47 protein-coding genes (1 of these 47 cut by a window edge) are annotated in these 57,671 nt (G+C 61.1%); 26 read left to right on the forward strand and 21 right to left on the reverse strand.

Annotated elements, in window-relative coordinates; translation table 11 throughout:
- Positions 1-244 precede the first annotated feature (244 nt).
- On the forward strand, positions 245-1,486 hold the full coding sequence (locus JMN22_RS15225) for an OprD family porin (RefSeq protein ID WP_198796503.1): 1,242 nt from the start codon (positions 245-247) through the stop codon (positions 1,484-1,486).
- Positions 1,487-1,502: 16 nt separating this feature from the next.
- Here JMN22_RS15225 and phnE read toward each other — a convergent pair whose 3' ends face one another.
- Genes phnE through JMN22_RS15245 form a run of 4 tightly spaced genes read right to left on the reverse strand, consistent with a single transcriptional unit; the run spans position 1,503 to position 4,733 of the window.
- The gene (phnE, locus tag JMN22_RS15230) at positions 1,503-2,270 is read right to left on the reverse strand and encodes a phosphonate ABC transporter, permease protein PhnE (RefSeq protein WP_198796502.1); all 768 of its coding nucleotides are present in this window, start codon (positions 2,268-2,270) and stop codon (positions 1,503-1,505) included.
- A complete protein-coding gene (locus JMN22_RS15235; RefSeq protein WP_030138865.1) occupies positions 2,267-3,094 on the reverse strand; it encodes a PhnE/PtxC family ABC transporter permease in 828 nt (275 codons plus the stop codon). The genes phnE and JMN22_RS15235 overlap by 4 nt, the downstream gene beginning before the upstream one ends.
- Positions 3,088-3,885 (reverse strand): phosphonate ABC transporter ATP-binding protein, encoded by a 798-nt coding sequence (locus JMN22_RS15240; RefSeq protein ID WP_030138866.1) that lies wholly within the window; start codon positions 3,883-3,885, stop codon positions 3,088-3,090. Before JMN22_RS15240 ends, JMN22_RS15235 begins: the two co-directional genes overlap by 7 nt.
- Entirely contained in the window at positions 3,882-4,733 is an 852-nt protein-coding gene (locus tag JMN22_RS15245) for a putative selenate ABC transporter substrate-binding protein (protein WP_030138867.1), read from the reverse strand. Before JMN22_RS15245 ends, JMN22_RS15240 begins: the two co-directional genes overlap by 4 nt.
- A 160-nt stretch (positions 4,734-4,893) precedes the next feature.
- Here JMN22_RS15245 and JMN22_RS15250 point away from each other — a divergent pair, with 160 nt between their 5' ends.
- The 7 genes from JMN22_RS15250 (at position 4,894) to JMN22_RS15280 (ending at position 13,308) form a co-directional block, all read left to right on the forward strand.
- Positions 4,894-5,757: a LysR substrate-binding domain-containing protein gene (locus tag JMN22_RS15250; RefSeq protein WP_198796501.1), complete on the forward strand. Its 864-nt coding sequence runs from the start codon at positions 4,894-4,896 to the stop codon at positions 5,755-5,757.
- Between the two features lie 143 nt (positions 5,758-5,900).
- Positions 5,901-6,929, forward strand: coding sequence for a putative 2-aminoethylphosphonate ABC transporter ATP-binding protein (locus JMN22_RS15255; RefSeq protein ID WP_198796544.1), 1,029 nt, complete (start codon positions 5,901-5,903; stop codon positions 6,927-6,929).
- Position 6,930: 1 nt separating this feature from the next.
- On the forward strand, positions 6,931-8,646 hold the full coding sequence (locus JMN22_RS15260) for a putative 2-aminoethylphosphonate ABC transporter permease subunit (RefSeq protein ID WP_198796500.1): 1,716 nt from the start codon (positions 6,931-6,933) through the stop codon (positions 8,644-8,646).
- Between the two features lie 19 nt (positions 8,647-8,665).
- Positions 8,666-9,493 (forward strand): phosphonoacetaldehyde hydrolase, encoded by an 828-nt coding sequence (phnX, locus tag JMN22_RS15265; protein ID WP_198796499.1) that lies wholly within the window; start codon positions 8,666-8,668, stop codon positions 9,491-9,493.
- A 30-nt stretch (positions 9,494-9,523) separates the two neighbouring features.
- Positions 9,524-10,543, forward strand: a complete 1,020-nt coding sequence (locus JMN22_RS15270) for a putative 2-aminoethylphosphonate ABC transporter substrate-binding protein (protein WP_198796498.1) — start codon at positions 9,524-9,526, stop codon at positions 10,541-10,543.
- A 68-nt stretch (positions 10,544-10,611) separates the two neighbouring features.
- On the forward strand, positions 10,612-11,781 hold the full coding sequence (locus tag JMN22_RS15275) for a TIGR03364 family FAD-dependent oxidoreductase (RefSeq protein ID WP_198796497.1): 1,170 nt from the start codon (positions 10,612-10,614) through the stop codon (positions 11,779-11,781).
- A 114-nt stretch (positions 11,782-11,895) separates the two neighbouring features.
- Positions 11,896-13,308, forward strand: a complete 1,413-nt coding sequence (locus JMN22_RS15280) for an XAC2610-related protein (protein WP_198796496.1) — start codon at positions 11,896-11,898, stop codon at positions 13,306-13,308.
- A 16-nt stretch (positions 13,309-13,324) separates the two neighbouring features.
- Here the strand turns inward: JMN22_RS15280 and JMN22_RS15285 are convergent, their stop codons facing one another.
- The 8 genes from JMN22_RS15285 to JMN22_RS15320 all read right to left on the reverse strand — a co-directional run bounded on the left by JMN22_RS15285 (position 13,325) and on the right by JMN22_RS15320 (position 24,264).
- Positions 13,325-14,023 carry an outer membrane protein gene (locus tag JMN22_RS15285; protein ID WP_198796495.1) on the reverse strand — a complete coding sequence of 233 codons (699 nt, stop codon included), beginning with the start codon at positions 14,021-14,023 and terminating at the stop codon, positions 13,325-13,327.
- Between the two features lie 71 nt (positions 14,024-14,094).
- On the reverse strand, positions 14,095-14,571 hold the full coding sequence (locus JMN22_RS15290) for an SRPBCC family protein (RefSeq protein WP_198796494.1): 477 nt from the start codon (positions 14,569-14,571) through the stop codon (positions 14,095-14,097).
- Positions 14,572-14,628: 57 nt separating this feature from the next.
- Positions 14,629-18,045, reverse strand: coding sequence for a polyketide synthase family protein (locus JMN22_RS15295; protein ID WP_198796493.1), 3,417 nt, complete (start codon positions 18,043-18,045; stop codon positions 14,629-14,631).
- Positions 18,046-18,131: 86 nt separating this feature from the next.
- Positions 18,132-19,211, reverse strand: a complete 1,080-nt coding sequence (locus tag JMN22_RS15300) for an acyl carrier protein (RefSeq protein ID WP_198796492.1) — start codon at positions 19,209-19,211, stop codon at positions 18,132-18,134.
- A 73-nt stretch (positions 19,212-19,284) separates the two neighbouring features.
- Complete coding sequence (locus JMN22_RS15305; protein WP_198796491.1) at positions 19,285-21,075, reverse strand: FAD-dependent monooxygenase; 1,791 nt, start codon at positions 21,073-21,075, stop codon at positions 19,285-19,287.
- 3 nt (positions 21,076-21,078) lie between these two features.
- The gene (locus tag JMN22_RS15310) at positions 21,079-21,690 is read right to left on the reverse strand and encodes an HAD-IB family hydrolase (RefSeq protein ID WP_030138880.1); all 612 of its coding nucleotides are present in this window, start codon (positions 21,688-21,690) and stop codon (positions 21,079-21,081) included.
- On the reverse strand, positions 21,680-23,173 hold the full coding sequence (locus JMN22_RS15315) for a class I adenylate-forming enzyme family protein (RefSeq protein WP_198796490.1): 1,494 nt from the start codon (positions 23,171-23,173) through the stop codon (positions 21,680-21,682). Before JMN22_RS15315 ends, JMN22_RS15310 begins: the two co-directional genes overlap by 11 nt.
- Positions 23,174-23,247: 74 nt before the next feature.
- Positions 23,248-24,264, reverse strand: a complete 1,017-nt coding sequence (locus tag JMN22_RS15320) for an SDR family oxidoreductase (RefSeq protein WP_198796489.1) — start codon at positions 24,262-24,264, stop codon at positions 23,248-23,250.
- A gap of 456 nt (positions 24,265-24,720) precedes the next feature.
- Here JMN22_RS15320 and JMN22_RS15325 point away from each other — a divergent pair, with 456 nt between their 5' ends.
- Positions 24,721-25,317: a TetR/AcrR family transcriptional regulator gene (locus tag JMN22_RS15325; protein WP_030138883.1), complete on the forward strand. Its 597-nt coding sequence runs from the start codon at positions 24,721-24,723 to the stop codon at positions 25,315-25,317.
- A gap of 310 nt (positions 25,318-25,627) precedes the next feature.
- On the opposite strand, the gene JMN22_RS15330 is transcribed toward JMN22_RS15325, so the two are convergent.
- The 6 genes from JMN22_RS15330 to JMN22_RS15355 form a co-directional block, all read right to left on the reverse strand.
- Entirely contained in the window at positions 25,628-26,584 is a 957-nt protein-coding gene (locus JMN22_RS15330; RefSeq protein WP_198796488.1) for a cyclase family protein, read from the reverse strand.
- 88 nt (positions 26,585-26,672) lie between these two features.
- Entirely contained in the window at positions 26,673-28,115 is a 1,443-nt protein-coding gene (locus JMN22_RS15335) for a hypothetical protein (RefSeq protein ID WP_198796487.1), read from the reverse strand.
- Positions 28,116-28,190: 75 nt separating this feature from the next.
- Positions 28,191-29,339, reverse strand: coding sequence for an iron-containing alcohol dehydrogenase (locus JMN22_RS15340; protein ID WP_198796486.1), 1,149 nt, complete (start codon positions 29,337-29,339; stop codon positions 28,191-28,193).
- Between the two features lie 183 nt (positions 29,340-29,522).
- The gene (locus JMN22_RS15345; RefSeq protein WP_198796485.1) at positions 29,523-30,896 is read right to left on the reverse strand and encodes a sigma 54-interacting transcriptional regulator; all 1,374 of its coding nucleotides are present in this window, start codon (positions 30,894-30,896) and stop codon (positions 29,523-29,525) included.
- Positions 30,897-31,002: 106 nt separating this feature from the next.
- Positions 31,003-32,034 carry an RNA 3'-terminal phosphate cyclase gene (rtcA, locus tag JMN22_RS15350; RefSeq protein WP_198796484.1) on the reverse strand — a complete coding sequence of 344 codons (1,032 nt, stop codon included), beginning with the start codon at positions 32,032-32,034 and terminating at the stop codon, positions 31,003-31,005.
- A 3-nt stretch (positions 32,035-32,037) separates the two neighbouring features.
- Positions 32,038-33,264 (reverse strand): RtcB family protein, encoded by a 1,227-nt coding sequence (locus JMN22_RS15355; protein ID WP_198796483.1) that lies wholly within the window; start codon positions 33,262-33,264, stop codon positions 32,038-32,040.
- 202 nt (positions 33,265-33,466) lie between these two features.
- On the opposite strand from JMN22_RS15355, the gene rtcR reads away from it, so the two are divergent.
- Complete coding sequence (gene rtcR / locus JMN22_RS15360) at positions 33,467-35,086, forward strand: RNA repair transcriptional activator RtcR (RefSeq protein WP_198796482.1); 1,620 nt, start codon at positions 33,467-33,469, stop codon at positions 35,084-35,086.
- Positions 35,087-35,158: 72 nt separating this feature from the next.
- Here the strand turns inward: rtcR and JMN22_RS15365 are convergent, their stop codons facing one another.
- On the reverse strand, positions 35,159-36,124 hold the full coding sequence (locus JMN22_RS15365; protein WP_030138891.1) for a LysR family transcriptional regulator: 966 nt from the start codon (positions 36,122-36,124) through the stop codon (positions 35,159-35,161).
- Between the two features lie 295 nt (positions 36,125-36,419).
- Between JMN22_RS15365 and argH the strand changes: the two genes are divergently transcribed.
- From argH to JMN22_RS15405, 8 genes are all read left to right on the forward strand, one after another.
- Positions 36,420-37,847 carry an argininosuccinate lyase gene (gene argH, locus JMN22_RS15370; RefSeq protein ID WP_198796481.1) on the forward strand — a complete coding sequence of 476 codons (1,428 nt, stop codon included), beginning with the start codon at positions 36,420-36,422 and terminating at the stop codon, positions 37,845-37,847.
- Positions 37,848-37,987: 140 nt separating this feature from the next.
- The gene (locus JMN22_RS15375; RefSeq protein WP_030138893.1) at positions 37,988-38,866 is read left to right on the forward strand and encodes an amino acid ABC transporter permease; all 879 of its coding nucleotides are present in this window, start codon (positions 37,988-37,990) and stop codon (positions 38,864-38,866) included.
- A 10-nt stretch (positions 38,867-38,876) separates the two neighbouring features.
- Positions 38,877-39,641 (forward strand): amino acid ABC transporter ATP-binding protein, encoded by a 765-nt coding sequence (locus JMN22_RS15380; RefSeq protein ID WP_030138894.1) that lies wholly within the window; start codon positions 38,877-38,879, stop codon positions 39,639-39,641.
- A 39-nt stretch (positions 39,642-39,680) separates the two neighbouring features.
- The gene (locus JMN22_RS15385) at positions 39,681-40,505 is read left to right on the forward strand and encodes an ABC transporter substrate-binding protein (RefSeq protein ID WP_030138895.1); all 825 of its coding nucleotides are present in this window, start codon (positions 39,681-39,683) and stop codon (positions 40,503-40,505) included.
- 154 nt (positions 40,506-40,659) lie between these two features.
- Entirely contained in the window at positions 40,660-41,508 is an 849-nt protein-coding gene (locus JMN22_RS15390; RefSeq protein WP_198796480.1) for a polysaccharide deacetylase family protein, read from the forward strand.
- Positions 41,501-42,403, forward strand: coding sequence for a polysaccharide deacetylase family protein (locus JMN22_RS15395; protein WP_030138897.1), 903 nt, complete (start codon positions 41,501-41,503; stop codon positions 42,401-42,403). The genes JMN22_RS15390 and JMN22_RS15395 overlap by 8 nt, the downstream gene beginning before the upstream one ends.
- Entirely contained in the window at positions 42,400-43,749 is a 1,350-nt protein-coding gene (locus JMN22_RS15400) for an MmgE/PrpD family protein (protein WP_198796479.1), read from the forward strand. The genes JMN22_RS15395 and JMN22_RS15400 overlap by 4 nt, the downstream gene beginning before the upstream one ends.
- Before the next feature lie 69 nt (positions 43,750-43,818).
- Positions 43,819-44,997, forward strand: a complete 1,179-nt coding sequence (locus tag JMN22_RS15405) for an MFS transporter (protein WP_198796478.1) — start codon at positions 43,819-43,821, stop codon at positions 44,995-44,997.
- Between the two features lie 35 nt (positions 44,998-45,032).
- Here the strand turns inward: JMN22_RS15405 and JMN22_RS15410 are convergent, their stop codons facing one another.
- Positions 45,033-46,886 (reverse strand): ABC transporter ATP-binding protein, encoded by a 1,854-nt coding sequence (locus tag JMN22_RS15410; RefSeq protein WP_198796477.1) that lies wholly within the window; start codon positions 46,884-46,886, stop codon positions 45,033-45,035.
- Between the two features lie 336 nt (positions 46,887-47,222).
- On the opposite strand from JMN22_RS15410, the gene JMN22_RS15415 reads away from it, so the two are divergent.
- From JMN22_RS15415 to JMN22_RS15445, 7 genes are read left to right on the forward strand one after another with little or no spacing between them, the layout of a single operon-like run.
- Entirely contained in the window at positions 47,223-49,400 is a 2,178-nt protein-coding gene (locus JMN22_RS15415) for a type VI secretion system Vgr family protein (RefSeq protein WP_030138901.1), read from the forward strand.
- Positions 49,401-49,416: 16 nt separating this feature from the next.
- A complete protein-coding gene (locus tag JMN22_RS15420; RefSeq protein ID WP_030138902.1) occupies positions 49,417-49,875 on the forward strand; it encodes a DUF6484 domain-containing protein in 459 nt (152 codons plus the stop codon).
- A 15-nt stretch (positions 49,876-49,890) separates the two neighbouring features.
- Positions 49,891-51,003: a DUF2169 family type VI secretion system accessory protein gene (locus JMN22_RS15425; RefSeq protein ID WP_030138903.1), complete on the forward strand. Its 1,113-nt coding sequence runs from the start codon at positions 49,891-49,893 to the stop codon at positions 51,001-51,003.
- Positions 51,000-52,040, forward strand: a complete 1,041-nt coding sequence (locus JMN22_RS15430; RefSeq protein ID WP_198796543.1) for a hypothetical protein — start codon at positions 51,000-51,002, stop codon at positions 52,038-52,040. Before JMN22_RS15425 ends, JMN22_RS15430 begins: the two co-directional genes overlap by 4 nt.
- On the forward strand, positions 52,040-53,239 hold the full coding sequence (locus JMN22_RS15435) for a PAAR-like domain-containing protein (protein WP_198796476.1): 1,200 nt from the start codon (positions 52,040-52,042) through the stop codon (positions 53,237-53,239). The genes JMN22_RS15430 and JMN22_RS15435 overlap by 1 nt, the downstream gene beginning before the upstream one ends.
- 20 nt (positions 53,240-53,259) lie before the next feature.
- Positions 53,260-54,186 (forward strand): hypothetical protein, encoded by a 927-nt coding sequence (locus JMN22_RS15440; RefSeq protein WP_236010298.1) that lies wholly within the window; start codon positions 53,260-53,262, stop codon positions 54,184-54,186.
- Positions 54,187-54,219: 33 nt separating this feature from the next.
- Entirely contained in the window at positions 54,220-55,515 is a 1,296-nt protein-coding gene (locus JMN22_RS15445; protein ID WP_198796475.1) for a TIGR02270 family protein, read from the forward strand.
- Positions 55,516-55,545: 30 nt separating this feature from the next.
- Here the strand turns inward: JMN22_RS15445 and JMN22_RS15450 are convergent, their stop codons facing one another.
- Positions 55,546-56,553 carry an NAD(P)-dependent oxidoreductase gene (locus tag JMN22_RS15450; RefSeq protein WP_198796474.1) on the reverse strand — a complete coding sequence of 336 codons (1,008 nt, stop codon included), beginning with the start codon at positions 56,551-56,553 and terminating at the stop codon, positions 55,546-55,548.
- A gap of 184 nt (positions 56,554-56,737) precedes the next feature.
- Here JMN22_RS15450 and JMN22_RS15455 point away from each other — a divergent pair, with 184 nt between their 5' ends.
- A protein-coding gene (locus JMN22_RS15455) for an MFS transporter (RefSeq protein WP_080628528.1) crosses the window boundary here: on the forward strand, positions 56,738-57,671 show its 5' portion. It continues 350 nt past the right edge of the window; the window shows 934 of its 1,284 coding nt (coding positions 1-934); it begins with the start codon at positions 56,738-56,740; its stop codon lies beyond the right edge, outside the window.

Genomic DNA, 57,671 nt, shown 5'->3' on the forward strand with positions numbered 1-57,671 from the left:
ACTGCGAAGAATCCGCCCCGACGCTGACACCGTTCGCTTCAAGAACCCGAACCCCGTGGCGAGGGAGCTTGCTCCCGCTTGAGCGTGCAGCGCTCACAAAAATGGGTCTGCTGCGCCCGAGGCGTCGGACCGGTCCAGCGGGAGCAAGCTCCCTCGCCACGGTACAAGCACTGCCCCCAACAATAAGCGAGGCGCGCACGCCGTCCCCGAAGGGATCGCTCGCGTCCATAAAAAGGAGCACGCCATGCCCCGTTTCACTGACACCCGCTGGAGCCGTTCACCGGTCGGTCCCTTGCTCGGCCTGGGCCTGATCGGTGCGCCGATGGCCCACGCCGATTTCATCGCCGACAGCAAGGCCAGCCTGGAAGCCCGCAACTTTTATTTCAACCGCGACTTCAGGCAAGAAGGTGCCCGGGACAAGGCCGAGGAATGGGCGCAGGGCTTCCTGCTGCGCATGGAGTCGGGGTACACCGCCGGCACCGTGGGGTTCGGTCTGGACGCCTTGGCGATGGCCGGTTTCAAACTGGACTCCGGCGGTGGCACGGCGGGCACGAACCTGCTGCCGGCGGATTTGTCCGGCGGCTCCCAGGACCGCTACGGTGAAGTCGGCCTGACCGCGAAGATGCGCATGTCCAACAGCACCCTGAAAGTCGGCACCTTGCAGATCAAGGATCCGGTGGTGAATTCCAACGATACGCGCCTGTTGCCGAGCACCTTCAAGGGCGGGCTGTTGAACGTGCAGGAAATCGACCGCTTGAAACTCACCGCCGGGCAGCTCACCCAGATCAATCTTGTCGATTCCACCGACTATCAGGACATGACCGCCAACCGCATTGGCGGCACCAGTGACAAGTTCCAGTTCACCGGCGCCGACTACCAGTTCCTGCCCAATCTCACGGCGCAGTACCGTTACGGCAAGCTGGAGGATATCTATCAGCAGAACTACCTGGGTTTCGTCCATACCCTGGACCTGGGCGCCGGCCAGTCATTGAAGAGTGATGTGCGTTATTCCCGCAGCACCGAGGATGGCAGTTTCCGCAATATCGACAACCAGGCATTCGGCGCGCTGTTCACCTACAGCCTCGGCGGCCATGCACTGGGCCTGGGGTATCAGCGCATGAGCGGCGACGATCCGTTTCCCTACATCTCCCGCAGCGATCCGTACCTGGTCAACTTCGTGCAGATCGGCGACTTCGCCAATATCGACGAACGCTCGTGGCAAGCCCGCTACGACTACAACTTTGCCGCCCTCGGTGTGCCGGGCCTGACCTTCATGACTCGCTACATCAGCGGCGATAACGTGCAGCGCAGCGCGCCAGGAGAGGGTCAGGAATGGGAACGCAACACCGACGTCGCCTACGTGATCCAGGACGGCACTTTCAAGGGGCTGGGGTTCAAGTGGCGCAATGCGACGGTGCGCTCGAACTTCGGCAATGACCTGGATGAGAACCGGCTGATCGTCAGCTATACGATGGCGTTGTGGTGACGGCCCGCCTGGAGCGTCAGGCCTTGACCCAGCGCTGACGACTCCAACTGCTCAACGTATCGACGGTGAAGACCAGCAGCAACATCGCCAGGATCACCGTGCTGCCCTGGGCCTCCTGGAACAGACTGAGGCTGACGTAGAGCATCTGGCCCAGGCCGCCGGCGCCGACGAAGCCCAGCACGCTGGCCATGCGGATGTTGTTCTCCCAGCGGTACAAGGTGTAGGCCAGCAGTTGCGGCATCAGGTTGGGCAGCGTGCCGTAGCAAAACGCCCACAGCGCGCTGCCGCCTTGCAGGCGAATGGCGTCGGCGGGTTGTGGCGGGGTGTTTTCCAGCGCTTCGGCAAACAGCCGGCCGAGCACGCCGACGGTGTGCAGGGCCAACGCCAGTGTCCCGGCGTTGGGACCGAGCCCGGCGGCAAACACCATCAACGCCGCCCATACCAGTTCGGGCACCGCGCGCAAGGCGTTCAAGACCAGGCGAGACGCGCTTCGCAATGGCCAGCCAAGTCGCCCGGCGGCCGGCAGCGCCAGCGCCAGGCCCAGTACCGCCGCGAGCAGCGTGCCGAGGGCGGACATGGCGACGGTTTCCAGCATGCCGTGACCGATCGCTTTCAGATAGGCAGGGCTCAGGTCAGGCGTGAGAAAGCGCTGCGCGTAAGCGCTCATTTGCTTGAGGTTCGAGTGGTCACCGAGCGCGGCCAGGTCGATACCCAGATAGACAAACGAGGCAACGATCGCCGCGCCGAGGCCCAGCAGCAAAAGCACGTTGAGCAGGCGATTCATGCCAGCCTCCAGCGCAACAGGCGGCTGAGCTGGTCGGCGAGCAGCACCAGCACCAGGAAGGTCAGCAACAGGCTGGCGACTTCACCGCCCGCGAACATGCGCAACGAGAGGTCCATCTGCTGGCCGAGGCCGCCGGCACCGACGAAGCCCATCACCACCGAGGCGCGAATGGCGCATTCCCAGCGGTACACGGTGTACGACAGCAGTTCGGCCACGACATTGGGCAGGATCCCGTAGCAGAACGCCGCAAGCCGACCGCTGCCGGCTTGCATCAGCGCGTGCGCCGGACGCTGGTCGACCGACTCGAAGATTTCCGCGTAGACCTTGCCCAGCATGCCGCTGTAGGTAATGGCGATGGCCAATACCCCGGCGGTAGGGCCAAGACCGACGGCGCGGACGAAGAGCAAGGCCCAGACGATCTCCGGCACGCTGCGCAGGAAGATGAGCAGGCCACGGACCGGCCAACGCAGCCACTGGCCCCAAAGGCCGGGCCTGCCGGCGCGGTAGGCGGCTGACAACGATAACGCACGACTGGCGAGCAGGCTCGCGGGAACCGCCAACAGCAGTGCCAGGGCCATGCCGGCCGTGGCGATGGCGATTGTCTGCAACGTGGCCTGCAGCAGCAATTCGATGAACGCTTCGTCATGGGCCGGCGGCCAGAATGCCGCGACGAACCGACCCATTTCGCTCTGGCTGTCGCTGGCCAGCAATACGCGCAGGTCCAACTCGCTGAAATGAATGCCCGGCCACAGCAGGGCGACGGCCAAAAGGCCGAGAAGCAGGCGAGGGCGGGCAGCAGGGTCCCGGACGTCGTGCTTCAGCATCGCGGAATCTGCACGCTCGAAGGTGGCGCAGGCTTCGACATGGACGCCAATTGCTCGTTGGCATAAAGCGCGTCAAGCCGCTTGCGGTCGACGGCTTCGGTGGGCAAATCGAAAAGAATCTGGCCGTCACGCAAGCCGATGATCCGCGAGAAATGCGCCAGCGCCAGTTCCACCGCGTGCAAGCTGGTGACCAGGGTCACGGCGTGTTCCCGGGCATGCTGGCAGAGCACCGAAAGCGTGTGTTCGGCCAGGACCGGGTCCATCGCCGACACTGGCTCATCCGCCAGCAACACTTCGGGTGCCTGGTATAGCACCCGGGCGATGCCGACGCGTTGCAGTTGGCCGCCGGACAGTTGCTGGCATTGGGCGAAGAGCTTGTCGCCCAGGTCCAAGCGGGCCAACGCCGCCCGCGCCCCCGGGATGTCCAGCGGATGCAGCAGGTTGAGCAGGCTCTTGCCCATGCCCCATTGGCCCAGTTTGCCGGCCAACACCGCCGTGACCACCCGTTGGCGCGGCGGCAGCGGCGGCGCTTGATGAATCAGGCCAATGCGTGCGCGCAGGCGTTGGCGCTGGCGGGCCGACAGGTGCCAGGCACGCTCGCCCAACACCTGGACTTCACCGTTTCCCGGCCGCAGGGCGGTCGCCAGCACATTGAGCAGGCTGGATTTACCCGCGCCGGACGGGCCGATGATAGCGACCTGTTCACCCGCCTCGATGTGCAAGTCCACGCCCCGCAGCGCCTGGGCGCCGTTGGCGTGGGTGACGCTGGCCTGGGTCAAACGCAATGTCATTTCAGCAGTTCGGCGGCGCGAGCGGCCTCTTCGATGCCCTTGTAGTTCTCGGGCTTGGTTTCGATGAAGCGGCTGGCGGCTTGCAGGTCGAGGATTTCCTTGTCTTTCGGATTCGCCGGGTCGAGCGCCAGGAACGCTGCCTTGAGCTTGGCCGCCAGCGCCGGGTCGAGGGTACCGCGCACGGTCCAGTTGTAGTCGAAATATGCCGGGGTGGTGGCGAAGACCTTGACCTTGCTGGTGTCGACTTTGCCGGCGGCCACGAGTTTTTCCCAGACGCTGGCGTTGAGCACGCCGGCATCGACCTTGCCCGCCTGGACCCAGGCTGCGGTCGCGTCATGGGCACCCGAGTAGCCGACGCGGCTGAAGTAGGTTTCCGGCTTGATGCCGTCCTTGAGCATGAAGTAACGCGGCATCAGGCTGCCCGAGGTGGATGAGATCGAGCCGAAGGCAAAGCTCTTGCCCTTGAGGTCGGCCAAGGATTTCACGGCGGGGTCGGCGGTGATGAATTTACTGGTGAATTGAGCGTCCTGTTCGCGTTGTACCAGCGGAATGGCGTTGCCGGTCTTCAGGCGAGCCTGGACGAAGGTGAAGCCGCCCAGCCAGGCCAGGTCGATCCGGTCGGTGGCCAGCGCCTCGACCACGGCGGGGTAGTCGCTCACCGGGACGAACTCGACTTTCATGCCGATCTGCTGTTCCAGATAAGCCCCCAGTGGCTTGAACTTGCGCAGCAGTTCGGTCGGCGCCTCGTCAGGGATCGCGCTGACTTTCAGGGTGTCGGCGGCCTGCGCCAGGACAGCGCTCACGGTCAGGGTGAAACCGACGGCCAGTGCCAGGGTACGCTTGAGCATGAAAATCTCCGGTGCTTGGAAGCATGAATGTTCAAGCGCCGGGCATTCTTGCCGGGCGCGTTGTGAGGGTAGACGAATGGCGGCGATTTTGATCGTTTCCGGTGATCAGGTAAATCTTTATAGTCGCTTGCCCTTATCCTCTTTCTGGAGCATCCACGACATGCTCAGCGCCGAGCTGAAGTCTTTCCATATGGTCGCCCGCCTGGCCAGCGTCACCCAGGCGGCCAAGAAGCTCGGGTTGAGCCAGCCGACGGTGACCACGCAGATTCGCAATCTGGAGGCCCAGTACGGCGTCGAACTGTTCTTTCGCGGCGGTCGCCGCCTGACCCTCAGCGACGAAGGCGCGCAGTTGCTGCCGATGGTGCAGAAGCTGTTGCAGCAGGAAGCCGACATCGAGTTTTTCCTGCGCAACAGCGGCCAGGTGCAAGGCACGCTGCGAATCGGCGCCACGGCCCCGTACTACGTGCTCGATATCATCAAGGGCTTTCGCGAGCAGTTTCCCCTGTGCGAAGTGACTCTGGAAATCGGCAACTCGCTGCAGGTCATCGAGGCGCTGGAAGAGTACCGCGTGGACCTGGCCGCGTCCTCGCAATTGGTGGAAGATTCTCGCCTGACCCGATTGGTATTGGGCCACGACCCTCTCGTCGTGGCGGTGCACCGCAGCCACCCGTTGGCGAGCCATGATCGCGTGGCGCCCGGCGCATTGGCCGGGCACTGCCTGCTGATGCGTGAAAAGGGCTCGACCACCCGCACGCTCACCACAACGCTGCTGCGAGAGGCTGGCGTTGCGATTGGGCCACTGTTGGAAATTGGCAGCCGTGAGTCGATTCGCGAAGCGGTCCTGCGCAACATCGGCATCAGCGTCATCGCCCGTCATGAGGTGCCGGAGAACCCGCAGCTCAAAGTGGTGGAGCTGGAGGGCGCGCCATTGATCGCCGAGTACCTCTATTGCCTGAAGGAGCGCCGCCAGGCTCGGCTGCCTTCGGCGTTCCTTGGCCTGGCACGGGAAACGGCCGAGTCCTGAGCCGGCTACGCAAATTTGCCGATGGCACTATCGGCAGCTTTTAGCCAACTGCAATCAAGCCTTCGTACTGCCTGCCTACCATGACCCTCGTCGAGCTGACCGCTCATCGAGGTAACGTCATGACCAGAACACACTCCGTAGACATGCAGATACGCGACATCCATAAAAGCTTCGGTGCCTTCAAGGCCCTGGACGGGGTATCGCTGGACATTGCCGCCGGTGAGCTGGTGTGCCTGCTCGGGCCGTCCGGCTGCGGCAAGACCACCTTGCTGCGCTGCATTGCCGGCCTGGAGCGGCAGGATCGCGGCACGCTCATGATCGGCGCGCGGGATGTCTCCAGCCTGGCGCCGCAAGCGCGGGACTACGGCATCCTGTTCCAGTCCTACGCGCTGTTTCCCAACCTCACGGTGGAGCAGAACGTCGGTTACGGGTTGGCGGGTAATAGCCGCGAGACCATTCGCGGCCGGGTCAATGAGATGCTTGATCTCGTCGGGCTGTGTGGCAGCGAGAAAAAGTACCCCGGCCAGCTTTCCGGCGGCCAGCAGCAACGGGTCGCCCTGGCCCGTGCCTTGGCCCCGGCGCCCTCGCTGTTGCTGCTCGACGAACCGATGTCGGCCCTCGATGCGCGGGTGCGTGAGCATTTGTGCACGGAGCTGCGTGGGCTGCAAAAGCGCCTGGGCATCACCACGTTGATGGTCACTCACAACCAGGACGAGGCGATGCTGATGGCCGATCGCATCGCGGTGATCAACCAAGGGCGCGTCGAACAGTTTGCCAGCGCACAACAGATCTACCGCGCGCCGGCAACGGCTTTCGTCGCCGATTTCATCGGCCAGGGCAACTGGCTGCCGTTCGAGCGCGGCCAGGATGGGCAGGTGCGGGTTGGCGAACTGAACCTCACTCTGGGAGGCAATCATGTTCAACAGCGCGGACGCCTGTTCTGCCGTCCGGAAGCCGTCCGGGTCAATCCGACCACTCCGGAACACAACCTGTTCGACGCGCAACTGCGGGAGCTGACTTTCCTCGGCAATCGCTGCCGGTTGAGCTTCGAGCTCGATGCGCTGCCAGGCCATGGTTTGTTGGCTGAGCTGGAGCCGCACGCCATGCCGCCGTTGACCGGCGCCCACCTGAAAGTCGCGCTGCCGCCCCAGTGCCTGCAGGTGTTCGCTTGATATGGACGTCACGATGACCCTCAAGCCCACCGTGTTCCAGCCACGCCAGGTGGCCGGTGACTTCGCCGATCGCCTGTTCATTCGCGGCGGTCAATGGTTGCTGCTCGTATTGCTGGTGGTGGCGGTCCTGCTACCGCTGCTCGCCATGCTGTGGCGTGCATTCAGCGGCGACGCCAGCCAGGGTGGGGGCCTGCACGCCGCACAGACATTGTTTGCCAGCGCGAACTTCCGCTGGTTGCTGGGCAACAGCCTGACGGCTTCTCTGACCGTGGCGATGATCGTGGTGCCGCTGGCCTACGCGTTCGCTTATGCGTTGCAGCGCACCTGCATCATCGCCAAGCCGCTATGGCGGGGGATTTCGCTGCTGCCGCTGCTGGCACCTTCGATGCTGCCGGGAATCGCGCTGATCTACCTGTTTGGCAACCAGGGCCTGCTGCGCGGATTCATGACGGAAAACATCTATGGCTTCTGGGGCATCGTCCTCGGGCAGGCGATCTACACCTTTCCCCACGCATTGATGGTGCTGATGTCGGCGCTGGCCCTGGCGGACGCCCGGCTGTTCGATGCGGCCTCAAGCATGGGCGCCTCGCCTTGGCGGGCATTTCGCAGCATTACCTGGCCCGGTAGCCGGCAGGGTGTGTTTGCCGCGTTCTGCCTGGTGTTCACCTTGTGCATCACCGATTTCGGCGTGCCGGTCACGGTGGGCGGTGACTATCAGGTGCTGGCGCTGGAAGCCTACAAGGCCGTCGTGGGGCAACAGCAATTCGGGCGCGGGGCGTTGATCGGCCTGGTTTTGCTGGTGCCGGCCTTGCTCAGTTTTGCGGTGGACGTGTGGCTGCGCCGCAGTCAACGCGACGCCATGGGCGGCCGCGCCCAGGTCTATCACCCGCGGCCATCAGCGGGACGGGATGCGGCTTTCCTGGGCGTGACGGCAATGGTCTGTTGCGTATTGCTCGGGGTGTTCGGCATGGCGGTGTACGCGTCGCTGGTGCAGTTCTGGCCCTACGATTTGTCCTTGTCGCTGGATAACTATGGGTTTTCCGACCTGCCCGGCGGCTGGCTGGCTTATCGCAACAGCCTGTTACTGGCCGCCTGCAGCGCCGTGTTCGGCAGCTTGCTGATCTTCACCGGCGCCTACCTGATCGAAAAAACCCGGCAGAGCGCACTGACCCGAATCCTGCGGCTGCTCAGTTTTGTGCCCATGGCGGTCCCCGGCCTGGTCCTGGGCCTTGGGTACGTATTCTTTTTCAATCTGCCGGGCAATCCACTCGGCAATCTGTACGGCAGCCTGGCGCTGTTGGTGGTGTGCACCGTCGCTCACTTCCTGACGACCGCGCACATGACGGCCAGCGCGGCCCTGCGCCAGCTCGACGACGAATTCGAGGCTGCCGCGCTGGCGCTCAAAGTGCCGTTGGCGCGGCATTTCCTGCGGGTCACGCTGCCCATGTGCCTGCCGGCCTTGCTCGACATCATCCGCTATTTGTTCGTCTCGGCGATGACCACGGTCTCGGCGGCGATTTTCCTGTACAGCCCGGACAGCGTGCTGGCCGCGGTGGCGGTCCTGAACATGGACGACGCCGGCAACGTAGGCGGGGCCGCCGCGATGTCGACCTTGATCCTGCTGACCTCGGCCAGTGTCTCGCTGCTGCTTGCGACGTTCTCCCGGCGCCTGCTGCGTCGCTCCCAGGCCTGGCGCCAGCCAGCGCCGAGTCTTTGAAAACCTGTTGGAGATTCTGATGCACTACCAAACGCCAACCCGCCTGCAAGCCGCCATCCTCGATTGGGCGGGCACCGTGGTGGACTTCGGTTCATTCGCCCCGACGCGAATCTTCGTCGAAGCTTTCGCCAGTTTCGACATCGAGCTGAGCCTGGAGGAGGCCCGTGGCCCGATGGGCATGGGCAAGTGGGATCACATTCGCACCCTGTGCAATCAATCCGCCGTGGCCGAAAGATTTGTCCGCCGGTTCGGGCGCACGCCGAGCGACGACGACGTGACCGCGATCTACCAACGCTTCATGCCGCTGCAGATCGCCAAGGTCGCCGAGCACTCGGACCTGATCCCCGGCGCGCTGGAAAGCATCGCCGCACTGCGCCAACGAGGCCTGAAAATCGGCAGTTGTTCCGGTTATCCCAGGCAGGTCATGGACAAGGTCGTCGAATTGGCCGCGACCAAGGGCTACAGCCCCGACCATGTGGTGGCCACCGATGACGTGCCCAAGGGCCGGCCGAGCCCGGCGCAGGCCTTGGCCAACGTCATCGCGCTGGGGCTGGACGATGTGGCCGGCTGCGTGAAGGTCGATGACACCGAGCCCGGCATCCTCGAAGGCCGCAGGGCAGGGATGTGGACCGTGGCGCTGCGTTTTTCCGGCAATTTCCTTGGGCTTGACTGGGCACAATTCCAGGCCCTGCCAGCCCGGCAGTTGGCCGCCGAGCGTACGCGCATCGACGGACTGTTCGCCGCGAGCCGCCCGCATTACCTGATCGACACGATCGTCGAGTTGCCCGCCGTGATCGATGACATCAACGCGCGACTGGCCCGCGGCATGTTGCCGTCCCATACCTGAAAGCCCCACTGACCGATACGGAGCCGTACCATGTCCAAACGCACTGCCTTGGCCGCCGGCCTGCTGGCCGCCTGTGCTTTTCAAGCCCAGGCGAATACCGAACTGACGGTTTACACGGCCCTCGAAGTCGAGCAGCTCAAGGCCTACAAACAAGCCTTTGAGCAGAAGAACCCAGACATCGAAATCAAATGGGTGCGCGATTCAACCGGCATCGTCACCGCCAAGCTGCTGGCGGAAAAGGATCGCCCACAAGCCGACGTGGTCTGGGGCCTTGCCGGTTCCAGCCTGGCCATCCTCAAGCAGCAAGGCCTGCTGGACGCCTACAGCCCGGCGAACCTGGGCCAGATTGCAGCAAACTACCGTGACGCCGACACGCCGCCGACCTGGGTCGGCATGGACGTCTGGGCCGCGTCCATCTGTTTCAACACAGTGGAAGCGCAGAAGCTCGGGTTGCCGAAACCCACCCGTTGGGAAGACCTTGCCAACCCGGTGTACCAAGGCAAGGTCGTGATGCCCAACCCCGCGTCGTCGGGCACCGGTTACCTGGATGTCAGCGCCTGGCTGCAGACATTCGGCGAAGCCAAGGGCTGGGCCTACATGGACAAGTTGCACGCCAACATCGGCCAATACACCCACTCCGGTTCCAAGCCCTGCAAATTGGCGGCCTCCGGTGAGTTCCCCATCGGTATTTCGTTCGAATACCCGGCCATTCAGCTCAAGCGCAAGGGCGCGCCACTGGACATCGTGCTGCCCGCCGAAGGCCTGGGTTGGGAAATCGAAGCCACCGCCGTGATCAAGGGCACGCCACACCTGGAGGCAGCGAGGAAACTGGCCGATTTTTCCGCCAGCCGCGAGGCCATGGATCTGTACAAAGCCAACTTCGCTGTCCTGGCACAACCGGGCATCGCCGAGCGCTTGCCGGAGTTGCCAGCGGACTATGAGCAGCGGCTGATCCGCAACGACTTCAACTGGGCGTCGGAAAACCGCGACAACATCTTGGCCGAGTGGCGCAAGCGCTACGACGGCAAGTCCGAGCCTGTCGCCAAGTAATTCGGCTGTTCCAAGGCCCGGGGTGTCGAGCGGGCCTCACCTGGTCATAGAAAATTCAAGGAGTCTCCATGTCTGAGCACGACTGCGACCTGCTGGTCGTCGGCGGGGGTATTCTCGGCCTGGCCCATGCCTGGGCCGGTGCCAAGCGCGGCCTCAAGGTCAAGGTGTTCGAGCGTAGCCACACCCCCCTGGGGGCCTCGATCCGCAACTTCGGCCAAGCGTTGGTCGGCGGCCAAGCGCCGGGCATCATGCTTGACCTGGCACGCCAGGCAAACGGTTTGTGGAAGACGTTGGGGCAGGCCGCCGGCTTGCATCTGCACCAGCAAGGCTCGTTTCTGTTCGCCCGCACGGAAGCCGAGGAGGTGTTGCTCGAAGCGTTCGTGAACGGGCGCGGCGCGAGTTTGGGTTATCGCACCGAGCTGCTGCGCGGCGATGCGCTGGAGGCCCTGTATGACGGCCGTTTTGCCCACCATCGTGCCGCGTTGCTTGGCCTCGATGACCAACAGCTGTATTCCCGCGAGGCGCTACCGCAGATCGTCGAGTATCTGGCCCGGACACTGGGCGTCGAGTTCCATTTCTCGACGCTGGTACGCGATGTCGAGACCCACCGTGCCGTCACCAGCGCCGGTCGGTTTACCGCCAGGCACATCGTCGTGTGCTCGGGCCATGACTACCAGACGCTGCTGGCCGAGCCACTCGCCGCGCTGCGACCGCAGGTGTGCGGCTTGCAGATGCTGCGCGTGCGCCCGCGCCAGCCGCTGGCCCTGCGGCATGCGCTGCTGACAGGGCTGAGTTGTGTGCATTACGGCGCCTTTGCCGACCTGCCCGAAGCGGATGCCATCCGCGCGCAGATCCGCAGCCAGCAACCGGAACTGGAAGCCCATGGCGTCCATTTGCTCATCAGCCCGACACCCTACGGTGACCTGATCATTGGCGATTCCCATGTCTACGGCAGCGATATCTCGCCGTTCAACGCCGAACAGGTGGATCGGATCCTGATTGACCTGGCCCAGGACACCTTGGGCGGCGAAGTCGACGTGCTGGAACGCTGGCAGGGCGTCTATGGCGCGCGTGGGCCGGGGCCGTTCAGCGTGGTTGAAGCTGCAGACGGCGTCACCGCGGTGGTGATGCATACCGGGCTGGGCATGAGCGTCGGCCTGGCGCTTGGCGAGCGAACCGTCGCCGCACTGTTGGGCGAAGCCGGGCCGATCGTCCCGAGGCACAGCACGGCGGCTTGACTGGCGGACGCCCAAGGCAGGCGCCGCAGTGAAGGCTGAGGGGAGGGCAGGGCTGCCAGCTTTACGTCATCGCCGTTACACTACGGCCCCTCCCTTACGCCAGGAAAACGCGGGATGCGTGCTTTCTTCAAGGCTGTGCTCTTCTTTATGTTTCCCGCAGCCCAGGCCATCGCCGAGCCGCTGTCTTTTTCCTTCAGCGCCGGCAGCGGAGCCTACCTCGTCGAAGTGCTGTTCCCCCAGCCGCCCGAAGATCGAAAGCAACTGGCTCCGGCGGTCATCACCGTGCGCAACCCGGCCACGCAAGAGGTCCTGCAGCAATTGCAGACCCAGGCCGGCAATATTCCCCTGGACCGCGATGGCAAGGACAACGGCTGGATGCTCGGTCGTTTCAGCCTGGTGTACTTCGATGATTTCAACTTTGATGGCCGTCTGGACCTGGCGATTCGCAACGGCGACGATCCTGAAGTGGCCTATAAAGGAAACTACGATGTCTATCTGCAAGATCCGCAGAGCAACCAGTGGGTCCTCAACCGGGCGTTGACGAACCTCGCGAAGGAAAGCAATGGCGGAATGTTTGCGGTCATCCCCAATGAAGATCTGTTTTCCCAAACCGACCGCGACGGCCATTGGACGCGCACGTGTCGATGGAGAATGCAGGGTGACGAATTGGTCCGCCTGCATTGCGACACCGAGGACAACATCCAGTCGACCGAATATGACGATACCTCCAGCATGCCGCGCGGTTACACCCGGCGCACCGTCGGCGATTGGCGGGACGGCCAGTGGCACGAACAATCGACCCTGGACGGGCCGGCCAGTGAGGATCCGCAGTTGTTTGTCGGCAGCCTGCAAGACCATGTCCCGCTGGAAATCTGGTACCAGAAGCAGGGCGCGGTGGTCATTGGAGAAGTGCGCTACCTCAAGGCAGCCGGCACCGAGTCAGTCAGGCTGGTGGGGACTCGGGAAGACGAGGGCGACGACGAATTCGTCAACCTCTACGAATATGCCGATGACGGCCGGCGGATCGGCGAATGGCGCATCGCCCGGGAACAGGTCGATCCTTACCCATACATAGGCACCCGGATCCGTGCCGACAGGAACGATAACCGCCCGCAGAGGGTTGTGTTGCACGAGGATGAGCGCGAGTCGGATGACGACAAGACCGGCGATGTCGAGTCGGATCAACGCAGCGGCCATTACCAGATGCGTCAGGACTCGATGGGCCGCGACGGTGATCTGGACCTGAAGGTCCTGCCGGATCGCAACGCCGATGGGAAAGAAATGGCTGAATTCACGGTTACCGTGAAAGGCATCGTGAGCGAACACCAGATTGTGCCGATGGAAACCGAAAACCTCATTGTCGTGTCGCAAGCGCAAACAACCGGCAAGAATGGGCCGTACCACATTCAACTGGTGAAGAATTTCGCGATCATCAACCACAACTGGCCGCTGGATAGTCAGGACATGCTGTCGGGCATGTACCTGAAACAACCACCTGCTGGCGAAAACGGCGCCTTGCCGAGGTAAGGCGCCGGTCTGTCTATCAGAGCCAGTAACGCAGGCCGAGCATCACCGATTGGGACTCGTACTCGGTGCTCACATCGCCCTGGGGCAAGCGCTCGATGTCACCGAAATGCGCTTCGCGCGTCTTCAGGCACCGGTAATCCACCGACATGGACCAGTGCTCGGTGAACTCGTACCCGACGCCGGCACCCAGTTGGTAAGCCGAAACCGTGTCACGTTGGGTACCGCCGAATTCGACACCGCCGGCCTCCAGGCCACTCACCGTGAGGGTGGCATAGCCGAGGCCGCCACCGACGTAGGGTGTGAATCGGTCGAACGGCGCCGGCAGGTTCAACACGTCGTACCAGAGATTGGCCATCAAGGTCGTGGCTTTCTCTTCGCCTTTGCCGTCGATGCTCCCGCCGCCCTCATAGACCCGGTTGTTGAACTGGGTCAGCGTGTTCTTGCGATAGCCCAGTTCAATCTCCGGCCTCAGCCCTACAGGGAAGCGCCAGCCCAAGGCCAGGCCAGTGGCGTAGCCGGATTCGGTGGGTTGGTTGAACTCCATCTCGACGAAATCCAGGTCGTTTTGAGTCAGGTCCTGCTCAGCGACCCAGTTCGCGCCGCCCATCAGACTGGCGTAAGGGCCCAGCGTGTCGGCGAAGCTGCACGCCGGGACGATGAGGCCGATGCCGACCATGCTCAGCGCCAGGTATTGGGTGTTTTTCAGTAGGTTCATGCTCGGTCCAAATGTGCCGTTATCAAAAAAATTGCCGTAGCTCGCGCTCGGGACATGACGTCCCGAGGCGGTCATACCAGGTGCAGGTGCGTTTCAGATTTCTCGCCATCGGGGATGCAGGCGACATCCGCCCGCAGCTCAGCCAACGCCTTCAGGTTGTTCAAGGCCGTGGTCATCGCCACGGTCAATGCCTTGCGCATCGGCCCTCGGTACAGAAAGCTCAAGGGGCCGGAGATTTTCGCGCTATGAATAACCTGGGTTTCATTGGGCGAGAGCCTGCGCAGCCGATGATCGAATTCGAGGTTTATCCAAAGCAGTTTCGCGCTGTTGCGATAGCTTTCCTGAGGCTTCACCGCCTCCAGCTTCAAGGGCATTTTCAGGCCATTGTTCAGGACACATTTGCCCTGCGTCCCGGGTTGGAACGGGCCATTGAGCTCACAGTGGCGGACGTCGGTGTCCCACAGTGGCGATTCTGGAAAGTTGCTCCAGATCTTCCATATGACCGGCGGTGGTGACCGGACTATGACTTTTACGGTGACATCGTTCATGGGATTACCTTGGCTGTTGGGGCACGGTCGTGCTCGAAGTGGACTTCGAGCCACGCTTCAGGCGGCAGGCGCGGCTTGGCTCAGCACTTGCGCGGTGATATTTGCCTGGCCGATTTTTTCGCCCCGGTTGAACAGATCGATGTGGATGCGGTTGGTCTTGAAGGACTGCAACTGCGCTTCCATGCCGGCTTGCGGCGCCAGCGAAAGCGGGCTGTTGCGGGGGATGGGCCGGTCCAGGCTGAAACTCAGGGCCAACAGGTTCATGGGCACATTGAGGGGGATCTGCAGATGGCCGTGGGCAATCTGCATGTAGCACTGGCGCGCGATCTCGAGGAAATACACCATCGAAAAATGCGCGGGGTCGCCCTCGTGGAAGAAGTGCCCCTCGGGCAGCTTGACGGTGTCGACGCTCAAGCCTTGGGCCACCGAGCTCATCTCACTGACGATCACGTTCTCTTCCCTGGCCTTGTGCAGGAACGCCTTGTTGCCACACCGGCGGGCGGTGAACTCACCGTGCGGTGCGGTTTCGAAGGCCGAGTTGTAGGCCATTCCCAGCACGCACGTGCACATCAGTTTCCCGCCCTGCATGACCTTTGCCTGGAAGACATGAGCGTCCTGATCTTGCTCTACGTGCAGGTCGATCACGCCTTCCTTCTGCACGTATTGCTGGAACTTGATGCCCAGCGTCTTGACGTAGGCGACGCGGCCATTGAGCGGGGGCATGGCCTGCTCGATCAATTGCATCACGCCTTCGAGCAGGAGAATGCCGGGCACATGATCCAGCGGGTGGTCGAAGAAATAAGGGTGTGCCTCGTTCACCAGCAATTGTGCGCGCAGCGAACGCGGGGCCCGTTGCACGTGGCTGATCACTGTGTTTTCGGGACGACGAGGCCATTGCGTCGGCCGCTGGCCCGCTGGGCCCTGGTGCAGGGCGAAAAGCCCTTCCATCGCGCGGACGCGAACGCGCAACCCGGCCAGGACCGTGCTCGTCAGCATGTCGCTGAGCTGCAATACGTCGACGCCGTCGTGTTGCGGTTCCCGGACGATCTGGCCGGGGCGCGCAGGTGCGGCGAGCGGTTGCAGCGACCGCGGCGCCTCGTGGGCGAAACGCAGGCTGAACGGGTGCTTGAGGGGAGGGGCGAGCTCAGCCGGCAGCGGTTTCCAGTCCCGGAGCTTTTCGGTGAACAGCCACATGATCGGCGTGCCGCCTTCGCGAACCTCGATCACCGTGTGCGCCGAGGCATTCAACATCACCGCCAGCAAGGTCTCGATGCCGCTGGCTTCCGCCAGGAAACCGGTTATTTCTCGCAGCGGTCCCTTGGCCTGGGCCGTTTCCGGTTGCAATTCGCAGACCTCGACGTGCGGGTACTGGTCGCGTTTTTTGCCTGCCAACTGGCACGCTTCGTCCAACGACGTCGCGGCATGGGCGAGGACCGCCGCACGAATCACCAGCAGCGGCGCATCACCGGAGTCAGGCTGATAGGGACGCAGGGCGACCACGCCGAGCCCTTCGCCTTGTACCGCTGTACTGCGCAGGGCGCGATCGATCTCGATTTCACCGCTGATAAACCGCCCGGCGCCCAGCAGCAGGGTGGTAATGCCTTGCTCGAACCATTGCCGGGAAGCCAACAGCGTCTGCCAGAACAGACCTGGGGTGCCGGCCAACGTCTGGTGGAATCCCTTGAAGTCGAAAACTTGCGCCGGGTAGCCGGAGAGCATGTTCGGCAACATGGTCGCCACGTCCGTCACCTCCACGCCGGGCGGTGTGCCTTGGCTTCGAGCGTAGAACTGTTGGGCACTGCTGTAGGCATTGCTGAACCGTTCGCCGCCCATGTTGCAGCACATCACCATGGCAGTCTCGGCTGACCCCGCCACGCCGGGCAGACGCCGCAGCAGGTGGTTGACCCGGTCGGTGACCAGCAGCTTGAACGGGTCGACATGGGCCAGGGGCTTGGGGCCCATGCCGAAACCGGCGATGTCGATGAGCGGGTCCTGGGCGAGGAACTTCCCGGATAACGGCCGACTCAGGTCGCCGCTGTAATCGACGAAGCGACCGTAAGGAAACAGCACGGCGGGCGCGGCTGGCTGATCGAGTTGCTGCTGGAATGACTGCAGTGAATCGCAACCGCTGAACGCAGCTTCAGCCTCGACAACGGCGAGATCGAGTTTCAACACGCCCGGGACTGCCCGGGCGGCGGGCGCGTGCCCGTGGTCGATGTATTCATCCACCACCAGGTGCGCGTTGGCGCCGCCAAAGCCGAAACTGGAAATCCCGATCCGGATGGCCGCTTGGCGATCAGCCAGGGACTGCGGTTGCCGTGTGGCAAGTTGCAGGCAGGTTTCGTCGACTTTTGCGCTGGGGCGGTAGTCAGGCTGGGGCGGGACGCTCCGGTGACGCAGGATCATCAGCGCCTTGGCGAGCGAGGCTCCTCCCGCGGCGGCCAGCGGATGGCCGATGACGGACTTGATCGAGCCGATGGTCAACTTTTCGCCGGTGTTGCGATGGGCGGCGAAGAAGCTGTCCAGGGAGGCCAACTCGGTCGCGTCACCCAACGGGGTGCCGGTGCCGTGGGTCTCGATATAGTCGACGCTGCCTGGGTCCAGGTCGCTGTAGGCGCGCTCATAGGCGCAATATTGAGCCTGTTTGCCCGGCGCGAACACCGAGCCTTCGGCACCGTCGGCGGACAAGCCCAGCGCCCGCAGGACCCCCAGCGGCTGCCGCCGGGCGGCCAATGCCTGGGAAACTGGCTCGACCAGGAATGCCGCTGCACATTCCCCGGGCACAATGCCGTCGGCGTCCTGACCGAACGCCTGCATGCTGGCCCGGGCGGAAAATGCTGTCAGTTGCGAGAAGCCAAGGAACAGCGCGGGCGGCAGGACCGTGTTCAAGGCCATCACGATCGCGTTATCCGCCTGGCCGCTGCTGAGCAACGCCTTGGCCATGTCGATCGCATAGGGGAAGGAACTGCAGGCGGTATCCACGGACAACACCGGCCCGCCCAAGGCGAAAGCGCTGGCCAGTGCGGCCACTTGTTCGCCCGGGGTGAAACCGACAGGCGCGCCGGAGCTGTTCGCGGTTCCTGTCGCGAAATAACTTTCGTCGCACCATGAAGTGGCGACCACCAGCGCCGTGCGCTTGGTATCCAGCACCGAGCCTTGGGTCGCCAGTTGTGTGAGCAGCGTCTGGAGGACTTTCTTGCCGATCGCCACCTGCCGGCCATCGTGACGCGAGGGAATCGATGCATCGTCGGTCAGGCAAAAGGCACTGTCCAGGTAGGTGCGGTCCTTCTCGCCAGCCTTGGCCGAAAATATCGCGCTTTTATCCAGCTCCCAACGTGCCGGCATGGCCTGGATGGGTGCTATCCCGCCTTGGACGAGCACATTCCACAGGGCATCCGTCGAAGGCGCTCCCGGGAATTCGCCCGCCATCGCGCTGAAGCACAAGTCACCCTCTGTCGTTACCGCGCCACTCATTGCTATCTCCTGATTCACTAAAGCTGGGTCACCTGTCGGTCACCCGGTTTCCATTCCATGTGTTGGCAAGCGCCTGCCAGCGGGCTTCAGCCCATTCTTTCCAAGAGCGACAGCGCGTCCTGTGGCGTGCGGCGCGACATCAGCGCTTCGCCGGCGAACTCACTGTCGGGGCAGCGTTGGGCCATCGATTGGCAAAGCGCCTCCCGATCAAAACCGTTGAGCCCCAATTGGGCAAAGGGCGTCTCGACATCCAGCGCCGATGGCGCGTCCGCGACCAGTGGCGAGAGGGCGCCGAGCAACACCTCGCCGATCTGCGTCGATGCTTCTGCGGTGTGGGTTGCAGGCTCATCGGCAGCGCTGCGTGGCGCGTCATTGGCAAGGGCATCTTCGATGAGCGCAATGGTTTGCTGCGCACATTTGGCGTTGGCCAACTCGCTACTCCGGGCCTTGAGTTGTGGCCACAGGGCGACCACCGACTCCAGGAAATCCAGCTGCACCAGAGAATCCATTCCCAGGCTTTCATAGCTTTGTTGGCGATCGAGCTGATCGACGGTGAAACCGGTAATGCCGGCCAGTTGGTCGAGGACCCAGGCTTGGACGTCCATTGCCGTCGCCTGGGGGTTGGCCTCAAGCCTGGCGAGCAAGGCTGTCGGTGTCGGCGCATCGAAAAGCTGCGAAGTGAGGTCTTTCTTTTCCGGGAAGTGCTGGGCCAACGACTCGAAGATATCGACCAAGCCCAGCGAGTCGATGCCCAGGCTTTCAAAGCTCTGGTCGAAATCGATCTGCTCGCTTTTGAAACCCGTGACCGTGCTTATTTCCGTACGCAGCCATTGCGCATAGGTGAGTGCAGGCAGTTGTTCGGCGACCGGCGCCGCGGCCAGCACCGATGGCTGCGAGATAACCGGCTCGAGTGCAGCGACGCTGTCCTTGGCAGGCGCTTGGACACCGTGGGCGTAGACGCCCTCGAGCACTTGTTGATGAGCGTTGAAGTAATGCGCGGTAACGGTTTCGGCCTGCTCCAGCAGGCGCATCAGGATGGATTCCTTTGCGATGTTGGATTCGCAAAGGGAATCGATGATTTTTTCGGACAGTGAAAAAAAGCTGTGGGCTATTTTCCCGTTGGACACGATGAACTCCTGCACAACGTCGTTGAGCTGCAAGCGCATAAGGTTCTCCTTAACCATAAGTGAGTCGGTATATTCAGTCATCAAGGCATGGCCCAGGGCTGGGCCATGAGAATCAGCAGGGCAGATCGGCAGTCACGACTTGAAGTGGGAGCTCCACCGCATCGATTTCGGAAAAAGCTGTCTTCCCGGCGCCCTTGAGCAACCCGGACCGCACGCTCAAGTAAGTCATCAGCGTTATTGCATCGGCGCCCTGGAAGGCGATGTAGCCATCGGGCCGGACCAGCATCAACGTGCCTTCCTTGGCGTGATAGCGCTTGTGCAGGCGCCAGTCAGGGTCCAGCAGGGTAGATTGCTCCGCGGGCAACCCGACACTGCTCAGGGCATCGACCACGCAGAAGGCCTTGATCGCCGGGTAGTCGCGCTCCACCGAGGCGGCCAGCGAGTAATGACTTGGCAACAGCGGCGAGAATTGATCCGCCGCGCTGAAGATCAGCAGGGTGAAGGTTCCCTGGAACAGATCGATCAGGCGTTTGGGTGGCATGCCCTGGTGTTGCCACAGCTCGACATCTGGCGCCAGTTGTCCCGAACGAGGGGCGGGGGCTTGGAACGGGGTTTTCTTGCCTTTTCTGGCCCAGCTGCTGCGCTGCTTTTTGGTCAGCGATTCCTGGATGTATTCGCTCTTGCCATAGTGGTATTGATGGCCGGAAATCATCGACGGCAGCTTGCGCTGGATCTTCTGGCGATTGCTCAGCAACGGCAGGACGTTGTCTCGTAACCAGACCAGGGCACGATGCCTGACGGTAATCAGCCCGGTGAGGCGATGCGCGGTGTTTTCCACTTCGAGGGCGACCGGGTAGCGTTCGTCGTTGTAGCTTTCCAACAGCGACGGATCGGCGAGACCCTGATCGACATAGGCCATTTTCCACGCCAGGTTATAGGCTTCGGAAATGCCCAGGTTCATCCACTGGCCACCGATCGGGCTGCCGATGTGCGCGGAGTCGCCCACCAGGAAGATCGAGCCTTGCTGCAGCGACTGCACCCGGCGATGCTGGAACGAGGCAATGGTGGTCGACGAGATATTGGACAGGGTCATCTTCTGCCCACGTCCTTCGCACAGCCGTTGGAAATTCTCCAGGGTCAGCGGCGGGCGCTCGCCTTCCGGCGGCAGGTTGTAGGGCATCTCGATAAAGAGGCGATAACGCGATTGGTCGCTGATCGGCGCGACCGCGACATACCCATCCTGCGCGCCAAGGAAAAACGCGCCTTCATCCTTGCTGCCTGACCACTCGATGTCGGCGTCGGCGAGCATGAAGAAACGGTCGTAGGAGGAGCCCTCGAACGTCATGTCCAGGCGTTTTCGGATGTTGCTGCGGGCGCCGTCACAGGCCACTGCCCAGCGACTGGTAACGGATTCTTCGCTGCCGTCGGCATGACGCAGTGCCATGTGCACGGCGCCTGGCTGGTTTTCGATGTCGACCAGTTCAGTGTTCCATTCGACGTCCGCGCCGAGCAGGTTCAGTCGCTCCAGCAGGATCTTTTCAGTCTGCGGCTGCGGCAAGCTGAGGAGGAGGGGATAGGTGGCGTCCAGGTAGGAAAAGTTGTAGTTCAGCACCCGTTTTGCATTGGACTGGACCGAAAACTGGTTGATGGTAAAACCATCGGCCAGCGCCTGCTCGGCAATGCCGAGATCGCGGAAGATTTCCAGGGTCCTGGAATGAATCGCCATCGCCTTGGTGGCGGTCGAGGGGCCGGCGTTTTTTTCAATGATTCGAAAAGCCACGCCCCATTGCTTCAACATGATTGCCAGCGACAGGCCAATGGGGCCGGCACCGACGATCATCACCGTCGCAGCGTTGCCCGGCTGTTTGAAATGCTTGGGGGCTAAAGTGCTCAGAGTGTTCATCGATCAGTACCAGTTTCTGTAGAAGGGAGAGTTGGCAATGCCGAGCAGCGCGTCGTCCCCGGACGAGTCGCCATAGGCGTAGATGTAGAAGTCATCGAGGTTGCTCAAGCAATCCCGGAGCCGCGCGACTTTTTCCCGGTCGACACAATTGGTGCCGGAGATTCCACCCGTCAGCTTGTTCTTGGCCGTCGCCAACCGGGTCCCGCATACGTGGTCGAAACCCACGGCGTGGCCCCACGGGATCAGGTAGTTCTCTGGCGAATTGCTGACCAGCGCCGTCACGTGCCCCATGGACTGGTGCCATTGCAGCCGGCGCAACGCTTGCGGCCTCAGCCAGAGTGGCAATTGCTCGGTGATGAAGAACCTGGCGTGTTCGCGCTCTTGCTCTACCGTCAGGCCGCCCAGGTAACAGGCGATAAAGGCCAGACGCGCTTGCATCAACGGCGTAATGCCCAGGATGACGCTGAGCATCTTTGGCAACAGGGGAATGATCCTGAGCCAGAACGCCCGGGTTCCGACGATGAAGCGCATGTAGCGCCAGAACGTGTGCCTGTCGGTCAACGTGCCGTCGAAATCGAAAACGGCCAATACCGGTCGTGTGCTGTCAGCGTGCATGAAGCGCTTCCTTGAGAGGGACAATCTCTATGATTTTTGGCAATTTGAAACCGGAGAGGTAACGCGAGAGCAGGGTCGCGACGCTGTTCTGGCTAAGCTCACCGTTGCCTTCCACTGACAAGTGCAAGACATTGACTTCCTTGTGGTCCGGGACGATGTAGGCCCTGGCACGCACCGCATCGGGGTGCTTCAGGGCGACGGATTCGATTTCCGCCAGATCGACCATCTGCGCTTTGATTTTCGAGATGCGCAGGCGCTGGCAATAGAAAAAGACATGGCCTTCTTCATCTCGCCAGACCAGGTCGCCGGTGTGCAGCCAGCCGTCCCGGAAAAATCGCGCATTGATCTCTGGCGCAGCGTCATAGCCCGGGATGACCATCGACCCGCGTATCAGCAGCTCGCCGATACGCCCCGCGACGACATCCTGGCCTTGCGCGTCGACCACCCGCACCTCGACGCCACTTATCGGCCGTCCCATGGCGCCGCGATGAACCTCGCCGACAGAACTCTGGACAATCACCGGCATGCTTTCGGTCAGCCCGTAGCCTTGCAGTACAGCCGCGCATCCCAACAACTTGCCGAGTTTCTCGCCTTCATCGGCCGGTAGATGACTGCCGCCGGAATACATCATCAAGTGAGGATGCAGGGGCAAACGCGGACCTTTGCGCTTGGCAAGTCGCGAATTGAAATAACGAATAACGTCGGGCACCAGGCAGGCAAAGGTGACCTGGTGTTCGGACAACACTTGCGCCAAGTCCCGATTGAGCAGGGTGTTGGTCATCAGCAACGTGGCGCCGATGCTCAGCGGGAACACCATCATCACCGACAATCCGAAGATGGCGTACAGCGGCAGCGTCACCAGGTGGACCGACCCCACGCCTTGGGGATGAAACTGTTCATGCAGGCCATCGCTTGACTGCGTCAGGTCGAGGTAGCGATGACAGACCGCCAGCGGCTTACCGATGCCACGGTAGGTGAACTGCATCGAGACAATCGGGTTATCGTCTGGTAGCAACAGGGGCTGGGCGTGGCGTGGCAGCGTCGCTTCAACCGTGGCGTTTTCAGGCGGCTCGTCGCCATTGCCCACGATCAAGGCGTGGGTCGGCTGGAATATGTCCTGGTGTTGCTCAAACAGCGTGCCAGTCGTGACGATCAGCGATGGCTTGGAAATGCCCAGGACATTACCCAGCTCGAATGCCGTCAGTTTGTAGTTGAGAATCACCGGGACAGCGCCATGGCCAATTACTGCCAGGTAATAGGCGATGAAATCCACGCCGTTGGGCAGCACAAGGGCTACTTTCTCCCCGGGCGATACGTTCAGGGCGTGGAGAAAACCATTGCATTCTTCAGCCCTGATTCGCAGGTCCCGGTATGTGACGGTTTCTTCTGCATCCAAGTCCCGGATAGCGATGTGCTCGGGATACGAATGGGAAAAACCGACGAAACGATGCAGAAAACCTTCTTTATGGGTAAGGCTTTTCATTCACCAACCTCTCAATCCTTGAAGTCATGGTTAGATAAAAAGTACTGCAGAGGCAGGCTACTGTTTGAATGGGTTCAATTAACGTGCAGGTAATTGTTTTTCCGATACCACTCCAACGTATCGGTCAGCGTTTCCGTGACGGGACGGAATGCACATTTCAATTCGCTTGAACTTTTGCTGTGACTGAAGTGCGTTCTTCCTTGCTCTTGCTCTATAAGCTTGACCGTGGAAGTACTGATCAGCACAGGCTTTTTCGTGACGCGGTAATAACATTCATAGACGAAGGCGATGAGCCGTAGCATGAACAATGGGACAGGGCGCTCAGGTGCTTGTACGCCGCTGACACTGGACAGCGCCCGGAAGATACTTTTCATGTCCATATGATTGCCGGCGGCCAGATAACGCTCACCCGATCTGCCGCGGGTAATCGCCGCGATTTGATGTTCCGCCACGTCCCGGGCATCCACCACCGAAAAGCTGCCTGGAAGAACGCCTGGTAACTTCTGTCCGACAAAATCCAGCAGGAACTGACCTGACGAGGTGGGGCCAATGTCGCCAGGGCCGAACATCCAGCCGGGCAACACCATTGCGACAAACATGTCCGGGTGCAACGACAGGAACTCCCGAACCTTCTGCTCGGACAGGATCTTGCTCAGGTAGTAATCGTCAGCTTCCGCTTCATCACGTGACATGGTTTCGTCGATCACCTCGTCCCTGTCGCCCTTCAGGACCGCGATGGACGAAGTGTGGACGGCACGGCGAATCCCAGCGGCATAAGCGGCCTGTAACAAGCGCTCGGTGCCGGTCACATTGGTGTCATATAATTTTTGCCAATGTTTTCCGCCCTTGTAACTATCGCGAAAGTACGCGGCGGTATGAAACAAAGCGTCGCAGCCTTCCAGCGCATGGCTAAACGCGCCAACATCGAGCATATCGCCTTCAACCAACTCAACAGGCAGCCCACCGAATTGCTTCCTGGCTTTTTCAACGGAGCGTACAAGGGCCTTGACCTTGATGTTTCGTTTCAAAAGCGCATGGACGACATTATTTCCGAGCAGGCCTGTAGCGCCTGTAACAAAGGCATATTCCATTAAAATCCAGCTCCTTTGAGGTACCTGTCCGAGCACGGTTGGCGCTGAACAGGTGTCGGACAATCCAACGGCGCAAGTAAAAACCATTCGGTATCTGGAAATCAAGCGGTATTTAGCGAAAAGACCAAAGACGAGGTGTCTAGCTCGGGCCTGAGACGGCAAGTCTCAGTGTATTCGTCATGCGGGTGACGCCATTTTTCAGGCACTCCAGCGATTTTTCACGCTGGGCGGGAAGGGTGTGTCACAGCGCCTGCCCCTGGAATCCGGCCGAAAATTGTCTTCCTGCGAAGGTCTGTTACAGCCTGGAATGCGTCGTCATTAGATGCCACTTCCAAAACTTTAAATGCAAACAGCCAAGGTGGGTGGTAAGGTAGAAAACACCTGTTTTGCTAGCTGAATCGTTGATTCGTTTCATCTAGTTACAAATATATACATCGGGCCAAAGGAGCCGAGGGCGTGATCAAGAAGAGATTGGGGCGAGAGGAAAGTCAGCAAGTAACAAGAGACAAGTTATTCGACACTGCTACGGATCTGATGATCAAGAAAGGCTTTCATGCCGCCAGCGTGAATACAATTTCCGAAGAGGCCGGCTATTCAAAAGGTGCATTCTTTTCAAACTTCTCAAGCAAGTCGGAACTGCTGCTTCAACTTACCCAGCGCTTCAAGAGAGTCGAGATAGATCGCTTGGGCAGCACCTTGGCGGCGGGCTACACAGCAGAGCAACTGACTCAGGGCCTGAATGCTTACATCGACACGCTTAAAAACAATACCAACTGCGCCATCCTTGACGCCGAAATGCAGTTGATCGCTTTGCGTGATGAAGAATTCGCAAAGCATTACTACGATCTGCATGAAGAAAACAGCGAGGCGCTAGGAAGACTGATCACGATCATCTTCAATCACGCCGGCAAGAAGCCTCCGTTGGCATACGCAGCACTGGCGCGAACTTTCACTGCATTGTCGGAAGGCTTGATCCTGCAGGGGCATAAAGATCCGGCTGCGGAAATCAAGCTGGTGCTCAATTCACTGATTCAAACGGCGGAGCCGTTGTAGACGTGAGACTTGGCCAGATAGACGACCATCAAAACGCAGATCCCCAGGACGAAGACGCTGTTCTGCAGGATGTCATTACGGCAGGAAAGGAACCCACCAAAGTCCGCGCCTTGAAAGCTGCCGTGAGCACGCTGAAAAGCAGCCTGTAACGATGCCCAATCCTAAACAGGAATATGCGCATAATGTATATTATGTTAAACAGGATGTTTATGTGCTTGCACTACCTATGAGCGAATGTACTGCGTTGCGCCAGATCCCAGTTGCTTAACGCACACTGAGGCAGGACCAAACCTGCCCCAGCACACAAAAACTATTTAATCACCACCGGATTGACCGGTGATCCGGTAGCGCGATGGACTTTCAACGGCGCGGCCACATAGAGAAATGTGTACTGCCCGTCTTCGGCACAATTTTCAGCCAGCTTTTCCAAGTCGCAAATCTCCGTAAAGGCGATACCCAGATTGCGCATCAATGCACAGTGCAGAGGCAGTGCCACACCTGATACCGGGTCGGTCGTGACTTCGTTGGCGATGGTATCGGTGACAAGGTTTGGAATTTCCTTGTCGTGGAACCATCGGACAAGTTCCTCCGAATACGTAAGACCTGGCTCACAGAACCCATCATAAAACGCCTCGCCTTGCTCATAGAAAGCCTGGAGGAAGTTGGTTCTGATAATCAGGATGTCATGAGGCTCGATCGTGTGGCCCTGAGCTTCTGCGCATGCCTCGAGATCTAGATGGGTAAATGTTTCGCCTTTATCCAGCATGCGTTTGCCACGATGCCTTGCCATGTCCAGCAATACGGCGCGTCCGACGACTCCTCGTTCTCCGATAGGTGCAACACTGGCCTTGTCCAGACCTCCCACCGTTGTTCGCGCGTCGTAGCCGTTCCATATTTTTCCGCCGTACCAGAGGTGGCCAAGCGCATCATATTGCGTGGATCCTTGCAGGAATGCGTCGATCTTGTCATCGGCGTAGTGCAAACCGCCGGGGTAGCAAGGGCCATGATTATCGTCCCAACTCGACTCGTCGAGAATCATGGTGCGTTCTGCCGGGGTTCGGCCTGGCCAGACCGGATCGCCAGCAGGATCCCCGATCATGCGCTGCAAGGTAAATACATTTCCCTTCTTGATGTGCGCAACTCCGCGCAGGACTTCTTGCGCGGTCAGGTAATTCAGCGAGCCAACTTCGTCTTCCGCTCCCCATCTGCCCCAGTTTGAAGGCGCGTCCTTTAATAGTTCATCCATTGTGGGAACTGCAGTGGTCATGGCGTTTTCCTTTTTTTAATTTCCGTGATTATCAAAGCGCACGACAGATGCGCCTTGCGTCCATACCGTTCAGGGCATACCAACCCGATCAATCAGCCATAGCCTCCCCCACTACCCGCTTGTTCACCATAACCGGCTCCGCATCCTTGCCCGGCTTGCCACCCACCGCCTTCAAATCCTTGGCAAACGTCCCATCCACCTCCCCCTTGAAGAAATTCTTGCCATAAATCAGCAAGCACAACACAACGCCAATCCCGAATGCCCAGCTCGCGCCTTTGATCGCCAGTACCGCTCCAATCACGCCGGCGATTCCCAGGTCGCGCTGGCTACGCGCTTCAAGGATGCCCAAACGCACGCTCACGTAACCCTGGATCAGCAGCGTCAGCGACAGGGCTACACCGAGGATCGGCTGCACCAACGTCACGACCGGCAACAGCAACAGACCGCTGTTGGTCCCCCAACGGAACGACCCGACTCCGCCGATGATCGACTTCATCGCCTTCGGCCCGCCTTTAAATCGCTCGATCACCACCACCAGCATCGCCGCCCATTTCGGGCCGCACATCGCGACGTCCGGGCCGAAGATGCTCATGAACGCATTGCGTGCGCCGAATATCAGGTGGGCGCGGTCGGCGTTGTAGTCGACGACTTCGTCGGTGCGGACGGTTTCAGCTTCGTCGAGCAATGATTTCGCGCTGAGGACATCGCCGAAAACGATGATGTAGGCCGCGAGCATGGTCGGCAGCGCGGAGATGAACATGGAGAGCGGCGGCATGCCCAGGCCAAATACCGTGTAGTTGTTCCACAGGCCAGCGAAATCCGGTTGGCTGATGCCCCACTGGAGAGTTGGCCAGGGCGCTTCACCGAACAACGGCGCAATCACCACGGCCAATAGCACGATCGGCAAGATGCCGAGCTTGGCGAAGTTCCACCAGAAACGGTTGCGTTGCTTGAGCTCGTTGAAGTGCTGGGAAAAGATCAAATAGAAGGCAATACCGACCGCAATGGAAATGGTCCAGGGCAGCACATTGAACTTGCCGCCGACCTGGAATACGGCGATCACCGCGCTCAAGCCAGCGCCGACGATGATCCCCGATTTGATCGCCGAGGGCACATACTCCACCACCTTCTTCGCCATGCCGGTCGCCCCTAGGGCGATTGAAAAAATCCCCAGCATCAACTGGAAGGCAATCAAGGCGTGGACACGCTCCGGGCCCATCGGAAACTGCGCGCAGTACGCCATCAACAGCGGCACCGCCGGGGTGATCCAGCCAGGTACGGTCGGGTCGCCGAGCAAATGGTGCGCGAGGTACAGCAAGCCGTTGAGCATCACGACGGCGAGCGCAACCTCAAAAGGCATCCCGAGCAGTTCGGTCATCAGCGGAATCGCCGCCAGGTCCACGGCGCACATGAGCAAGCCTTGGAGATAGTCTGGAAGCTCGATCTTGTAGTGGATAAACGGTAGCCGGACCTTGAAAGGACCGAGCGGGATGTACGGGCTTTCGCTCCGTTGCGCAGGAGTGTCGGACATTCGGTTCACCTGTTTTATTGGATTTGTAATGGCGGGCACACGCTCCGGCAGCACCGGAGTCGTGAGTGACAAAGATCAATAGGCAGCGCGATAGATCTTCTCGATATCGGCGGCGGTCAGCTTGCGCGGGTTGTTGCGCATCAGGCGGTCGATCTTGCTGGCCTCGTCGGCCATCGCGGGGATAGCGTCTTCGGGCACGTTGAAACTGCGCAGGCCAGAGGGGATATCCACGGCGGCACATAGGTCGGCCATGGCCCTGACAGCCTGGTCTGCCGCATCCTTGTCGCTCAGGTTCGCAACGCGCACGCCCATGGCTTCGGCGATGTCGCGAAAACGCTCGACGCAGGCAGTCTTGTTCCACGCCATCACATACGGCAGCAGCAAGGCGTTGCTGACGCCGTGGGCGATGTTGAACCGCCCGCCCAGCGGGTACGCCAGCGCATGCACCGCCCCTACCCCCGCGTTGCCGAACGCCATGCCGGCCATCAGGCTGGCGGTGGCCATGTCTTCCCGAGCCTGCAGGTTGGTTGGGTTGGCATAGGCCTTCGGCAGCGCCTTGGTGATCAGCCTGATCGCGCCCAGGGCGATGGCATCGGTGATTGGCGAAGCGTTTACCGAAATATACGACTCGACCGCATGCACAAGTGCGTCGACACCACTGGCCGCCGTCACGCTGCGCGGACAAGTCAATGTCATGGCCGGGCTGACCAAGGCAACGTCGGGCAACAGGTAGTCGCTGACGATGCCTTTCTTCAGCTGCGCTTGCTTGTCGGAAAAAATCGCCACGTTGGTGACTTCCGAGCCTGTGCCGGCAGTCGTCGGGATGGCAATCAACGCAGGGCCTTTGCGTTTCACCAGATCAACACCGAACAGTTCGCTCAGCGGACCTGCATGCCCGGCAAACGCCACGACGCCCTTGGCGATATCGATGGCGCTACCGCCACCCACGGCGATCAATCCATCGTGGCCGCCCTCACGATAAGCACGGGTGCAGTCTTCGACGATGGCTACTTCAGGCTCCGGCTTGACCTGGTCGAAAATGCCGTAGCGGCGGTCGCCGAGTTGCGCGAGCGCGAGGTCAACAGTGCCGGAATTCACCAGGATGACGTCCGTGACGATCAGCGGATTCTTGACCTCCAGGCGCGTCAGTTCCGCGCAAAGCTGCTCGATTGCGCCAGGTCCGGTGATCAATTTGTTAGCGATTTTGAAAGCAGAGATATTCATCGGGCTCGTCCAGTTGATGTTGTTTTATTGGAAGACGTGCCACAGGAGATAGCGAAAGGCGTGCCAATGCCCACAAGGCCCTTATTGCACGGGGCCTTGCGCGATTTTCACGCGAGCAGGAGGGTTTTTACGGATCAATGCCGATTAGTTTTCTGATCGATTTGGCTGGGTCTGATCAGGATCCTAATCAGACTGTTCCCAGCGTTTCATCTTCTGCACCACGGTGGCCTGGCTCACCCCCAACGCCTTGGCCGCAAGGCGCGTGGTCTTGTGGGTCAGCAGCGCGGCACGAATCGCACTGCGCTCGGCATTTTCCAGTACCTTGCGCAGCGGCAGGCCAGTCTCACGGGTGTTGGGTGGATTGAGGTCGAGGAGCTCTTCCGGCATATCAAGCGCCTCGACGGTCCCGGTCTGATTGGTCACCACCAGCCGCTCGACCAGGTTGATCAACTCGCGGATGTTGCCAGGCCAGTCGTAGTCGCACATCAGGTCGAGGGCCTCGAGACTCCATTGGACCTGGCGTTCATAACGGGTGTTGAACCGGTCGAGGTAGTAATGCAGCAGCGGCGCAATCTCCTCCCGACGTTCGCGCAGTGCCGGAATGTGGATCGGCACCACGTTGAGCCGGTAATACAGGTCAGCCCGAAAACGCCCCTGCGCCACCTGCTGCTTGAGGTCGTGGTGGGTGGCGCTGATGATGCGCACATCGACTTCCTTCAGCTCCAGGCCACCCACCGGAATGAAGCGGTTTTCTTCGATCACCTTGAGCAGCTTGACCTGCACCGGCAACGGCAAGTCCCCGATTTCGTCGAGAAACAGCGTGCCGTGATGCGCCAGCTCCAGCAGGCCACGCTTGCCTTTGGGGCCGGCGCCGGTGAACGCTCCGGGCACATAGCCAAACAGCTCGGCTTCGATCAGGTTTTCCGGCAGTGCGCCGCAGTTGAGTGCAAGGAAGGGTTCGCTGGCACGCGGGCTGGCGTTATGGATGAATTGCGCAACGAGGGTCTTGCCGACACCGGTTTCACCTTGGAGCAAGACCTTGACCGAGCTGCTGGCAACCTGGCGAGCCAGCGAGAGGACGCGGCCGGACACCTCCTGATCGGCCATCAGCGGCGAGCGCAGGAGATTGTCTCGTTGGCCGGCGTGGAGCTTCGCGGTGCTGTTGCGCAGTTGCTTGAGCTGTTGCAGCTCATCGCGCTCATGCTTCATGCGCAGCAGTTCCGTCATGTCGCGCACGGTACTGACCACGTATGAAATCCGCTTGCCAGCATCGAGAATCGGCGTGGCGCTGACGAGTAGCTTCTTGCCCTGGCTCAGGCTCTGCATCACCGACACCGGCCGACCACCCTGCAATACCCGCAAGGTAGCCGATTGCGAAATGACGCCCTCCTTCACCAGCTCTCGCATGGATCGACCAATGAGATCCTCGCCGCTGAGCCCGGTCAGGCGCTCATAGGCCTGATTGACCTTCAGCGTCTTGCCGTCGCCATCGGTGATGTAGACGCCGTCATGCAAAGCGTTGAGCAGCTCTTCGAAACTGGCGTCGTTGACATTCACCGGGGACGTTCCTTCCAGGGGGTGTGACCGTCAAGTGTAAACGTAGAGCCGCGGTTTGAGGCGACACAAACGTTGGCGCTGATTCAACGGGCTGGCTGGAAACTGTCTAGCGAGGATGAGGCCCAACAGCGATGCTGGCCTGATTACCAGATTCGGTCAGCCGCACATCAACATCGATGAACTGCTGGATGACAGCGGCATTCGTTCGGATGTGATTGCTCAGGCGCACCGTGGTGAGTCGGCCCGCACCGGCAATTGCCATCGGCAGCATCAGTTGATCCGCCAAGTGATTGCCTACCGCTGAGTTCGATTGAGCCCACGCTTTGAATTCGTCGATCGCCTCGTCAGCCACATGCTCCGCACGCAGGCGTTCTTGCCCGATGCTGCTGAACACCTCGGTTGTCCCTGCCTTCATGGCGATGATCGATACGACATTGCCTGGCCCCGCCTGCCCCCCCAGCTCGGTAACGGACAGATCGCGCCGCTCCAGCCCGAGCCTTGCCGCGAGCCGATCAAGCTCCCGGTTGCCAATCGAGGCAGGAAGGGCCGAAACCAGTGCTCCGGCCGAAACGATAGTCACGGGTTCCCTCTCGCCGTCCAACGCCAGCGGGTGAAGGGCCGAAGGTCGTACGGTGGCTTCCACCACGCCGCCTCCGCCGGGCACGAATCCATGCTTGACCAGCGTCAGTTCTACCTGCGCCCCCATGCGTTGGATCAAGGGCAGCCACGCCTTCTGGATGAAATCGAAGGGCGGCGCGGCTGGATTATGCGTCCCCCCACTGATCCGGACTGTACTGGGGCCATCCGCTTGCAAGAGCGCAGGCAGCAAGGTCTGCAACACCAGCATCGTGCTGCCGGCGGTCCCGATTGCAAATGAATAGTCCCCTGCCCTTACGCTCCCGGGTCGGAATTCAATGGCTGTCGAGTTGAGTTCCGCCCCGAGGATCCTGGCGCCACAAATTTCAGCCGCAGCCTGGACCGCGGTCAGGTGCTGGCGCAACAATCCGGGACGGGAGCGCTTGCCGCGTATCCCCGTCATCCGGAACGGTCGACCGGTAATGATGGAAAGGCTGAGGGCGGTACGGAGCACCTGCCCTCCTCCGTGGGTGCCGTCTATCAGAGTCAGATCCTGGCTCATCGATCAGCCCTTCACGCAGACGACTTGGCGCAAGGTATGGACGACTTCCACCAGGTCGCGCTGGGCCTCCATGACCGCCTCGATGTCTTTGTAAGCCATCGGGATTTCGTCGATGACGGCTTCATCCTTGCGGCACTCGACATGGGCGGTTGCCCGCACCTGGTCCTCGACGGTGAACACCGCTTTCGCCTTGGTACGGCTCATCACTCGGCCGGCACCGTGCGAGCAACTGCAGAATGCCTCCTCGTTCCCCAGCCCTCGCACAATGAAGCTCTTGGCGCCCATCGACCCCGGGATAATTCCCATCTGCCCCTTCTGCGCGGAGACGGCGCCTTTGCGCGTAAGGAGGATGTCCTCACCGAAATAGGTGCCCCGCTCCACATAGTTATGGTGGCAGTCGACGGCGACCAGCCGGGACTCGAAAGGCTTGGTGATGATCGACCGCACGGCGTCGAGCACCGCAAGCATCATGACCGCGCGGTTCTGCTTGGCGAAGTCCTGGGCCCATTCAACCGCCTCGACGTAGTCATCGAAGCTGGACGTGCCTTCGCGCAGGTAGGCCAGGTCCCGGTCAGGCAAGTTGACCATGTGCTTGCGCATTTCCTCGCGGGCCTTCTCGATGAAGTAGGTGCCGATCATGTTCCCTACGCCACGGGAACCGGTGTGAAGCATCACCCAGACATGGTCGGCTTCGTCCAGGCAGACCTCGACGAAATGGTTGCCGGTGCCCAACGTCCCGAGGTGTTTGCGGTTGTTGGTCTTTTTCAGGCGCGGGTGCTTGTCGGTGATGAGGTCGAACCGGCCTTCGAGCGCCGACCAGGCCTGGTCGACGATTTGCGGCGTGGTTTCCCAGGCTCCCTTGTCACGGCCGTTGCGCCCGGAAGTGCGTCCATGCGGAACAGCTTTCTCAATGGCCGTACGCAGGCCAAACAGGTTATCGGGAAGGTCGGCGGCGCGAAGCGAAGTGCGCACTGCCGACATTCCGCACCCGAGGTCGACCCCGACAGCTGCGGGAATCACCGCACCCTTGGTCGGGATCACGCTGCCGATCGTCGAGCCTTTTCCCAAATGAACATCGGGCATGACTGCCATGTGCTTGAACACGAACGGCATCTGCGCAGTGTTCATCAGCTGTTGCTTGGCCTCCGGCTCGACCGGGACACCACGGGTCCACATCTTGATCGGCTTACCGTTTTCGACTTCAAGCAATTGATAGGTTTGGGTGGTCATTGTTTCGCTCCTGTTTTTTGTGTGGGAACTCCATAGCGAGCGGCATGCCAATTTGATCGTTGGCGGATCATAAATTATTTATGTTATTGATTTATAAATGATTATTGAAACCCTGAAAGCGTTCTTCGCTTCGTTGCTATGCGATGGGTCGATAAAATATCTATACTTTTCTATCGACACATATCTTTCAGGATAGATCGCAATGCGCGCCAAAAAGACAGTCGCCATCGGAATTCTAGGATCGAAGCTCGACCGTGTGGGAAAAGGTTCGCAGCGCTGGAACAAATGGCGCCCCACCCTCTCGCTGTGCCAACAGCCCGACCTGCTGATCGATCGGCTTGAACTGATTCACGGGGAAGCACGCTGGGATACCGATCTTGCCCTGAAAGTCGCGGCGGATATCGCCCAGATATCGCCTGAAACCGAGGTTCGCCTGCACCCCATGGCGCTGCAAAATCCCTGGGATTTCGAGGAGGTGTATGCCTCGCTGCATGACTTCGCGGCGGGCTATCCGTTTGACACCGCCGGCGAGGATTACCTTGTCCACATCACCACGGGTACCCACGTCCAGCAGATCGTCTGGTTCCTGCTGGCCGAGTCCCGCCACATCCCCGCCAAACTGATACAGACCCAACCCAGTGGCGCGCGGGAGAACGATTCTGCCCCGGCAGGCAGACATGTCGTCACCGATCTCGACCTGCAGCGCTACGACCAGATCGCCAAGCGATTCCAGGCTGAACGCCTGCAAGGCACGGAGTTGCTCAAGTCAGGCATTGCGACACGCAACTCGGCTTTCAACCGGACCATCGAGCAGATTGAACGGGTCGCCGCTCGATCCCGGGCTCCCATCCTGATCAGCGGCCCCACGGGGGCGGGAAAATCGTTTCTGGCGCGGCAGATCTACGAACTCAAGCGTGGTCGCCACCAGGTCGATGGCACGTTCGTCGAGGTCAACTGCGCCACCTTGCGCGGCGATACCGCGATGTCGACGTTGTTTGGCCATACCAAAGGTGCGTTCACCGGCGCGCAACAGGCGCGAGAAGGGTTGTTGCGCTCGGCACACAAGGGCGTGTTATTCCTCGACGAGATCGGCGAGCTGCCGCTCGATGAACAAGCGATGCTCCTGAAAGCAATCGAGGAAAAAAGATTCTTGCCGATGGGCTCCGATAAAGAAGTCGAGTCTGACTTCACCTTGATCGCCGGTACCAATCGAGACCTGCAGGCGCGTGTCATCGAAGGCCGGTTCCGCGAAGATTTACTCGCCAGGATCAACATCTGGACATTCGTCCTGCCTGGCCTGGCCAACCGCAGCGAGGACATCGAACCTAACATCGATTTCGAGCTACAGCGATATGCCAGGGACAACGGTCACAGGGTTCGCTTCAGTGCCGAAGCCCGACGCCGATATTTGTCGTTCGCCACGAGTAGGGATGCGAACTGGTCCGGAAACTTCAGGCAGCTCTCAGCGTCAATCACGCGCATGGCGACCCTGGCGGATAGCGGCCGCATCGACATGGCGCTTGTGGAGGATGAGTTGGAGCGACTGCGCCAGGACTGGCGATTGCCGGCAACCTCCGATCCATTGTCCGAGCACTTGGCTAACGCCGGACTTGAGATCGACCTGTTCGATCGCCTGCAACTGGAGTCGGTCTTGAGGGTGTGTCGCACAGCGGCAAGCCAGGCGGACGCCGGGCGCAAGCTCTTCGCCCACAGCCGGACAGCCAAGGCATCGCCTAACGATTCCGATCGAATCCGAAAATTCCTGGCTCGCTTCAATATCACCTGGAGCCAGGTCCAGGAACTTTCAGCGCCGCGTCACTGAGCGTCTGGACGATTGTGCCGATGCCTTTCTTGATCCCGTGCCGAATAATGAAGTGTTGCGTACAACAAACAATCAAACCGTAACTTTCAAATCCACGCCCAGTGCCTCGGCAAATGCCTTGACCAAGGGGCTGCGCACGATGTTATGGCGCAGGATCAGACTGAACGGCGTGACAATGTTGATCAGGTCCGGACGAACGGCGCGAAACTCTCCCCGCGCCACCATCGGCGCGGCGTAATGCTGGGGCAGGAAGCCCAGGAAACGGCCCGTCTTGATCAGCAGCGCAACGGCTTCCACCTGGGTGGCCGACGCGGAAAAGCTGTCGTAGCGGGCGAATTTCAATTTGTCGCGATGAACCGCGTAGCGATGGTTGATGCACTCGTGTTCCTTGAGCACATCTTCGCCCATGTCCGCATCCGCCATGGAAAACAGCGGGTGACCGACGGCGCAATAAACCTCCGAGCGTTCTTCATAAAGTGCGTAATAGTCGAATTCTTCGCGCTTTTGATAAATCGGCACGATTCCCGCTACCAAGCGTCCCTCGACAACACCTCTTTCAAGTTCATCAAGTTGCGTGGCCTGAAGTTGAAACCTGACCTTGGGCGATTGTTCATTGATCTGTCTAAGCGCAGCAACTAACGGAGAGTTTGAATCCGAGATCGTGTTGTCAATAACGCCTATACCCAGGTCGCCGACAAGTTCGTTTTGCGCGGAACTAAGTCGGTCGCGAAAGTTGTCGACCGAGGCAAACAAATCGATTGACGCCTGATACACCAGGCGTCCTTCTTCCGTCAGGTGAAACCCCTCTCGCCCCCGTGTGCAAAGGCGCATTCCGATGCGGATTTCCAGGTCGGAAATCTGTTTGCTGATGGCTGCCAGCCCCACATTCAGCTCATTCTGCGCGGCGCTGAAGCCGCCCGCCTCGACCACGGCCTTGAAGACTTTGAGCAGTTTGAAGTCCAGCCCGCTGAGGGCCAGTGGCGCCCGTTGCGGCGCTTTCGGCGGCGGGTTTCCGGAATTGGAAAGTGGGGTTTCCATAATGCTTATTTACCTCTGGCGCCCTATTCAACAACCTGTGCCCAACAACAAAAACACGCTGGCCTAATAATAATGATCACAGAAAACCAGGCTTGGCAACTGCCAATAAATCCCGAGGATCAGCGCCGAACCGCTGATCTGGAAACATTAAAAGCTGACACTTCGATCAGCTCTCGCACTGATGCAACTGCCCCCTTGAAAACTGCTCTGGCCTGACTTCGCTCGCCGATTTTTGTGGCGGCGTCATGGCCTGGAGTACCCGTTTCAGTTCGCGTTACCGACGAGGAAAACAACAATGTCCCAAACCACCGACCGTCTCTGGGGTGCCCGTTTCAAAAGCGGACCTTCCGAAGCCTTGGCGGCCCTGTCCCGTTGTCCTGAACGTTACTTCCGGCTCACCCCGTACGACCTCGCCGGGTCCAAGGCCCATGCCCGGGAATTGCAGCGCGCCGGACTGCTGAGCGAGCAGGAAACCCTGACGATGCTCGACGCGCTGGAGCGTATCGGCGCGGATTACCGCGCCGGCAGCATTGCCCCGACCCTGGATGACGAAGACGTCCATACCTTCATCGAGCGGCTGCTGACCGAGCGCCTGGGTGCCCTGGGTGGCAAGCTGCGGGCCGGTCGTTCGCGCAACGACCAGACCGCCAACGACCTGCGGCTGTTCCTGCGTGACCATGTGCGCACCCTGGCCGTAGAGGTGCTGGGGCTGCAGCAGGCGCTGGTGGACCAGGCCGAGCAGCATGTCGAGAGCATCTGCCCCGGATTTACTCACCTGCAGCAGGCACAACCGATCGTGTTTGCCCATCACTTGCTGGCCCATGCCCAATCGATGCTGCGCGACGTGCAGCGCCTGGTGGACTGGGACGCGCGCACGTCGCTGTCCCCGTTGGGTGCGGCGGCCATGGCGGGCTCGGCAATCGCTCGCTTACCTCAGCAGTCGGCAAAGGAAATGGGTTACAGCGGTGTCTGCGAGAACTCCATCGACGCCGTGGCCAGCCGAGATCACGTCGCCGAGTTCCTGTTCATCGCCAGTATGCTCGGCATCAACATCTCACGCCTCGCCGAGGAGTTCTGCCTGTGGTCGTCGCGGCAGTTTCGCTGGGTTGAACTGGACGATGCCTACGCGACCGGCAGTTCGATCATGCCGCAGAAAAAGAACCCGGACATCGCCGAACTGGCGCGGGGCAAGGCGGGCCGGCTGATCGGCAACCTGACCGGGTTGTTGTCCACGCTCAAATCGTTGCCGCTGTCCTATAACCGCGACTTGAGCGAAGACAAGCACGGCGTGCTCGACAGCGTCGACACCCTGCTGCTGGTGCTGCCGGCCATGGCCGGGATGGTTGCGACGATGAAGGTCAACGTCGAGGAACTGCGACGCCAGGCGCCGCTGGGCTTTACCCTCGCCACCGAAGTCGCCGACTGGCTGGCGGTGCGCGGCGTGCCGTTCAAGGAGGCCCATGAAATCACTGGGGCACTGGTCCAGGCGTGCGAGAAACACGGCATCGAATTGTGGGACGCCTCCGCGGCACTGCTGGCGGAAATCGACCCGCGGCTCACCCCGGAAGTCCGCGAAAGCCTGACCCTCGAGGCCGCCATCGCTGCGCGCAGCGGCTGGGGAGGCACTGCGCCGCAACAGGTGCGTGAACAGATCAGCCGCCTGAAAACCGCCCTCGCCGCCCAGCAGCGATGGACCGAGGACTATCAAGGATTTCGTCTTTGAACCAGCGCCATTAAACCTGTGGGAGCGAGCTTGCTCGCGATTACGGTTTCACTTTCAACATCAACTTGGCTGATCCGCCGCTATCGCGAGCAAGCTCGCTCCCACAGTGATGGCGGCGAAACCAAGTACGGAGAACCAACATGAGCCAGACACAGGCAGAACGACTCCAGGCGGAGCGCAAGCTGGCGGAAAACCAGTTCGACATCACCCAGTACGACCACGTGCCCCGACGCTACTACGGGCGGATTTTCTTCGCCACGGTGATCGTCATCGCACTCATCGGCCTGGTGCGTGCCTTCGCCGAGGGCAAGATCGAGTGGTCCTACATAGGTCAGTTCCTGACCTCCCAGGCGATCATGTGGGGCTTGCTCAATACCATCGTCATGGCGGTGCTGGCGATGGCGCTGGGTATCGTGTTCGGCGTGATCACCGCGATCATGCGCATGTCGGCCAACCCCATCCTGCGTTACGTGGCGTTGACCTATACCTGGCTGTTTCGCGGCACCCCACTGATCCTGCAACTGCTGTTGTGGTTCAACCTGGCGCTGATCTTCCCCACCATCGGCATCCCCGGCCTGTTCGAGATGGACACCGTGAGCCTGATGACGCCGTTCGTGGCTGCGCTGTTTGGCTTGAGCATCAACCAGGGCGCCTACACCGCCGAAGTGGTGCGCGCCGGCCTGCTCTCGGTGGACACCGGGCAATACGAAGCCGCCAAGTCCATCGGCATGCCGCGCCTGCAAGCGCTGCGCCGGATCATCCTGCCCCAGGCCATGCGCATCATCATCCCGCCGGTGGGCAACGAGTTCATCAGCATGGTCAAGATGACCTCGCTGGCGAGCGTCATCCAGTACTCGGAACTGCTCTACAACGCCCAGAACATCTACTACGCCAACGCCCGCGTGATGGAGCTGCTGATCGTCGCCGGGATCTGGTACCTGGCCACCGTCACCGTCCTGTCCTTTGGCCAAAGCCGCCTGGAGCGTCGTTTCGCCCGCGGCGCCGGCAAGCGTTCTTGAGGAGCCCCACATGAGAAGCATCGTCAAGGCCGTGGGCCTGAACAAATATTACGACCAGTTCCACGCGCTGAAGGACATCGACATCGAAGTCGAGCAAGGCGAAGTGTTGTGCATCATCGGCCCCTCCGGTTCGGGCAAGAGCACCTTGCTGCGCTGCGTCAACCAGCTGGAAAAAATTGACAAGGGCGGCTTGTGGGTCGACGGCGAACTGGTGGGTTACCGGATCGTCGGCAACAAACTGCACGAACTCAACGAAACGCAAGTGGCCCGCCAGCGCCTGTCCACCGGCATGGTGTTCCAGCGTTTCAACCTGTTCCCGCACATGACCGTGCTACAGAACATCATCGAAGGGCCGTGCCAGGTGCTCAAGCGCTCCCCGAAAGAGGCGAATGAAGAAGCCCTGGAATTACTCGCCCGCGTGGGCCTGGCCGACAAGCGCAACAGCTACCCGATCGAACTGTCGGGCGGCCAGCAGCAACGCGTTGCCATTGCCCGCGCGCTGGCCATGCGGCCCAAGCTGATGCTGTTCGATGAACCCACTTCGGCACTCGACCCGGAACTGGTCGGTGAGGTGCTGTCGGTGATGCGCGATCTTGCGCAGACCGGCATGACCATGATCGTCGTCACCCATGAACTGGGCTTCGCCCGCGAGGTTTCCAACCGCATGGTGTTCATGGACGAAGGACAGATCGTGGAGGCTGGAAGCCCCGAAGAAATACTAATAAGCCCGCAAAACCCTCGCACCCAGAGCTTCATTTCTGCCGTTCGAACCTAAGCGTCGGTTGGCGCTCACAACACTCATAAGAGAACGACCATGAAGAACTTCATCATTCCCGCAGTACTCGCAAGCGTCATGGCCTCAGGCTTCGCCTTCGCGGCCGAATTGCCGGCCAGCATCAAGGCCAAGGGCGAGATCGTCGTAGCAATCATGCCGAACTACCCGCCGATGGACTTCAAGGACCCGGCCACCAACACCCTCACCGGCTTTGACTACGACCTGGGCAATGCCCTGGCCGAACGTCTGGGCGTGAAGATCAAATGGCAGGAAACCGGCTTCGAACAGATGATCAACGCCCTGACCACCGACCGTGTGGACATGGTGCTGTCGGGCATGACCGACACCGCCGAACGTCAGGCCAGCGTGACCTTCATCGATTATTTCACCAGCGGCCCGCAGTTCTACACCTTGCAGAAAAACAAGGACACCAACGAGATCGTCGACCTGTGCGGCAAGAAAGTCGGTACCAGCCGGCGCACCAACTTCCCGGCGGAAATCGCCGCGTGGAGCAAGGCCAACTGTGAAGCCGCCGGCAAGCCTGCGATCAATGTGATCGGCACCGAAGGCTCGGCCGATGCCCGTGCGCAACTGCGCCAGAGCCGCATCGACGCGGCCATGCAAGGCAGCGAAACCCTGCCGTACCTCAAGACCCAGGAAAAGGACATGTACAAGACCGTGGGCCTGCCAATCTCCGAGCAGTACAGCGGGATGGGCGTGAGCAAGAAGAAACCTGAGCTCAGCGAGGCGGTGAAGGTTGCGCTGCAAAGCATGATCGATGACGGCAGCTACCAGGTGATTCTCAAGAAGTGGGACTTGGAGCTGGGTGCGATCAAGACGGTGACGATCAACGCCGGGAAGTGATAGCGCAGGCAACCTGAATCCAATGTGGGAGCGAGCTTGCTCGCGAAAGCGGTGTATCAGCCGGCGCAGATGTTGAATGTGCCGGCTTCATCGCGAGCAAGCTCGCTCCCACAAGGATGGGTTGTGTATTTGAAAGATTATTGGAGCACTACAGATGTCCTCCTCAACCCAACCCACCTGGCCTGACAACTACAAAGCCTGCCTCGCCCTGGCCTTCGATCTCGATGGCCCGACCGGTGATGCCATGCTCAACGGCTCGATCTGGCGCAAGCCCGAATACTTCGGCTTCGGCGGCTACGGGCCTTACCGGGCGCTGCCACGCTTGCTCGATCTGCTGGATGAGTTCCGTATCCCGACGACATTCTTCGTCCCGGCCTGGGTCGTGGAGAACTGGCCCAAACAGTGCCAGGCGATCGTCGAGCGCGGCCATGAGGTGGCATATCACGGCTACAAGCACGAATCGTTCTACGCCTTGACGCTGGAACAGCAAAAGGACGTGATGAACATTTCTCGCGAGGTGTTCTGGAAGCACTTGAATATCCGCGCCGAAGGCTTCCGTACGCCGTCCGGCGACTGGCGTGCCGAAACCCCGGCCATGCTGGTCGAGGCCGGCGTGACCTATTCCAGCAGCATGCGCGGCGATGACCGACCGTACCTGGTGAACGTCCCGGGATTCGATACGCCACTGGTGGAAATCCCTGGCCGCTGGGAGATGGACGATTACGCCTCCCTGGCCTACACCCGCGCGCCGAACTTCCCTTCCGGGCTGGATCGCACGGCCAGTTACGCGCTGACCCTGGATAACTGGTGCCGCGAATACGACGGCGCCATGGACGAAGGCTTATGCCTGACCACCCTCTTCCACCCCAAGATTACCGGCAAGCCGGGCCGCATCCTGCTGCTGGAAAAACTCTTCGAACACATGCGCACCCGCGATGACGTGTGGTTCGCCACCTGCCGTGACGTCGCCCAGTGGTGGCTCAAGGAGCATCATCATGGCTGATTCGCCAATCTGGCCGAACGGCCATCGCTGCGCCGTGGTATTGACCGTGGATTACAACGACATCCACGGCATTCTCACGCAGGCCCCGGAAGTCGCCGGACGTGACAAGACCCTGTCAGTGTGGCGCTACGGCACCCAACGCGGCGTCGAGCGGTTGCTCGACCTGTTCCAGGAACTCGGCGTCCCCAGCAGTTGGTTCGTTCCCGGTATCGTTGCCGAGGAAAACCCCGGGCACATCCAGGCGATCCTGGCCGACGGCCATGAAGTCGCCTGCGCCGGCTATCGCCATCAGGACTACGACACACTGGACCTGGCGGCGCAAAGCGACGACATCGCCAAGGGCTGCGAAACCCTGGCCAGGCTGACCGGCCAACGCCCGGTCGGCTTTCGAATCCCGGCGGGCAATGGCGCGCCGGGGTTCATCGAGGCCTTGAAAGACCAGGGCATTCGCTGGTCCTCGTCGTGGCGCGGCGATGACTTGCCATTCGCCCACCCGACTGCACCTGGCGTGATCGAGGTGCCGCTGCATTATGAGCTCGAAGACGAGCCCTACTTCGCCTTCAACCTGAGCCCGGCGGTGCCACCCGCACAATCGCGGATCGCCTCCTACAGCCACACCTTGGGCAACCTGCAGATGGACTTCGCCGGGTTCCACCGGTTTGGCCTTTGCTACGTGCTCCGCCTGCACCCGGAAATCATCGCCACGCCAGGACGGATAGGCGTGCTGCGTGAATTGATCAAGGGCATCCAACAACACGATGACGTGTGGATCGCCACGGGCGCCGAGGTCGCGCAGTGGTGGGCAGCAACCGCAGCGCCGGTGGCCGAGGACCATCCGGCGTCGGTCTATGAGCGGCATTATCGGGGCGATGTTTCAGGGGGCTATCTTTCATGAGCGAACGCTTGCTACGCCTGGCGCAATTCTGCGTGGACCTGCGATCCGAAGACTTACCACCTGCGTTGGTGACACAAGCCAAGCGGCACATCCTTGATACCTTCGGCGCTGCGCTGGCCGGCGCCGACAGCGGTGTCGCCGAACAGGCCCGCAAGGTCTTCGTCGGTGAAGCAGGAAAAGTCCCGGTCTGGGGCACTGGCGTGAAGGTTTGCGCGTCCCAGGCGGCGATGCTCAACGGCGTCGCCGCCCATGCCCTGGAGCTGGACGACACTGGTGGTTGCGATCACTCCGGTGCGGTCGTCCTGCCAGCAGTGATGGCAGCAATGACACTGCTTTCCCAGCCTGTAAGTGGGCGCGAATTCATCAATGCCGTAGTGATCGGCTACGAAGTGGGCCGTCGGGTGCTCGAAGCCTGCGGCGGTTATTCCGCCCACAACGGCGCCGGTTGGCATTCCACCGCAACCTGCGGCGTATTCGGGGCAGCCGCCGCCTGCGCACGCATCCTCGGCCTGGATGTGCGCCAGACCTCTGCGGCCCTGGGCATTGCCGGCAGTTTCAGCGGCGGCTTGTGGGCGTTCATCCATGACGGCTCGCAAAGCAAGAAACTGCACAGCGGACGTGCCGCGGAAGGAGGCCTGCTGGCGGCGCGATTTGCCCGGCAAGGCATCACCGGCCCGACGCAATTGTTCGACGACGTCTGGGGTGGTTTCCTGAAAACCCTGGCTCCGGCAACGTCATCGCCTGAAGCGCTGGATGCAGGTCTCGGTGTGGTCTGGAAGCTCGCCCGCTGCTCGATCAAACCCTACGCGTCGTGCCGAGGCACGCATTCGGCCATCGACGCCCTGGGCCTGCTGCTGGGTCAATTGAACGTACGACTCGACCAGATTGAAGACATACACGTTTCGCTGAGCGGATTTCTTCACGACATGTGTGGCGGCCGAGATGTCACTACCCTTGCCGGCGCGCAAATGAGCCTGCCCTATGCCTTGGCCGCGCGACTGGTGCAAGGGCATTGCCGATTGCAGGCCTACAACGACCTGCAACGCAACCATCCACGCATGGGCCAATGGATGTCGCGCATCCACCTTGAAGTTGACCCGCTACTGTCCGAGGATGGCGAGCCGGTGGTCACGCTGCGGACCGTGGACGGTCGGCAGGCGAGCCTGTGCGTAGACGTGCCATTGGGTGCGCCAGGCAATCCACTGGATGATGTGGCCCTGGAGGAGAAGTTTCTCGACCTGGCGACGCGGGTGATGCCACTGGAGCAGGCGGCTGGACTGATGGAAGAACTGCGCTGCATTGAACAGCTGGAATCCGTTCGCACACTGGAACGGTGGCTGGCTTGATTACTCTGGCTCCGGTTCGCGGATCATCGCGGTGCACGCCAACATCTGAATAAGGACATTTGCATCACCGTGGCCACTTACTCGCTCGTTATTCGACGCTTGATGATCGTGTCACTGACCATCGTCGTCAGCCGCGCCATTACCAGCCCTTTGCTCACGCTGTTCTTGAGCAACAAGTTGGGCCTGGACCAACAGGACGTCGGCTTGCTGCTCGGCATCGCGGTGTTCACCGCCACCCTGTTGGCCCTCTACGGCGGCTACATCATCGACCGCCTGGAAAAGCGCCGGTTGCTGATCCTGGCGATGCTCTCCAGCGCCATCGGCTTCGTCCTGCTGACTTTTGCCGAAAACCTCTACCTGACTACCCTGACCGTCGTCATCACCGAGACGGCGTCCGCATTGTTCCTGATCGGCTCCAAAGCGATCCTCAGCGAAAACCTGCCCATCGGCCAGCGCGCCAAGGCGTTTTCCCTGCGCTACACCCTGACCAACATCGGCTACGCCACCGGCCCCATGCTCGGCGTGGTAATTGCCGGCGTCTATCCGATCGCGCCCTTCCTTATCGCCGGCGGTATCGCGTTTGCGAGCATCTTCCTGATGACCGGCATCCCCAGCGACGCAGCGTCAAAACCGGCCCTGGCGCCACCGCCCAGTTTCCTCAAGACATTGAAGACCCTGAAAAACGACCGCACCCTGATCATGTTCACCGGCGGTTGCCTGCTCAGCACCGTGGTACACGGTCGCTTCACGCTCTATCTGTCGCAGTACCTGCTGGTGACCCACGATTCCAAACGCGCGCTGCAAATCATGGCCGCCCTGCTCGCCTGCAACGCCATTACGGTCATCCTGCTGCAATACCAGATCGGTCGGTTCCTCGACCGCGAGAAGCTGCGCTATTGGATCGCCGCGGGCACCGGCCTGTTCATTCTGGGCCTGGTCGGCTTCAGCCTGGCGGACGACATGCTGACCTGGTGCGTGGCCATGTTCATCTTCACCCTCGGTGAGATGATCATCTACCCAGCCGAGTTCCTGTTCGTCGACACCCTGGCCCCGGAAGAACTGCGCGGCAGCTACTACGGCGCGCAAAACCTCGCAGCCCTCGGTGGCGCGCTGAGTCCGGTGATCTGCGGCTACCTGCTGCTGCACACCCCGGCCCCGACCATGTTCTATGCCTTGAGCGCATTGACCGCCATGGGTGGGCTGCTGTGTTACCTGAGCGGTCGTCGGGTGGCGGTTGTGCAGAAGTGATGTGCTGGCCAGGTAAACGGGGCTAGCGCCCTCGCCTACTCCACCGCCTCAACCACACCCTGATCCTCACCCAGGAATCCGCCACTCTGGTGATGCCAAAGCCGCGCATAAGTCCCATTCTTGCCGAGCAATTCGGCGTGGGTGCCTTGCTCGATGATGCGCCCCTCATCCATGACGATGAGCCTGTCCATGGCCGCGATCGTCGACAAGCGATGCGCAATGGCGATCACGGTCTTGCCCTTCATCATTTCATCGAGGCTTTCCTGGATTGCCACTTCGACTTCTGAGTCCAGTGCGCTGGTGGCCTCGTCCAGCAGCAGGATCGGGGCATTCTTGAGCATCACCCGGGCGATGGCGATGCGTTGGCGCTGGCCCCCGGAAAGCTTGATGCCACGTTCACCGACGAGGGTGTCGTAGCCGGAGTGGCCTTGCTTGTCGCTCAGTTGGTTGATGAATCCATCGGCCTGGGCACTGGCTGCGGCACTGCGGATTTGTTCGTCCGTCGCGTCAGGTCGGCCATAGGCGATGTTGTCACGGATGGACCGGTGCAGCAGCGATGTGTCCTGGGTGACCATGCCGATGGCGCTGCGCAGGCTGTCCTGGGTGACATGGGCGATGTTCTGCCCGTCGATCCGGATCTCGCCGCTGTCCACGTCGTAGAAGCGCAGCAACAAGTTGATCAGTGTTGATTTTCCGGCACCGGAGCGGCCCACCAGGCCGATTTTTTCGCCCGGGCGAATGCTCAGGCTCAGTCCGTCGAGGACCTGGCGTTCGCCGTTGTAGTTGAAGCTCACGTTGTCGAAGGTCACCGCGCCACCGGTGGTGACCAGCACGCCGGCGTCCGGCGAATCTTGCACCTTGGGGCCGCGAGTCAAGGTCGCCATGCCATCCTGCACGGTGCCGATGTTCTCGAACAGCGAGGTCATTTGCCACATGATCCAGTGCGACATGCCATTGATGCGCAACGCCATGGCCGTAATCGCCGCGACGGCGCCAGTGCCCACTTCGCCTTGATGCCACAGCCACAGGGCATAGCCGCCCGAGCCCATGATCAACGCGACCACCAATGCCTGATTGACGATCTCGAACTGGCTGACCAGACGCATCTGGCGAAAACCGGTCTGCTTGAAATCCTCCATGGCGGCGCGGGCGAAATGGGCTTCGCGCTTGGAATGGGAGAATAGCTTCACCGTGGTGATGTTGGTGTAGGCGTCGGAGATACGCCCGGTCATCGACGACCGCGCATTGGCCTGTTCCTGCCCGACTTTCTCCAGGCGCGGCACGAAGTAGCGCATGGCAACACCGAACAAGACCACCCAGGCAATGAAAGGCAGCATCAACTTCAAATCAAAGCCGCCAGCCAACGCGATGATTGCGATGAAGTAAACGCCGATCCCGGGAATGATCTCGATGAGGGTGAACAGCACCTCGCGCACCGACAGCGCCGTCTGCATCACTTTGGTGGTGACCCGGCCGGAGAACTCGTCGGAGAAGAACGAAAGGCTTTGTCGCAGCATCAGCCGATGAAAATCCCAGCGCAGCCGCAACGGCAGGTTGATCGCCAAGACCTGGTGCTGGACCATCGTGCGCAACGCGACCAGGCCAATGCTGGTGACCAGCATGATGCCGATCCCCCACAACACCCGGCTTTCCTGCCCGGCCGCATCGCCACCTGACTGCCAGGTGGAAAGCAGGTCCACCACTTGCCCGAGGAAAGAAAACAGCCAGGCTTCGTAGATCGACACGCCGGCGCTGAGCAGCGCGAACGCCAGGATGTAACCGCGAGCGCCCCGGGTGCAGGCCCACAGGAACCGGGCCAGACCGTCGGGTGGCGGTGGGACTTCGTCGGGCGGGAAAGGGTCGAGCCGTTGTTCGAATGCGTGAAGCATGGTGATCTCCAAAACGATCTGACAGGGAGATTCTGGCATTTAACGATGGATTTGAGGACTTTCGAGGGGCCATCAGCTTATGTGCCTAGGTCATCCGTCCTATAGGCAGTTTCCAGGAATGACTGCTATAACCAATTCCACATGCCATCTGCACGTAAAAGGAGTTTTGCGTGCGCGCCTTGAATGATTCGAGACTGATAGGGAGATCACCTCTGTGGTGGATGTTCTTCGATTTGATCAAAACGCCACGTTCCTGCACGCCGCCCACCTGACTACCGAGCCGTTGCGACCGGGCACCGGGCCCTTTGCGGTGCTCCGCGCAGCTTGGAAGCCGTGATGGCAATCACCCAGAACAATCGCCTGGTCCAGGTCGACAGTCCCCTCGGCGCGGACACCCTGTTGTTGCAAGGCATGGATGGCAGTGAAGAGCTGGGGCGGTTGTTCCACTACGAATTGGACCTCACCTCGGAAAACCGCGCGATCCAGTTCGACCAGTTGCTCGGCAAGCCGATGGGCCTGACCCTCGAGCTATACGACGGCGGCAAACGCTACTTCCACGGCATCGTCAGCAATTGTCGGCAGTTGACGGGGCACGGCCAATTCGCCGGTTACCGCGTCAGCCTGCGTCCTTGGTTCTGGCTGCTCACGCGCACCTCCGATTGCCGGATTTTCCAGAACAAGACCGTGCCGGACATCATCAAGCAAGTGTTCCGTGACCTCGGTTTCTCGGACTTCGAAGACAGCCTGAGCGGTAGCTACCGCGAGTGGGAATACTGCGTGCAGTACCGCGAGACCAGCTTCGACTTCGTCAGCCGGCTGATGGAGCAGGAAGGCATTTATTACTACTTTCGCCATGAGAAGGCCCGTCATGTGCTGGTCCTGGCCGACGCCTACGGCGCGCACTCCACGGCGGCGGACTATGCCTCGGTGCCCTTCTACCCGCCCGATCGGCAGATGCGCGAGCGCGACCATTTCTATGATTGGCAAATGGCCCGGGAGGTGCAGCCTGGTTCGCTGGCGCTGAACGACTACGACTTTTTGCGTCCCCGCGCCAGCCTCGAGGTGCGTTCCAGTGTGCCGCGCAATCACAGCAACGGCGAATACCCGCTCTATGACTATCCCGGTGAATACGTCCAAAGCAACGACGGCGACCACTACGCGCGTACCCGTATCGAAGCCATTCACAGCCAGTTCGAGCGCGTGCAGTTGCGCGGTCGCGCCCGCGGGCTGGGCTGCGGCCATTTGTTCACCCTGACCGGCTACGACCGCGCGGACCAGAACCGCGAATACCTGGTGGTCATCGCCCGCTACCAGATCCGCCAGGAGGCCTATGAAAGCGGCCAACCGGACCTGGCCGAACAGTTCGTCAGCGAACTGGACTGCATGGATGCCAGCCAGGTCTTCCGTCCCCTGCCCCTCACACCCATGCCCATCGTTCGCGGCCCCCAGACTGCCGTGGTGGTCGGCCCCGGTGGGGAGGAAATCTGGACCGACCAATACGGCCGGGTCAAAGTGCATTTCCATTGGGACCGCCATGACCAGTCCAACGAAAACAGCTCCTGCTGGATTCGCGTATCCCAGGCCTGGGCCGGCAAGAATTGGGGTTCGGTGCAGATTCCGAGGATCGGCCAGGAAGTCATCGTCAGCTTCCTCGAAGGGGATCCGGACCGGCCGATCATCACCGGCCGCGTCTATAACGCCGAGCAGACGGTGCCCTACAAGTTGCCGGCCAATGCCACCCAGAGCGGGGTGAAAAGCCGCTCAAGCAAGGACGGCACCCAGGCCAACTTCAATGAAATCCGCATGGAAGACAAGAAAGGTGCGGAGCAACTGTTCATCCATGCCGAGAAGAACCAGGACATCGAGGTCGAGAACGACGAGACCCACTGGGTCGGGCATGACCGCAGCAAAACCATCGACAATGACGAGACCGTACGCGTCAAACACGACCGCACGGAAAGGGTCGACAACAACGAAACGATTTCCATCGGCGTCGACCGTACCGAGGACGTCGGCAATGACGAGAAGATCACCATAGGCGCCAATCGCACCGAGCGCGTTGGCAACAACGAGACCATCACCATCGGTGCGGACCGCACGGAAAAGGTCGGCGCCAACGAGAAAATCAGCATCGCCAGCAATCGCACGGAAGACGTCGGTGGCAACGAGACCATCGGCATCTCTGGCAACCGCAACGAGACGGTCCAGGGCAACGAAGGAATCGAGATCAATGGCAACCAGGGCACGCGGATCGGCCAGAACGAATCCCGGGACGTCGCGCAAAACCGCAGCACCGGCATCAAGCAGAACGATAGCCTGGACGTGGGCAAGCATTTCTCCCTCAACGCCGGCGACTCGATCAGCCTGACCACGGGCGCGGCCAGCATCACCCTGAAAAAAGACGGCAGCATTGTGATCAGCGGCAAGAACATCACCATCGACGGCTCCGGTGCCATCAACATCAAGGCCAACAAGAACGTGGTCGTCAAAGGCCAGAAGATCCTGCAGAACTAGCCACGGAGTGGGCGTCATGAGCGTTGAATATCATTTTCCGCAATCCTCCACTGCCCCTTCGGTGCGCGTCGACGGCGTGGTGATTGGCGTGCTGCTGGATGTGCCCACGGCACAGGCCCCGGTGGTTGCTTTCCCCGGCTGCCCCGCCGATGCGGGCCTCGTCGCGCGCACTACCACGCCGCTGACGCGGGAGGACATTGGTGTCCAGGTCGCCTTGATGTTCGAGGCCGGCGACCTTGCCCGGCCGCTGGTGATCGGTCGCATCCAGCGCTTGCCGGATACTGCGGTGCCCGCCGTGGCCCACCTGGACGGCGAGCGCCTGGAGTTCTGCGCGGAGCGGGAAATCGTCCTGCGCTGTGGCAAGGCCAGCATCACCCTGACCCGTGCGGGCAAGGTGATCATCCGCGGCACCTACCTCTCCAGTCGCTCCAGCGGGGTCAACCGCATCAAGGGCGGTTCGGTGCAGATCAACTAGACAGGTAGTCGCGCGATGGAACTGCTCAACGCCAGCCAACTGCAAGTCGCCTATACCCTGGGCATGGCACCTGACGGCCGCGAATCCTTGGTCGTCGTGGCCAAGGGCACGTTCGATCTGCCGCTGGATGGCCGCGCCGCGAACCTCGCAGACATTCAGCAACCCTTGCTGATGGCTGACACCTTTCTCGGCGAGCCGGGCCTCAGCGCCCCACGCCAGGAAATGGACTTCGCCCCGTTCAAGCCATTCTGCGATGTGCTGGTGTGTGGCAAAGCCTATGCGCCGGGTGGACGGCCTGTGACCCAGTTGACGGCGGGCCTTCGTGTCGGCCGGGTCAGCAAAGCCTTTTCGGTGCTGGGCCCACGGCAATGGCAGCCGGGATTGATGGGCCTGTCGCCCGGTGAACCCCTGGCTTTTACGGAGCAGGACATCACCTACGACCAAGCCTTCGGTGGCTCCCGCACCCTCGCGAACATGCCGGAAATGCGTGATTGCCATCCGCAGAACCCGAGCGGTTGCGGTTGGTACCCAGGCGGCACCGATGACATCGACATAGTCGGCAGGCCAATGCCCAACACCGAGGAGCTGGGCAAGCCCATCGACTCGCCGTCCGGCGACTTCCACCCGATGGCCCTCGGTCCCATTGGCCGCAGTTGGCCACAACGCGCCCGTTTTGCAGGCACCTATGACGATGCATGGTTGGCTGACAGCTTTCCGTTCTTGCCAACGGATTTCGATAACCGTTACTTCCAGGCCGCGCCTATCGATCAGCAAACCGATTACTTGCGCGGCGGCGAAGAGGTGCTGTTGCTGAACCTGACCCCGCAGGAACGAACAAGTTTTCGCATTCCCCAGATGGACGTGCCGGTGACCTTTTTCCGCAAGGAAGGCCTTCATGAAACGGTGCCGGCGCTGATCGACACCCTGCTGATCGACACCGATGCCCGCCAAGTGCAGTTGACCTGGCGCATCGCCCGTCCGCTGCGGCGCAACATCTTTGAGATTGCCCAAGTGCTCGTCGGCACCATGCCCAAGGCCTGGTGGCGTGCTCGTGGACTCGGCAAGGATTACTACCCGTCGCTCGATGCCCTGGTCAAAGCCAAACGGGCTGCCGAGGACGCGCACTGATGGCCGCCCTGTGCATCATCGGCTCGGGGATGGTCAGTGCCGTCGGCCTAAGCGCTCCGGCGAGCTGCGCGGCAATTCGCTGTGCCATCGACCACTTCCAGGAAACCCGTTTCATCGACCGCGCCGGCGAGTGGATCATCGGCGCCAGCGTGCCGTTGGAACAGCCCTGGCGCGGCCGCACGAAGCTGATCAAGATGGCCGCGCTCGCCATCGCCGAGGCGTTACAAAGCCTTCCTGGGATTTCGCCGGAAAAGATTCCGCTGTTGCTGGGCGTGGCTGAAGCCGAGCGTCCCGGGCGCCTGGACGGCCTCGACATGGCGCTCTTGCATGACATCGAGGCTGAGCTGGGCCTGCGTTTTCATCCCGACTCCATCATTATTCCGAGGGGCCGGGTCAGTGCGGCCGTGGCCCTGCTCAATGCGCGGACGTTGATCTACCAGGACGGTCATCGCCACGTGCTGGTCGCTGGCGTCGATTCGCTGCTTTGCGGCCCTACCCTGGCCGCCTTCGAGCAACGCGAACGCTTGCTCACCAGCGAAAACTCCAACGGTTTCATCCCCGGCGAAGGCGCCGCAGCGGTGGTGCTGGCCGCCCCCATCGCCGCAGAAGGGCCGCAACTGACCTGCATCGGCCTGGGTTTCGGTGTGGAACCGGCCACGGTGGAATCCGAAGACCTGCCATTGCGTGCCGAAGGCCTGACCCAAGCCGTGCGCGTGGCATTGGGAGAAGCCGGCTGCGGGCTCGAACAGATGGATTACCGCCTGACGGACATTTCCGGCGAACAGTATTACTTCAAGGAGGCGTCGCTGGCCCTGAGCCGCAGCCTGCGGGTGCGCAAGGAATTCTTCCATCTCTGGCACCCGGCCGACTGCATCGGCGAGGTGGGCGCTGCCATCGGCCCGGCGATGCTTGCCGTGGCGCTGGCCGCCAGTCGCAAGGGTTATGGCGAAGGGCCGAACATCTTCTGCCACCTTGGCAACGACGCCGGCGAACGCGCCGCCGCGCTGCTCAGCTACCGGATCGTGAGGGCTGCCTGATGGCCAACGAAGTGTTTGCCAACAACATGGAGGTTTCCTGCAAGGCGGCGGACGGCAAGTCGATCGCTTGTTTCCCAGACGTCTGCTTCACCCCGCCCCAGGCGCCGCCCACCCCGTTGGGCGTGCCCATTCCCTACCCCAACACGGGCATGGCCAAGGACACGACCAAAGGCACCCGAACGGTGAAGATCACTGGCAAGGAAGTGATGCTCAAGGACAAGAGCTACTTCAAGACCAGCTATGGCGACGAGGCTGGGAACGCGCCTAAAAAAGGCATTGTCACCAGCCGGAACAAGGGCAAGGTGTATTTCACCTCTTGGTCGATGGATGTGAAGTACGAGGGCAAGAACGTCGTCCGACACATGGACCTGACCACCCATAACCACGCATCCCAACCCGGCAATACGGTGCCTTGGCCTTATTCGGACAGAATGGAAATCGCCGAGGGCCTGGCGCAATGCGAGGGGGAAAGGAAACGGCTGAAAAAGGCATGCGACACCGATAAGAAGGTGGTCTGCCCGGATACCAAAACGCTGAAAGACGCACTCAAGACGCGTAATACCGCCAAGAAGAAAGCGGGCGATGGATTTTCGGACGATCCTGCGTACATGGCCGCCCATACCGGCGTTCTGAAGGAGTACTCCTCGTTGGCCAAGACCATCAACGCCGATCGTTGCCAAAAGGCCCTGCGCTGTTTTCTCGCCCCGTACAAGCCCAACAGATGTTGCCCGGGACAAACCGGAGATCACCTGATCGATTCGGCGTCCTTTACCGACGGCCCGGCCTTCGCGGGCCAGCCCAGGAACCAGCATCCGACAAAAGCAGGCTGGAGCAAATACGAAACCGACAAGGCGCCGGTCATGTGCGTGGAGGGCCCGAACCAGACCACTGCCACCCATGGCCAGATGCATACCCGGCGTGGAGTGGTTGCCCTGAGATCGGCCGACGCGAAAGGCGAATGGCCAAGGGCCAAGGCCACGAAGACAGGGGCCTTGGCTGCCAGGAAAACCTTTCCGGACTCCAAGTGCTCCCAGAAATGCCTGGAAGCCCAGTTGAACAACTACCACGACCAGGCGAAGAGCCCGGGCAAGGAGAAACCGATCAATGCACGGGCCTCCATGACCAGTAACCAACACGAACGAGACAAAGCCATCAGCGAGATGTGCCCAAGCGATAACAATAGCGATAGCGGTCGCTAATCCTATTAGGAAACCAAAAGATGGACGCACTAGACCGACGATTCAGTGGACTCAGCATTGGCACCGGAGTCGTTCGATATTCGGATCTCAGCTACCTGATTACCACCAATGACCTTTCAATCAGCGAAGGCTACACGGGGTCGATTCTGTACACACTCGACCGTGGAACCTGGTATTCCGGCACAGTGCCTTGGCTTGCCTGTTCCGGAACGGTCTGCCACGTGCCGGCCGAGCGGTACCTGGCGCTCGGCACGGACGGCTCGGTGCGAGCCAGCGGTGGAGGCGCAGTCAAGGAAGAACCGCCCATTGCCAATTGCGGAGTCGACCCGACAAAACGCGGCCCCCTTCGCGAAATCCGCGGTATCGCCAAAGGTCGCGCCTACGCCGTAGGCACCTGCCGCCAAGCCTACGTGCGCAACGGCGAAGACCAATGGCGATGCATCGACCAGAGCGCCCAGGTGGGCGACACCCCCATCACCGACACCAGCTTCGAATCCATCGATGGCTTCAGCGAGCAGGAAATCTATACCGTCGGCTGGGAAGGCGAAATCTGGAAATATGACGGTGCCGTCTTCACCCAGCAGAACAGCCCGACCAACCTGGCGCTCTATAAGGTGCGCTGCGCGCCGGACGGTTTTGCCTATGCTTGCGGCCAGCTCGGGACCTTGCTGCGTGGTCGCAATGATCAATGGGAAGTGATCGAGCACGACAGCACCCGGGAGGATCTCTGGGGCATGGAATATTTCCAGGGCCAGCTGTATGTGTCTTCCACCCATTTCGTCTACCGACTGGAGGGCGACACGCTCAAGCCCGTCGATTTTGGCGATGACGCGCCGGGCACCTGTTACCACCTGAGCGCAGCCGACGGGATCATGTGGTCCATCGGGCCGAAGGACGTCATGGAGTTCGATGGTTCGAACTGGACGCGGTGCCTGCAAATTGACTGATCAGGCGAAATCTCCCTTCCGGATCGAAGGCCAATGACCACGCTGCCCGTTGTGCTCGACCTGCACGTTGAGGAAGCCGGTTTCCTGGCGGTCCTGCGCGACTACGCACTGCGCGCGCCCCACTACGACCTGGATGAACTGGGCGCATTGGAAGAGCGTATCGAAGCGCATCTCGATGGCCTGCGTATCGCCGGGTCAGCCGGCCTGGAAGCCCTTCTGGAGCAGCTCGGCCCGCACACCGTCGGCGAAATGTTCGCCAGCGTGGTGCTGGCCTTCGAGGCGGCCGATGCAAAAGCGCTGTCGCGGCTCAGCGAGCATTTGCGAAGCGCCGCGGAAACAGAGCGCGGCTATCTGATGGCCTTGGGCTGGCTTGACTGGGCGCGCATAGAGCCCTGGATCGACCGCATGCTTGCGGCGCCCGAACCGCTTTTTCGCCGTCTCGGCCTGGCGGCGTGTGGCATGCACCGCCACGACCCCGGTGCCGTCCTGCTGGCCGGACTGTCCGATGTTGATCCCAGCGTACTTGCACGTGCCGCCCGCACCGCCGGCGAGCTGCGCCGGCATGACCTGTCACAGGCCTTGCAAGTCCACCGAACGCATATGCACCCTGCCACCCGCTTCTGGGCCAACTGGGCAACGGCGCAAATGGGTGACCAGCAAGCCCTCGAACCGCTGCGACTGTTCGCCGAGCAACCAGGCGAGTTTCAATACCGCGCGGCCTGCGTGCTGCTGGCCTGGCAGGCGCGCGAACCGAGCATCGCCTGGATACGCCAGTGGGTACAGGATCCCCGGCAGCGGCGCATCGGCATCCAGGCCCTTGGACTGTTGGGCGATCCGGTCAGCGTGCCGTGGTTGATCCAACAAATGGCCGACGCGCCTTGTGCACGTGTCGCTGGCGAAGCCTTCAGCCTGATCACCGGAGCCGACCTGGCCCTGCTCGATCTGGAGCTACACGTCTTGCCGGATTTCGATGCGGGCCCGAACGATAACCCCGAAGATCCGCATGTCCTCATGGACCCCGATGAGAACCTGCCCTGGCCAAACCCTCAGTCCGTCGATGCCTGGTGGCAGGCCAATGGCGGAAATTTCCAAGTGGGGACTCGCTACATCTTGGGACTGGCCCAGAACGAATGCAGTTTTATGCAAGCGCTGGTCCGTGGCCAGCAACGTCAACGCATCGCCGCCGCCTGCGGTCTCGCGCGGTTCCGGCCGGGCGCGGCGCTGTTCCCAACCAGTGCGCCGGCCTGGCAACAAAAGCGGCTGTTGGAAATGACGGAAAGCCCAGATAACTGGCTTCGCTCGCATCTCATGAACCCAAGCGCCACATAAACTCAAAGCTTCGAATCGTGCTCGGAGCGCTTACATCACCGGCAATCTACGCATCTCTCCGCCCTCTCCCCGCAAACGCTCAAGATACGCTTCGGCATCCAGTAGTTGATAGGGAAAGTAGAGCCCAGGCGGGGTTGCAGGCTGGCCGTCCAACCCGAGCAGGCGCTCAAGGTTCATGGCGACGCAGAGACCAGTCAGCGGCGCAGTGCCTGCCGGGTGGACGACGGCATGACGGGTGCGCAGCGAGTTGCCTCGAAGATCCTCGCCAGCGAGTTCGATGATGATCTCGGTGGACATGGGTCGTCCTTGGCGCCTGCTGGAGCTCACCCCGATGCCAATGTTGAACTGGACATTCGGTGCACCCGTCGCAGCCGCCAGGCCGACGACGTCAATGGAAGAAAAACCCGTGGCTTCGATTGCCGTGCCGTCCAGCGCATGGAAGCGCGTCTTGGCGTCCTCCCCTTCGCGCCAGACAAATGATCCGCCGCGCCTGGTCAGCGCGGCGGGGAGCATTTTGTTCAGGTGTTCGAAATCGCTGGCAACGGTCGGGCCGCCCGTGTCCTGCTCATCGACCAGCGCATTGATCCGGATATCGTCGATCCGGCCAAACTCACGGGCAACGCTGAACGTCGACACCGTCGTTGCGCCGACCATCCACTCATAACCGAGGACAATCGGCGATGCGCCTGGCGCATGCATGTACATGGCGATCTCCGGAGCGATCTCGAAAACGCCGGAAGATATGCTCAGGTGCGGCACCCCGCGCTGCTGCGCAAAGCGCAATCCAGCGAGAGCGTGGTCCATGTAGAAGACCACCACCGCGCTGACCGCGCGATCGCCGAGGCCCAGGTCGTCGGCACCGGCGTCGATCGCCACGGCCTGCGCCCCGCCCAGTTGCTCCGCGACCCGTTGGGCCTTCGCAAGGTCACGTCCGCCAATCAACAACGGTACATCTGGATGAGCGGCGCGCAGCGCCCGGGCAGTATGGTGGCCGATAGCGCCAGAACCGCCCATGAACAGGATAGGATCGAGTGACATCATCTGTCCTCCTTGCTTTTGGGGTTTAACCTACCTTTGGTAACTTAGCACAGCATCATCGGGCTACCTACCCCTGCATTGATACCGCGCGTCGTCGAGCCGATGCCGACCCCGCTTCAATCCCCGACCTGATTCTGTCAGTGTGTGTGGCGTGCGCCGCTTCGCCTCGTCACAGGATGTTTCCATGCGAAAGGATTACTTGGCTTTTTTCATCTCGCTGTTTCTATCGAGGCTGGCGGACCAGATCCTGTTGTTCATCGTGCCGCTGGTAGTGTTCCAGACCACCAACAGCGCTTCATGGGCCGGGTTGGCGTTCTTCGTCGAATCACTGCCGCGCTTTCTCGCTTTCCCATTGTGCGGCGCCCTGTGCGACAAGTATTCACCGATCAGGATCCTGCATATCAGCCAGGTCTATCGGGCGCTGCTTTGTCTGTTGGCGATGGCGCTCTACGGCGTTTTTGGCGGCATCGCCTGGGTCGTGGTGCTTTCAGCCGTCTGTGGCGTGCTGACCACCCAAGGCATCATGGCCCGCGAAGTGCTGATGCCGTATGTCTTCCGGCATTACAGCTACACCAAGACCTTGTCCTATTCACAAATTGCCGACCAGACCGGACTGGTGCTCGGCCCATTGGTGGCGGCATTGTTGTTGGATATCTGGGCATGGCACTGGGTGGTGCTGTGGGTCGCCGCGCTATTCCTGCTCGCCGACCTGGGCATGCGGGTATGGCAACGACTCAGCCGGGTAAGCCTGGAAGTGTACGAGCAGCACCAGGACATCTGGCTACAGCCCCTGCGGATCGCCTTCGGGCATATCCGCAACCTGGCGGAACTGAAAAAGATCATCGCGCTGGCGGTGGGCGTCAACCTGATTGTCGGCGTCACCTTGGCCACTTCGGCCGCCATGGTGATCGGCGAGTACGGTGCCGGCAAGGACCACTACGCCGGCTTGCAGGCGGCTGGCGCCGCAACCACGATCTTTATCCTGTTGCTCCTCGCGCGAGTAACCCTGCCCCTGCGGGTCTTAGGGGGAATTGGTTATTCGATGATCGCTGCAGGCGGGGTGATCAGTGCCCTGAGTCCAAACCTGTCGGGCTATGTCCTGGGCTTCTTGTTGATCG

Origin of the sequence: Pseudomonas sp. HB05 (assembly GCF_016756915.1) — a bacterium.
Classification (GTDB): Bacteria; Pseudomonadota; Gammaproteobacteria; order Pseudomonadales; family Pseudomonadaceae; genus Aquipseudomonas; species Aquipseudomonas alvandae.

Coding starts and splice junctions, on each gene's coding strand:
- JMN22_RS15225 (WP_198796503.1), top strand. CDS start 245: ATGCCCCGTTTCACTGACACCCGCTGGAGCCGTTCACCGGTCGGTCCC.
- phnE (WP_198796502.1), bottom strand. CDS start 2,270: ATGAATCGCCTGCTCAACGTGCTTTTGCTGCTGGGCCTCGGCGCGGCG.
- JMN22_RS15235 (WP_030138865.1), bottom strand. CDS start 3,094: ATGCTGAAGCACGACGTCCGGGACCCTGCTGCCCGCCCTCGCCTGCTT.
- JMN22_RS15240 (WP_030138866.1), bottom strand. CDS start 3,885: ATGACATTGCGTTTGACCCAGGCCAGCGTCACCCACGCCAACGGCGCC.
- JMN22_RS15245 (WP_030138867.1), bottom strand. CDS start 4,733: ATGCTCAAGCGTACCCTGGCACTGGCCGTCGGTTTCACCCTGACCGTG.
- JMN22_RS15250 (WP_198796501.1), top strand. CDS start 4,894: ATGCTCAGCGCCGAGCTGAAGTCTTTCCATATGGTCGCCCGCCTGGCC.
- JMN22_RS15255 (WP_198796544.1), top strand. CDS start 5,901: ATGCAGATACGCGACATCCATAAAAGCTTCGGTGCCTTCAAGGCCCTG.
- JMN22_RS15260 (WP_198796500.1), top strand. CDS start 6,931: ATGGACGTCACGATGACCCTCAAGCCCACCGTGTTCCAGCCACGCCAG.
- phnX (WP_198796499.1), top strand. CDS start 8,666: ATGCACTACCAAACGCCAACCCGCCTGCAAGCCGCCATCCTCGATTGG.
- JMN22_RS15270 (WP_198796498.1), top strand. CDS start 9,524: ATGTCCAAACGCACTGCCTTGGCCGCCGGCCTGCTGGCCGCCTGTGCT.
- JMN22_RS15275 (WP_198796497.1), top strand. CDS start 10,612: ATGTCTGAGCACGACTGCGACCTGCTGGTCGTCGGCGGGGGTATTCTC.
- JMN22_RS15280 (WP_198796496.1), top strand. CDS start 11,896: ATGCGTGCTTTCTTCAAGGCTGTGCTCTTCTTTATGTTTCCCGCAGCC.
- JMN22_RS15285 (WP_198796495.1), bottom strand. CDS start 14,023: ATGAACCTACTGAAAAACACCCAATACCTGGCGCTGAGCATGGTCGGC.
- JMN22_RS15290 (WP_198796494.1), bottom strand. CDS start 14,571: ATGAACGATGTCACCGTAAAAGTCATAGTCCGGTCACCACCGCCGGTC.
- JMN22_RS15295 (WP_198796493.1), bottom strand. CDS start 18,045: ATGAGTGGCGCGGTAACGACAGAGGGTGACTTGTGCTTCAGCGCGATG.
- JMN22_RS15300 (WP_198796492.1), bottom strand. CDS start 19,211: ATGCGCTTGCAGCTCAACGACGTTGTGCAGGAGTTCATCGTGTCCAAC.
- JMN22_RS15305 (WP_198796491.1), bottom strand. CDS start 21,075: ATGAACACTCTGAGCACTTTAGCCCCCAAGCATTTCAAACAGCCGGGC.
- JMN22_RS15310 (WP_030138880.1), bottom strand. CDS start 21,690: ATGCACGCTGACAGCACACGACCGGTATTGGCCGTTTTCGATTTCGAC.
- JMN22_RS15315 (WP_198796490.1), bottom strand. CDS start 23,173: ATGAAAAGCCTTACCCATAAAGAAGGTTTTCTGCATCGTTTCGTCGGT.
- JMN22_RS15320 (WP_198796489.1), bottom strand. CDS start 24,264: ATGGAATATGCCTTTGTTACAGGCGCTACAGGCCTGCTCGGAAATAAT.
- JMN22_RS15330 (WP_198796488.1), bottom strand. CDS start 26,584: ATGACCACTGCAGTTCCCACAATGGATGAACTATTAAAGGACGCGCCT.
- JMN22_RS15335 (WP_198796487.1), bottom strand. CDS start 28,115: ATGTCCGACACTCCTGCGCAACGGAGCGAAAGCCCGTACATCCCGCTC.
- JMN22_RS15340 (WP_198796486.1), bottom strand. CDS start 29,339: ATGAATATCTCTGCTTTCAAAATCGCTAACAAATTGATCACCGGACCT.
- rtcA (WP_198796484.1), bottom strand. CDS start 32,034: ATGAGCCAGGATCTGACTCTGATAGACGGCACCCACGGAGGAGGGCAG.
- JMN22_RS15355 (WP_198796483.1), bottom strand. CDS start 33,264: ATGACCACCCAAACCTATCAATTGCTTGAAGTCGAAAACGGTAAGCCG.
- rtcR (WP_198796482.1), top strand. CDS start 33,467: ATGCGCGCCAAAAAGACAGTCGCCATCGGAATTCTAGGATCGAAGCTC.
- JMN22_RS15365 (WP_030138891.1), bottom strand. CDS start 36,124: ATGGAAACCCCACTTTCCAATTCCGGAAACCCGCCGCCGAAAGCGCCG.
- argH (WP_198796481.1), top strand. CDS start 36,420: ATGTCCCAAACCACCGACCGTCTCTGGGGTGCCCGTTTCAAAAGCGGA.
- JMN22_RS15375 (WP_030138893.1), top strand. CDS start 37,988: ATGAGCCAGACACAGGCAGAACGACTCCAGGCGGAGCGCAAGCTGGCG.
- JMN22_RS15380 (WP_030138894.1), top strand. CDS start 38,877: ATGAGAAGCATCGTCAAGGCCGTGGGCCTGAACAAATATTACGACCAG.
- JMN22_RS15385 (WP_030138895.1), top strand. CDS start 39,681: ATGAAGAACTTCATCATTCCCGCAGTACTCGCAAGCGTCATGGCCTCA.
- JMN22_RS15390 (WP_198796480.1), top strand. CDS start 40,660: ATGTCCTCCTCAACCCAACCCACCTGGCCTGACAACTACAAAGCCTGC.
- JMN22_RS15395 (WP_030138897.1), top strand. CDS start 41,501: ATGGCTGATTCGCCAATCTGGCCGAACGGCCATCGCTGCGCCGTGGTA.
- JMN22_RS15400 (WP_198796479.1), top strand. CDS start 42,400: ATGAGCGAACGCTTGCTACGCCTGGCGCAATTCTGCGTGGACCTGCGA.
- JMN22_RS15410 (WP_198796477.1), bottom strand. CDS start 46,886: ATGCTTCACGCATTCGAACAACGGCTCGACCCTTTCCCGCCCGACGAA.
- JMN22_RS15415 (WP_030138901.1), top strand. CDS start 47,223: ATGGCAATCACCCAGAACAATCGCCTGGTCCAGGTCGACAGTCCCCTC.
- JMN22_RS15420 (WP_030138902.1), top strand. CDS start 49,417: ATGAGCGTTGAATATCATTTTCCGCAATCCTCCACTGCCCCTTCGGTG.
- JMN22_RS15425 (WP_030138903.1), top strand. CDS start 49,891: ATGGAACTGCTCAACGCCAGCCAACTGCAAGTCGCCTATACCCTGGGC.
- JMN22_RS15435 (WP_198796476.1), top strand. CDS start 52,040: ATGGCCAACGAAGTGTTTGCCAACAACATGGAGGTTTCCTGCAAGGCG.
- JMN22_RS15440 (WP_236010298.1), top strand. CDS start 53,260: ATGGACGCACTAGACCGACGATTCAGTGGACTCAGCATTGGCACCGGA.
- JMN22_RS15445 (WP_198796475.1), top strand. CDS start 54,220: ATGACCACGCTGCCCGTTGTGCTCGACCTGCACGTTGAGGAAGCCGGT.
- JMN22_RS15450 (WP_198796474.1), bottom strand. CDS start 56,553: ATGTCACTCGATCCTATCCTGTTCATGGGCGGTTCTGGCGCTATCGGC.